This window comes from Actinosynnema sp. NPDC037264, from assembly GCF_055603705.1.
In genome coordinates this window covers 1-55,972 of sequence record NZ_JBVJVK010000054.1, presented here as the reverse complement: position 1 = coordinate 55,972, position 55,972 = coordinate 1, and the positions used below count along the sequence as shown (strand labels likewise).

Annotated in this window: 48 protein-coding genes; 24 read left to right on the top strand and 24 right to left on the bottom strand. The window is 72.6% G+C overall.

Annotated features, from left to right (window positions below; translation table 11 throughout):
* Positions 1 to 72 precede the first annotated feature (72 nt).
* Positions 73 to 585 carry a tyrosine-type recombinase/integrase gene (locus ACZ7GX_RS36370; RefSeq protein ID WP_498783676.1) on the top strand — a complete coding sequence of 171 codons (513 nt, stop codon included), beginning with the start codon at positions 73 to 75 and terminating at the stop codon, positions 583 to 585.
* Positions 586 to 613: 28 nt separating this feature from the next.
* The gene (locus ACZ7GX_RS36365) at positions 614 to 1,777 is read left to right on the top strand and encodes a lactate 2-monooxygenase (RefSeq protein ID WP_498783674.1); all 1,164 of its coding nucleotides are present in this window, start codon (positions 614 to 616) and stop codon (positions 1,775 to 1,777) included.
* Here the strand turns inward: ACZ7GX_RS36365 and ACZ7GX_RS36360 are convergent.
* From ACZ7GX_RS36360 to ACZ7GX_RS36345, 4 genes are read right to left on the bottom strand one after another with little or no spacing between them, the layout of a single operon-like run.
* On the bottom strand, positions 1,749 to 2,567 hold the full coding sequence (locus ACZ7GX_RS36360) for an ESX secretion-associated protein EspG (protein WP_498783672.1): 819 nt from the start codon (positions 2,565 to 2,567) through the stop codon (positions 1,749 to 1,751). The genes ACZ7GX_RS36365 and ACZ7GX_RS36360 overlap by 29 nt on opposite strands.
* Positions 2,568 to 2,590: 23 nt before the next feature.
* On the bottom strand, positions 2,591 to 3,922 hold the full coding sequence (locus ACZ7GX_RS36355; protein ID WP_498783670.1) for a hypothetical protein: 1,332 nt from the start codon (positions 3,920 to 3,922) through the stop codon (positions 2,591 to 2,593).
* Between the two features lie 4 nt (positions 3,923 to 3,926).
* Positions 3,927 to 4,535, bottom strand: a complete 609-nt coding sequence (locus tag ACZ7GX_RS36350; protein WP_498783668.1) for a DUF3558 domain-containing protein — start codon at positions 4,533 to 4,535, stop codon at positions 3,927 to 3,929.
* A 3-nt stretch (positions 4,536 to 4,538) separates the two neighbouring features.
* Entirely contained in the window at positions 4,539 to 4,979 is a 441-nt protein-coding gene (locus tag ACZ7GX_RS36345) for a hypothetical protein (RefSeq protein WP_498783666.1), read from the bottom strand.
* Positions 4,980 to 5,130: 151 nt separating this feature from the next.
* On the opposite strand from ACZ7GX_RS36345, the gene ACZ7GX_RS36340 reads away from it, so the two are divergent.
* Positions 5,131 to 5,994, top strand: a complete 864-nt coding sequence (locus ACZ7GX_RS36340) for a prenyltransferase/squalene oxidase repeat-containing protein (protein WP_498783664.1) — start codon at positions 5,131 to 5,133, stop codon at positions 5,992 to 5,994.
* On the opposite strand, the gene ACZ7GX_RS36335 is transcribed toward ACZ7GX_RS36340, so the two are convergent.
* From ACZ7GX_RS36335 to ACZ7GX_RS36325, 3 genes are all read right to left on the bottom strand, one after another.
* Positions 5,976 to 6,644: a helix-turn-helix transcriptional regulator gene (locus ACZ7GX_RS36335; protein WP_498783662.1), complete on the bottom strand. Its 669-nt coding sequence runs from the start codon at positions 6,642 to 6,644 to the stop codon at positions 5,976 to 5,978. The genes ACZ7GX_RS36340 and ACZ7GX_RS36335 overlap by 19 nt on opposite strands.
* A gap of 86 nt (positions 6,645 to 6,730) precedes the next feature.
* Positions 6,731 to 8,128 (bottom strand): carbohydrate-binding protein, encoded by a 1,398-nt coding sequence (locus tag ACZ7GX_RS36330; protein WP_498783660.1) that lies wholly within the window; start codon positions 8,126 to 8,128, stop codon positions 6,731 to 6,733.
* 115 nt (positions 8,129 to 8,243) lie between these two features.
* The gene (locus ACZ7GX_RS36325) at positions 8,244 to 9,917 is read right to left on the bottom strand and encodes a bifunctional 3'-5' exonuclease/DNA polymerase (protein ID WP_498783658.1); all 1,674 of its coding nucleotides are present in this window, start codon (positions 9,915 to 9,917) and stop codon (positions 8,244 to 8,246) included.
* Between the two features lie 224 nt (positions 9,918 to 10,141).
* Between ACZ7GX_RS36325 and ACZ7GX_RS36320 the strand changes: the two genes are divergently transcribed.
* Positions 10,142 to 11,446, top strand: coding sequence for a hypothetical protein (locus ACZ7GX_RS36320; RefSeq protein WP_498783656.1), 1,305 nt, complete (start codon positions 10,142 to 10,144; stop codon positions 11,444 to 11,446).
* Here ACZ7GX_RS36320 and ACZ7GX_RS36315 read toward each other — a convergent pair.
* Positions 11,426 to 12,349 carry a proline dehydrogenase family protein gene (locus ACZ7GX_RS36315; protein WP_498783654.1) on the bottom strand — a complete coding sequence of 308 codons (924 nt, stop codon included), beginning with the start codon at positions 12,347 to 12,349 and terminating at the stop codon, positions 11,426 to 11,428. The genes ACZ7GX_RS36320 and ACZ7GX_RS36315 overlap by 21 nt on opposite strands.
* A gap of 2 nt (positions 12,350 to 12,351) precedes the next feature.
* Complete coding sequence (gene pruA / locus ACZ7GX_RS36310; RefSeq protein ID WP_498783652.1) at positions 12,352 to 13,977, bottom strand: L-glutamate gamma-semialdehyde dehydrogenase; 1,626 nt, start codon at positions 13,975 to 13,977, stop codon at positions 12,352 to 12,354.
* A gap of 114 nt (positions 13,978 to 14,091) precedes the next feature.
* On the opposite strand from pruA, the gene ACZ7GX_RS36305 reads away from it, so the two are divergent.
* Together ACZ7GX_RS36305 and ACZ7GX_RS36300 are read left to right on the top strand one after the other, a co-directional pair.
* Entirely contained in the window at positions 14,092 to 15,633 is a 1,542-nt protein-coding gene (locus ACZ7GX_RS36305; protein WP_498783650.1) for a PucR family transcriptional regulator, read from the top strand.
* Positions 15,634 to 15,665: 32 nt separating this feature from the next.
* On the top strand, positions 15,666 to 16,700 hold the full coding sequence (locus ACZ7GX_RS36300; RefSeq protein WP_498783648.1) for a fatty acid desaturase family protein: 1,035 nt from the start codon (positions 15,666 to 15,668) through the stop codon (positions 16,698 to 16,700).
* Here the strand turns inward: ACZ7GX_RS36300 and ACZ7GX_RS36295 are convergent.
* From ACZ7GX_RS36295 to ACZ7GX_RS36275, 5 genes are read right to left on the bottom strand one after another with little or no spacing between them, the layout of a single operon-like run.
* Positions 16,609 to 17,277: a YidC/Oxa1 family membrane protein insertase gene (locus tag ACZ7GX_RS36295; RefSeq protein WP_498783646.1), complete on the bottom strand. Its 669-nt coding sequence runs from the start codon at positions 17,275 to 17,277 to the stop codon at positions 16,609 to 16,611. The genes ACZ7GX_RS36300 and ACZ7GX_RS36295 overlap by 92 nt on opposite strands.
* 38 nt (positions 17,278 to 17,315) lie before the next feature.
* Positions 17,316 to 17,591, bottom strand: coding sequence for a DUF6412 domain-containing protein (locus ACZ7GX_RS36290; RefSeq protein WP_498783644.1), 276 nt, complete (start codon positions 17,589 to 17,591; stop codon positions 17,316 to 17,318).
* Positions 17,592 to 17,612: 21 nt separating this feature from the next.
* On the bottom strand, positions 17,613 to 18,227 hold the full coding sequence (locus ACZ7GX_RS36285; protein ID WP_498783642.1) for a nucleoside/nucleotide kinase family protein: 615 nt from the start codon (positions 18,225 to 18,227) through the stop codon (positions 17,613 to 17,615).
* Complete coding sequence (locus tag ACZ7GX_RS36280) at positions 18,224 to 18,823, bottom strand: DUF402 domain-containing protein (RefSeq protein WP_498783641.1); 600 nt, start codon at positions 18,821 to 18,823, stop codon at positions 18,224 to 18,226. Before ACZ7GX_RS36280 ends, ACZ7GX_RS36285 begins: the two co-directional genes overlap by 4 nt.
* 45 nt (positions 18,824 to 18,868) lie before the next feature.
* Entirely contained in the window at positions 18,869 to 20,281 is a 1,413-nt protein-coding gene (locus ACZ7GX_RS36275) for a GAF domain-containing protein (protein ID WP_498783639.1), read from the bottom strand.
* A 135-nt stretch (positions 20,282 to 20,416) separates the two neighbouring features.
* On the opposite strand from ACZ7GX_RS36275, the gene ACZ7GX_RS36270 reads away from it, so the two are divergent.
* Entirely contained in the window at positions 20,417 to 21,727 is a 1,311-nt protein-coding gene (locus tag ACZ7GX_RS36270) for an aldehyde dehydrogenase family protein (protein WP_498783637.1), read from the top strand.
* 37 nt (positions 21,728 to 21,764) lie between these two features.
* Here ACZ7GX_RS36270 and ACZ7GX_RS36265 read toward each other — a convergent pair whose 3' ends face one another.
* Together ACZ7GX_RS36265 and ACZ7GX_RS36260 are read right to left on the bottom strand one after the other, a co-directional pair.
* Positions 21,765 to 23,351 (bottom strand): beta-N-acetylhexosaminidase, encoded by a 1,587-nt coding sequence (locus ACZ7GX_RS36265; protein ID WP_498783635.1) that lies wholly within the window; start codon positions 23,349 to 23,351, stop codon positions 21,765 to 21,767.
* Between the two features lie 87 nt (positions 23,352 to 23,438).
* Positions 23,439 to 24,923 (bottom strand): CYTH and CHAD domain-containing protein, encoded by a 1,485-nt coding sequence (locus ACZ7GX_RS36260; protein WP_498783633.1) that lies wholly within the window; start codon positions 24,921 to 24,923, stop codon positions 23,439 to 23,441.
* A 151-nt stretch (positions 24,924 to 25,074) separates the two neighbouring features.
* Here ACZ7GX_RS36260 and ACZ7GX_RS36255 point away from each other — a divergent pair, with 151 nt between their 5' ends.
* A complete protein-coding gene (locus ACZ7GX_RS36255) occupies positions 25,075 to 25,866 on the top strand; it encodes a hypothetical protein (protein ID WP_498783631.1) in 792 nt (263 codons plus the stop codon).
* A gap of 198 nt (positions 25,867 to 26,064) precedes the next feature.
* Here the strand turns inward: ACZ7GX_RS36255 and ACZ7GX_RS36250 are convergent, their stop codons facing one another.
* A complete protein-coding gene (locus ACZ7GX_RS36250) occupies positions 26,065 to 26,727 on the bottom strand; it encodes an HNH endonuclease family protein (RefSeq protein WP_498783629.1) in 663 nt (220 codons plus the stop codon).
* Positions 26,728 to 26,799: 72 nt separating this feature from the next.
* On the opposite strand from ACZ7GX_RS36250, the gene ACZ7GX_RS36245 reads away from it, so the two are divergent.
* The 3 genes from ACZ7GX_RS36245 (at position 26,800) to ACZ7GX_RS36235 (ending at position 29,491) form a co-directional block, all read left to right on the top strand.
* The gene (locus ACZ7GX_RS36245; RefSeq protein ID WP_498783627.1) at positions 26,800 to 27,843 is read left to right on the top strand and encodes a sensor histidine kinase; all 1,044 of its coding nucleotides are present in this window, start codon (positions 26,800 to 26,802) and stop codon (positions 27,841 to 27,843) included.
* Positions 27,840 to 28,493 (top strand): response regulator, encoded by a 654-nt coding sequence (locus tag ACZ7GX_RS36240; protein WP_498783625.1) that lies wholly within the window; start codon positions 27,840 to 27,842, stop codon positions 28,491 to 28,493. Before ACZ7GX_RS36245 ends, ACZ7GX_RS36240 begins: the two co-directional genes overlap by 4 nt.
* A 68-nt stretch (positions 28,494 to 28,561) precedes the next feature.
* Positions 28,562 to 29,491 carry an AF_0692 family protein gene (locus ACZ7GX_RS36235; protein ID WP_498783623.1) on the top strand — a complete coding sequence of 310 codons (930 nt, stop codon included), beginning with the start codon at positions 28,562 to 28,564 and terminating at the stop codon, positions 29,489 to 29,491.
* Here the strand turns inward: ACZ7GX_RS36235 and ACZ7GX_RS36230 are convergent.
* On the bottom strand, positions 29,475 to 30,422 hold the full coding sequence (locus ACZ7GX_RS36230; RefSeq protein WP_498783621.1) for a methionyl-tRNA formyltransferase: 948 nt from the start codon (positions 30,420 to 30,422) through the stop codon (positions 29,475 to 29,477). The two genes, ACZ7GX_RS36235 and ACZ7GX_RS36230, sit on opposite strands and share 17 nt — an antisense overlap.
* Before the next feature lie 73 nt (positions 30,423 to 30,495).
* On the opposite strand from ACZ7GX_RS36230, the gene ACZ7GX_RS36225 reads away from it, so the two are divergent.
* Entirely contained in the window at positions 30,496 to 32,082 is a 1,587-nt protein-coding gene (locus ACZ7GX_RS36225; protein WP_498783619.1) for an amidohydrolase, read from the top strand.
* A 359-nt stretch (positions 32,083 to 32,441) separates the two neighbouring features.
* On the opposite strand, the gene ACZ7GX_RS36220 is transcribed toward ACZ7GX_RS36225, so the two are convergent.
* Positions 32,442 to 33,083 carry a hypothetical protein gene (locus ACZ7GX_RS36220; RefSeq protein ID WP_498783616.1) on the bottom strand — a complete coding sequence of 214 codons (642 nt, stop codon included), beginning with the start codon at positions 33,081 to 33,083 and terminating at the stop codon, positions 32,442 to 32,444.
* Between the two features lie 199 nt (positions 33,084 to 33,282).
* On the opposite strand from ACZ7GX_RS36220, the gene ACZ7GX_RS36215 reads away from it, so the two are divergent.
* Together ACZ7GX_RS36215 and ACZ7GX_RS36210 are read left to right on the top strand one after the other, a co-directional pair.
* Positions 33,283 to 34,074: an SAM-dependent methyltransferase gene (locus tag ACZ7GX_RS36215; RefSeq protein ID WP_498783614.1), complete on the top strand. Its 792-nt coding sequence runs from the start codon at positions 33,283 to 33,285 to the stop codon at positions 34,072 to 34,074.
* Positions 34,075 to 34,430: 356 nt separating this feature from the next.
* Positions 34,431 to 35,693 (top strand): hypothetical protein, encoded by a 1,263-nt coding sequence (locus ACZ7GX_RS36210; protein ID WP_498783612.1) that lies wholly within the window; start codon positions 34,431 to 34,433, stop codon positions 35,691 to 35,693.
* Between the two features lie 146 nt (positions 35,694 to 35,839).
* Here the strand turns inward: ACZ7GX_RS36210 and ACZ7GX_RS36205 are convergent, their stop codons facing one another.
* Both ACZ7GX_RS36205 and ACZ7GX_RS36200 read right to left on the bottom strand, forming a co-directional pair.
* Entirely contained in the window at positions 35,840 to 37,003 is a 1,164-nt protein-coding gene (locus tag ACZ7GX_RS36205) for a nucleotide disphospho-sugar-binding domain-containing protein (protein ID WP_498783609.1), read from the bottom strand.
* Between the two features lie 10 nt (positions 37,004 to 37,013).
* The gene (locus tag ACZ7GX_RS36200) at positions 37,014 to 37,355 is read right to left on the bottom strand and encodes a thioredoxin domain-containing protein (protein ID WP_498783607.1); all 342 of its coding nucleotides are present in this window, start codon (positions 37,353 to 37,355) and stop codon (positions 37,014 to 37,016) included.
* 105 nt (positions 37,356 to 37,460) lie between these two features.
* Between ACZ7GX_RS36200 and ACZ7GX_RS36195 the strand changes: the two genes are divergently transcribed.
* Positions 37,461 to 40,616, top strand: a complete 3,156-nt coding sequence (locus ACZ7GX_RS36195) for an AfsR/SARP family transcriptional regulator (protein WP_498783605.1) — start codon at positions 37,461 to 37,463, stop codon at positions 40,614 to 40,616.
* Between the two features lie 71 nt (positions 40,617 to 40,687).
* Here ACZ7GX_RS36195 and ACZ7GX_RS36190 read toward each other — a convergent pair whose 3' ends face one another.
* Positions 40,688 to 43,588: a ThuA domain-containing protein gene (locus ACZ7GX_RS36190; RefSeq protein WP_498783604.1), complete on the bottom strand. Its 2,901-nt coding sequence runs from the start codon at positions 43,586 to 43,588 to the stop codon at positions 40,688 to 40,690.
* Positions 43,589 to 43,790: 202 nt separating this feature from the next.
* Between ACZ7GX_RS36190 and ACZ7GX_RS36185 the strand changes: the two genes are divergently transcribed.
* From ACZ7GX_RS36185 to ACZ7GX_RS36155, 7 genes are all read left to right on the top strand, one after another.
* On the top strand, positions 43,791 to 44,945 hold the full coding sequence (locus ACZ7GX_RS36185) for a DegT/DnrJ/EryC1/StrS family aminotransferase (protein WP_498783602.1): 1,155 nt from the start codon (positions 43,791 to 43,793) through the stop codon (positions 44,943 to 44,945).
* Between the two features lie 10 nt (positions 44,946 to 44,955).
* On the top strand, positions 44,956 to 45,666 hold the full coding sequence (locus ACZ7GX_RS36180) for a class I SAM-dependent methyltransferase (RefSeq protein WP_498783600.1): 711 nt from the start codon (positions 44,956 to 44,958) through the stop codon (positions 45,664 to 45,666).
* A 15-nt stretch (positions 45,667 to 45,681) separates the two neighbouring features.
* Entirely contained in the window at positions 45,682 to 47,067 is a 1,386-nt protein-coding gene (locus tag ACZ7GX_RS36175) for an NDP-hexose 2,3-dehydratase family protein (protein ID WP_498783598.1), read from the top strand.
* The gene (locus ACZ7GX_RS36170; protein ID WP_498783595.1) at positions 47,067 to 48,074 is read left to right on the top strand and encodes a Gfo/Idh/MocA family protein; all 1,008 of its coding nucleotides are present in this window, start codon (positions 47,067 to 47,069) and stop codon (positions 48,072 to 48,074) included. Before ACZ7GX_RS36175 ends, ACZ7GX_RS36170 begins: the two co-directional genes overlap by 1 nt.
* Before the next feature lie 70 nt (positions 48,075 to 48,144).
* Positions 48,145 to 48,732 carry an NADPH-dependent FMN reductase gene (locus ACZ7GX_RS36165; protein WP_498783594.1) on the top strand — a complete coding sequence of 196 codons (588 nt, stop codon included), beginning with the start codon at positions 48,145 to 48,147 and terminating at the stop codon, positions 48,730 to 48,732.
* 40 nt (positions 48,733 to 48,772) lie between these two features.
* Positions 48,773 to 49,279, top strand: coding sequence for a pyridoxamine 5'-phosphate oxidase family protein (locus ACZ7GX_RS36160; protein WP_498783592.1), 507 nt, complete (start codon positions 48,773 to 48,775; stop codon positions 49,277 to 49,279).
* A 28-nt stretch (positions 49,280 to 49,307) separates the two neighbouring features.
* Positions 49,308 to 50,903, top strand: coding sequence for an MFS transporter (locus tag ACZ7GX_RS36155; RefSeq protein ID WP_498783590.1), 1,596 nt, complete (start codon positions 49,308 to 49,310; stop codon positions 50,901 to 50,903).
* A gap of 163 nt (positions 50,904 to 51,066) precedes the next feature.
* Here the strand turns inward: ACZ7GX_RS36155 and ACZ7GX_RS36150 are convergent, their stop codons facing one another.
* Positions 51,067 to 52,425: an FAD-dependent oxidoreductase gene (locus ACZ7GX_RS36150; RefSeq protein WP_498783588.1), complete on the bottom strand. Its 1,359-nt coding sequence runs from the start codon at positions 52,423 to 52,425 to the stop codon at positions 51,067 to 51,069.
* A 14-nt stretch (positions 52,426 to 52,439) separates the two neighbouring features.
* Positions 52,440 to 53,759, bottom strand: a complete 1,320-nt coding sequence (locus ACZ7GX_RS36145) for a nucleotide disphospho-sugar-binding domain-containing protein (RefSeq protein ID WP_498783586.1) — start codon at positions 53,757 to 53,759, stop codon at positions 52,440 to 52,442.
* A gap of 276 nt (positions 53,760 to 54,035) precedes the next feature.
* On the opposite strand from ACZ7GX_RS36145, the gene ACZ7GX_RS36140 reads away from it, so the two are divergent.
* Positions 54,036 to 54,746 carry a DUF2306 domain-containing protein gene (locus ACZ7GX_RS36140; protein WP_498783584.1) on the top strand — a complete coding sequence of 237 codons (711 nt, stop codon included), beginning with the start codon at positions 54,036 to 54,038 and terminating at the stop codon, positions 54,744 to 54,746.
* Between the two features lie 5 nt (positions 54,747 to 54,751).
* Positions 54,752 to 55,774: an alcohol dehydrogenase catalytic domain-containing protein gene (locus ACZ7GX_RS36135; RefSeq protein WP_498783582.1), complete on the top strand. Its 1,023-nt coding sequence runs from the start codon at positions 54,752 to 54,754 to the stop codon at positions 55,772 to 55,774.
* Positions 55,775 to 55,972: the final 198 nt, after the last annotated feature.

Sequence of the window (55,972 nt, the reverse complement as noted above, 5' to 3'; positions counted from 1 at the left end):
GCACTGGCAGGCCACCAACGACATCGTCGAGACCATCGACTGGATCCGAGCCGCACCAGACAAAACCCGATCATGACCCGGCGGACACGCCCTAAGGGTGGCAAGGAGCGGGACGTGCCGCTGCCGGACAGCGTCCTGCGAGACCTCGATGCCTACGTCGAGGAGTTCCCGCCGGTCGAGGTGACCTTGCCGTGGAAGGAACCGGACGGTGAGCCGGAGACGGTCTCGCTGATCTTGGTCAACAAGGACGGCAACCCGATCCGGCGGGACGGGTTCAACCAGTACGTGTGGACGCCCGCCCTCGATCGGGCAAAGGTCACGCGGGTGCCGCAGCAGGACGGGATGCACGCGCTGCGGCACTTCTACGCCTCGGTGCTCCTGGACGCGGGCGAGTCGATCAGGGCGCTCGCAGAGTGGCTGGGGCACTCCGACCCGGCCTTCACGATGCGGGTCTACACGCACCTCCTGCCCTCCAGCAGTGATCGCACCCGAAAGGCGGTCGATCGTGTGCTTGCGGGCGACGCGGACGAGGCAGAGCATGATCCGCAGACCGACGACGCGGACGGTTCCGCAGACGGCCTGTAGACGGCCTGAGCGGGGGATGAGGGACAAAGTGACTGGTCAGTTCGCTGCCTACCAGAACGAGATCTACCTGCAAGGGCTGGCGGGGAACGTGCCGCCGTTCACCACGGACCCCGAAGCGCTGGAGGCGTCCGCCCGGGAACGGCTCGGGCCGGGGCCGTTCTGGTACGTGGCGGGTGCGGCCGGTGGAGGTCACACGGCCCGGGCGAACCGGGAGGCGTTCGACGACTGGCGGATCGTGCCGCGGATGCTCACCAACGCCACCGAGCGGCACCTCGGGACGTCCTTGCTGGGCACCGACCTGCCCGCGCCGGTGCTGCTCGCGCCGGTCGGCGTGCAGTCGATCCTGCACCCGGACGGCGAGCTGGCGACCGCGCGTGCGGCGGCGGAGCTGGGTGTGCCGTTCGTGCTGTCCACCGCTGCCTCGCACACGATCGAGGAGGTCGCCGAGGCGGCCGGTGACGCGGCACGGTGGTTCCAGCTCTACTGGCCGAACGACCCGGACGTGGCCGCGAGCATCCTCGACCGCGCGCGCAACGCCGGGTACCGGGTCCTGGTCGTCACCCTCGACACGTGGACGCTCGCGTGGCGCCCGCACGACCTCGACCGGTCCTACCTGCCGTTCCTGCGCGGTGTCGGCACGGCGATCCCCTTCTCCGACCCGGCGTTCCGGGCGGGCCTCGCCGCGCCACCCGAAGAGGACCTGCCGATGGCGATCCTGCGGTGGGTGCAGCTGTTCACCGGCACCGACAAGTCGTGGGACCAGCTGTCGTTCCTGCGCGAGCACTGGGACGGGCCGATCGTGCTCAAGGGCATCCAGCACCCCGACGACGCGCGCAAGGCCGTGGACGCGGGCATGGACGGCATCGTGGTGTCCAACCACGGCGGACGGCAGGTGGACGGCGCGGTCGGGTCGCTCGAGGTGCTGCCGGAGATCGCGGACGCCGTCGGCGAGCAGGTCGAGGTGCTGTTCGACTCCGGCATCCGCAGCGGCGCGGACGTCGTGAAGGCGTTGGCGTTGGGTGCGAAGGCGGTGCTCGTCGGCCGTCCGTTCGCGTACGGCCTGGCGCACGGCGGTCAGGTCGGGGTGCGGCACGTGCTGCGCAGCCTGCTCGCCGACTTCGACCTGACCCTCGGCCTGTCCGGGCACCGCAGCCCGGCCGAGCTCAACCGCGAGGCGCTGCGTCGGCGCTGAGCTGCCGCACCCGGTTCTGCAAGGTGGTGAAGTCGGCCGGCTGCACGGTGATCCACGGCGTGCCGTCGCCGCCGGTCGTCTTCGCCGACAGGTAGCGGCCGGTGATCGTGTCGAAGTACGTCAACGGCGCCGCGCACCGCTGCTTGCGCCCGAACCGGTCACGGCGTGCGGCGTACAGCTGGCCGCCGCCGGTGCGCTGCTCGGCGAGGAGCTTGCGGATCTGCTGCACCTCGGTCACGTGCGCCCCGGTCGGTCGGCTGGCCTGGAGGAACGACCCGCCGTCCTCGTCCGGCCGCGGTTGGCGCGGCTTGTCGTTCAACGCGTCGGCGGGCAGCGAGAGCACGCCACCGCGTCCCGGCTTGGCCTCCGGCAGCGCGGACACCAGGGACTGCACCACGTCCTCCGGCCGCACGGGCTCCAGCACGAAGTGCTTGTCCGCCCGCAGCACCACGCGCAGCGCCTCGTCGCCCGACTGCGCCACCAGCGCGGTGCGGGTCTCGTCGTCGCCCTGGTTGAAGAACGCGTAGTACTCGACGCTCGCGTCCGCGATCAGGCGTAGCGACCGGCCGAGGTCGGCGTGCACCTGCCGACCGCGGGCCAGGCCGAGCCGTTCCAGCTCGGCCCACCCGCGGCGGGCGAGGTCGGCCAAGCCCGTGACGTCACCCTCGGCGAGCCGGTCCTCGTCGAAGTCGACCTGGGTCAGCAGCGCGTTGTGCAGCGTCGGCAGACCTTCGGCCTGCCAGGCGTTGTAGAGCGCGACGACCGGGATGGCCACCCTGGTGCGCAGCACGTTCCCCCCTGTTCCAGCTACTGCTACTCACCGATGACCGGTGGGGCGACCATCGTGCCGTCGCCGAAGATGTCCTCGGTCTCCTGGAGGTACGACGCGGCCTTGTGCTCTTTGTCCTCGTCACCCTGACCACCGGCCGCACCGGCGCCCATCCCGCCCATGGCGCCTGCGCCGGGACCACCGCGACCACCCGCGGCCCCACCGGGCCCGAACCCGCCCGCACCGCCGCCGGGTCCAAAGCCACCGCGACCTTCACCGTGCCCCATGACGCCGGCCGCACCGCCGGGCCCGAACCCGCCGCCCATGCCGCCGGGTCCGCCCATGCCGGGGATCCGGCCGGCACCCATGCCGCCGCCACCCCCACCGCCACCCCCACCACCGCCGCCCCCACCACCGCGGCCACCACCGGGCAGCCCGGGGTTGCCGGGCGGCGTTCCCGGCACGCGGTTGCGCGGGTTGTTGGGGTTGTTCGGGTGGTTGGGGTTGCGCGGGTCGTTCGGGTTGCGCGGGTCGTACGGCAACCTCGGGTCATACGGCAACCGCGGGTCGGACGGGAATCGCGAGTCCGGCGGCAGCGGCGGCGGCCGGTACCCGATGTCGGGCTTGGGCTGGTTGGGGTCGGTCTGCACCCACGACGGCTTGGTCGTGTTGTCGCCCGTGCCGATCGGCGGGATCGTCGGCTCGGTCCACGACGGCTTCGTCGTGCCCGTGTTGGTGGTGCTGCTGGTGCTGGTCGTGCTGGTCGTGTTGTTGTTGGTGGTGTTGTTCTGCTCCTTGCGGGAGCGATCGACTTCGTCGACTTCGTCGATGTTGTTGTTCTCGACGGTGCCGTCGAGTCCGCCCGGCGCCTCGAACGTGGGCATCGAGCTGATCGCGCTCTCCACCCTGGCGCCGTAGCTGTTGTAGACCTGGATGTTGTGCTCGTTGACCTGGGAGTGCGCCTCCACGGCCTTGTCGTAATCGGTGTCCCACGGGATCGCGCCGTTGTACCAGGGCTTGTCCGGCACGGTGACCGGCGGCATGACGTTGTTCGCCGCGTCCCGGAACGCCGTGCTGATCTCCGCGCTCGCCACGCCGGCGGTGTCCGCACTGGTGCCGGCGGTCTCCGACCAACTCGCCAGCGGCGAGGTGCTGGAGCGGGCCTGGTCGCCGGCCGCACCCTCCCAAGAGGCCCCGGACTCGCGAACGGCCCGATTGATGATCTCGCTGACGTCCACCTGACCCTGGGCGATGCCCTGCCAGGTCTGCTCGCTGACGTCGGTCGACTGCGAGGGCCCCTTGCTCTCCGCGAACCAACTGTAGATCTTGTCGGCTCCGACACCCACGCACATCAGTTGGTTTGCGTCACCGGCCATGTCCCTACCCCTTCAGGTTCTCGACCACGATCGCGGCGACCGCGCTCGACACCGAGCACGGGGTGCTGTAGTCGGGCGAATCCTGGTTGTTCACGTCGACCTGGATCATGAACGCCTTGCCCTCGGCCACGGCGACGGCGGTGGAGCACGCCCCGTGCTTGGCGTCGGTGACATCGCCGTTCACCGCCGGGTAGCCCTCCACCTCGGTCGGCTCGAACACGGGGTACTGGGCGCGGTGGGCGTACATGTCGTTCAAGCCGTCGACCTTCGACATGATCGTGACGCCGAGGCTGGTGCCACGACCCACGTCATCAGGTCGGAACTGGCAGGTCGGGCCCACCGGGTCGTTCTCCTTAGCTCCCGGCTTGGTGATGCCCCGGGCGGCCAACTGGTCGGCCTTGAGCAAGGCGCACGGATCACCGACCTTGGCGAGGTCGAGTTCAGGTGCGGTGACCGGAGGGGCTTCGCCATCCGACGACGGCTTCGAGGCCTCGGTGGACGTGCCGGTGGCTTTCGTGGTGGTGACCGGTGTGGGTGTGCCGCCGTTGACCGACGTACAACCGACCAGCACCGTGAAGGACACGGCCGCGATTGCCAGCACTGCTCGCCTCATCGACTACTTCCCCCCGCCGTTGAAGGCGTCTGCTGCTGCCTCGTCCTGGGCCTGGTAGGCGGCCAGGGAGTCCTGGATCTTCTGGATCGTCTTCGTCAACGCTTCGGCCGCCATGGTGTTGGCCCAGGTGTAGCCGCCGACGTCACCGCCTGCCGTCCGCGCGATGGCCTTCACGGCCTCGGCTCCGTAGGGCTCTCCACCCGACGTCATGATCATCATCAGCTGGAACGCGTCGCGGTTGAGCTCCTGCAACCTGTCCCGTGCCTCGACCAGGCCGTCGATCAGCTTCTGGGCCTGCTCGGGGTCGACGCTGAACTGGGTCTGGGTGGCGACAAGTCTGGGGCCGGCACTCATCATGCCCTTCGCCGCGTCGCCCGCGACCTGAGAGACCGTGTCGGCGATGAACCCGATCCTGGCGCCCCCGCCGCTTTCGGCGTCCAACATCGTTCGTGCTCCCCTCACGCTGAACTGCCCGAAGTGATGATGGCACAGGGGCTCGGCCACGTTCGGGGTATCGCCTTGGTTACTCCTGCCGGGGGATGGACGTCCGATCTGTTCAAGACGGCGCGACCTCGGCAGGCATACCGTCAGTGGCATGATCGAAGCTGCACGTTCCTTCATCTGGCTCAACGCACGCGTCCTCGAGCAACGGCGGTTCTCGCACCTCTTCGACGACGGGCCCGGGGAGGCCGTCGTGGCCGCGGTGCTGGCGTATCGCAACGACGACGGCGGGTTCGGGCACGCGTTGGAGCCCGACGGGCGCGGTCCGGAGAGCCAGCCGCTGCACACCTATACCGCGTTGTCGCTGCTGGAAGAGGTGGGTGACACCGAGCACGCCGGGCGCGCGTGCGACTTCCTGACCACGATCACCAACGCGGACGGTGGGGTGCCGAACTGCCTCGACAGCGGGCACGACGGCCTGCGGGCGCCGTGGTGGCAGCCCTCCGGCGATAGCGACCTGCTGGTCACGGCCCTGCTGGCGGGCGTCCTGCACAAGGCGGGCGCCGAGCACGCCTGGCTGGACGGCGCCACGGAGTTCTGCCGGCAGCGCCTGGCGACGCTCACCAAGACCCACCCGTACGAGGCCGCCGCCTGCGTCCGCTTCCTCGACCACGCGCCCGACCGGCCGTGGGCGGAACGGGAGGCGCAGCGGCTCGGGCAGCTCGTGCGCGAGCAGGGGCTGGTGGACGTCGGCGAGGGCAAGGCGCACGAGGGCTACGCGGAAGGCGAGACGCACAAGCCGCACGACTACGCGCCGACGCCCGACAGCCTGGCCCGGCAGTGGTTCAGCGACGACGAGGTGGACGCCGACCTCGACGCCCTGGCGGCACGGCAGCAGGACGACGGCGGCTGGACGTTCCCCTGGGCCGCCTGGACACCCGTCACGACCTACGAGTGGCGCCCCATCGTGACCATCACGGCACTGCTGGCGTTGCGCGCCTACGACCGGATCAGCTGACCCAGCGGCACGCCCGCCAGGTCGCGCACCTCGCGCGACAGGTGCGCCTGGTCGGCGTACCCGGTGCGGTGGGCGACGTCGGCGAACGGCACGCCCCGCCACGCCAGCTTCACCGCCCGGTCGAACCGCAGCACGCGGTGCAGCACCTTGGGCCCGTAGCCGAACGCGGCCAGGCTGCGCCGGTGCAGCTGCCGGGTGCTGAGCCCCAGCGACCAGGCCAGGTCGCCGACGCTCCCCGAAGACGACGCGATGACGCTGGCCACGGGATCCGGCGGCGTTTCCCGCAACCGGGCCAGGGCGGCCGACGCCAGCACCTCGCACGGGTCCTCGGCCGCACCGAGGGCGTCCTCCAGCCGGGCCGACGCACCCCACAGCTCCGCCAGCGGAACGCGCTGGTCACGAAGCTCCACCGCGGGCACGCCGAATGCCGAGGGCCCCACGCCCGGACCGAACCGGACGCCGAACAACGTGCCCGGCCTCGCCCGCGTGACGTGCCCGACCGTGTCCGGCCCGGCCACGAACACCTCGCCCGTGCCCGCCGAGTACATGAGGTCGGTGCACCCGTCCGGCACGACCAGGCCGGGCGCGCCCGACGTCGTGGTCCGGCGCCACGCGCAGGCCAGACCGGGGAACGGGCGTTCCGCGTACACGTGAGGAGATGGTAGTGGGGGGGGGGGGGGGGGGGGGGGGGGGGGGGGGGGCGGGGGGGGGGCCCCCCCCCCCCCCCCACGAGCGCTCACGTGCCGAAGCGGATCCAGTTCACGCTCACGTACGGCGCGGGCTGACCGCTGGTGAACGTGATGTAGACGTCGTGCGTGCCGGTGACGCCCGAGATGTTCGCGGGCACCGTCCGCCAGCTCTGCCAACCGCCGGTGTCGGCGATGGCGAAACTGCCGACGGGCGCCGCCGTCGGGCTGTCCAGCCGCACCTCGACCAGGCCGCTCACCCCGCCGGACGCGCCGGACGCGGCCCTGGCGACGAACTGCGTCGCGGTGCGCGAGCCGAACCGGACGCCGGAGAACCGCAGCGAGTTGCCGTTGGCCAACTGCGCCACCGCCTGCCCGCCGTCACCCGACACGATCGAGCCACCGGACCGCGACGTGGCCTGCTCGGCCTGGATGTCGCTGAACGCGTCCCACCCGCTGCCACCGGGCGGGTTGGTGGTGGTCGTGGTCGTCGGCTGCGTGCCGCCACCCGTCGACCACACCGCCACGTAGTCGACCACCATCGAGTGGCCGGACTGGGTCGCCGAGGTGGGCGTGCCGAAGCCCGCCACGCCGTTGGGGAACGCGCCGCCCATGGCCAGGTTCAGCAGCAGGAAGTAGCCCGCGTGGCTGGTCATGTTGTTCCACGTGGTCGCGTCCAGCTGGTTCTGCGTGACGCTGTGGAACTGCTGCCCGTCCACGTACCAGCGCAGCGCCTTGGGCGAGGAGCTGTCGTCCCACTCGAACCGGTAGGTGTGGAACGCCGACTGGCACGTCGAGCCGGGGCACGCGCGGCTCGCGCCGAGGCCGTTGGTCTCGTTGCACGGCCCGCCGGGGTTCACGCCGCAGTGCAGCACGCCCCAGACGGAGTTGATGCCGTTGACGTTCTCCATGATGTCGAACTCGCCGATGGCGGGCCAGTTCCAGTAGTTGCCCCGGTACGGCGAGCCGAGCGCCCAGAACGCGGGCCAGTAGCCGAGCGCGGCCTGGCCGGTGACGTTGGGCATCTGGATGCGGCCCTCGATGGCGAGCTTGCCGCCCGCCGGCGGCTTGAAGTTCGACCGCTGGGTCTCGATGCGGGCGGACGTCCAGTTGCCCGAGCCGTCGCGCAGGGCGGTGATGCGCAGGTTGCCCGAGCCGTCCAGCTTGATGTTGTTCGTGCTGTTGGTGTAGTTCTGGATCTCGCCGGTGCCCCAGTTGCCCGGACCGCCCGGGTAGCCGTGGCCGAGGTCGAAGATCCAGTTCGAGGACGACGGCAGGGTGTTCGCGGCGCCGTTGAAGTCATCGCTCCACTGCAACGTCCAGCCCGGCGGGGTGGACGGCACCGAGGCGTCGGCCGACATCGTGGCGACGACCGCCAGCGGCACGGTGGTGATCAGGGCGGCAGCGGTCGCGAGGACGCGCCGTCGTCTGCTCCGGCTGAACTCCATGAGCGGTGACCTCCTTGTCACTGTTCCCCAGCGTTCGGCACGACAACGAATTGCCTTCCGACTCATGAGAGCGCTCTCATGATGATCGATCAAGGGGCCGAACGGCGCAAAAGCCCTATTTCGCGTCGGCGTAGGAGTCGACCGGCACGGCTTTGAGCGGGAAGCGGACCGGTGTCGCGCCGAACACCAGCCGTGACGCCTCCTCTCCCGACGCCGTCACCTCCGCGCACACCACCTCGGCCTGCTCTCGCGGGCAGTGCACCAGCACCTCGTCGTGCTGGAAGAACACCAGGTGCGCGCCCGGCGCCGACCGGTGCAGGCGCCGCCGCAGCACGCCGAGCAGCGCCGCCGTCCAGTCCGCCGCGCTGGCCTGCACCACGAAGTTGCGGGTGAACCGGCCCCAGTCCCGCGCGGCCCGCCGCGACTGCCGCACCGCGTCCTCGCCGTCGTCGGCGTTGCCGGTCGTCTCGTGCCACGCGGCCGACGGCGGCGGGCTGGTGCGGCCCAGCCGGGAGCGGACCATCCGACCCTGCTCGCCCGCCAGCGCGGCGGCCTCCACGTACCCGACGGCTTCGGGGAAGCGGCGGCGCAGCACCGCCATCGCGGGACCGGCCCCACCGCCCGTGCCGCCGTACATCGCGGACAGCATGGCGAGCTTGGCCTTGCCCCGGTCGCCGTCGAACGCCTCCGCGGCCAACGTCGTGTAGAGGTCGTCGTCCGTCGAGACCTCGGTGAACTTGTGGTCGTTCGACAACGCCGCCAGCACGCGCGGCTCCAGCTGCGCCGCGTCCGCCGCCACCAGCTTCCACCCCGGATCGGCCCGCACCGCCGTGCGCAGCGTGCGCGGGATCTGCAACGCCGCCCCGCCCCGGGTCGCCCACCGCCCGGACACCACGCCGCCGACCACGTAGTCCGGCCGGAACCGCCCGTCCGCCACCCAGGCGTCCAGCCACGACCAGCCGTGCGCCACCCACAGCCGGGCCAGCTCCTTGTACTCCAGCAGCGGCTCGACGGCCGGGTGGTCGACGCCCTTGAGCACCCACGCGCGGGCCGACGGCACGTCGATGCCCTCCCGGGCGAACGCGCGCACGATGCCCGGCGGGTGGTCGGGGTTGACCTGCTTGCCGCCGAACGCCGCCGTGATCCGGTCGACCAGCTCGGCGAGCCTGGCCGGGCGCACGCCGTTGGCCGGCCGCGGTCCCAGCGTGTCCACCAGGAGCTTCTCGTGCACGTCGACCCGCCACGGCAGGCCGAAGTGCGTCATCTCGGCGGCGGCCAGCGCGCTGGCCGACTCGGCCGCGAACAGCAGCCGCAACCCGTCGGCGTGGGCGAGCGCGGCGACCAGCCGCTGCTGCTCGACGTGCACCGCGATCACCGCGTCGAGCGGGTCGACGTCGCCGGGCAGCCGCCGCTGCTCGGGCTCGAACAGCGTCGGCTGGGCGTCGCGCTTGCGGGGCCCGTGGTCCTCCGGCACCGGCAGCCCGCGCAGCCGGGCGACCGCCGCACCCAGGCCGCGCGGCTCGCCGTGCCTGCCCTGGTAGGCCAGCAGCAGGTACTCGACGTGCGCCAGGTCCTGGCACCGCTCGACCCGCACCCCTCGTGCCAGCAGGTCGGGGTAGACCTCCGCCGTCTCCGCCCACAGCCACCGGGGTCTGTGCCGGTCCTCCAGCTCGGACACCGCCGCCGCCAGGTCCGCCGTCGCCACCGCCGGTCCTTCGGGCACCCCGGTATCGGCGAGCACGCGGAACCGCCCCGCGTTCTCGCCGTCCGACACCAGAGCTACGAGCACGCGTCGATTGTGGACGACACCACCGACAGTGTTGGATTGCCGCTGCTCCGCAGACGGCTGGCGAGGTCGCCGGGAAGTCGGTCGTTCGCGCCCTGATTCGCCGACGATCGAAATGCGTGATCGCCGGCGAATGAGGACGCGAACGACCGACGCGACCTCGCGGGGAGGGGGCGGACCGGACCGGTCGCCTGATCGTGGCGCGAGGCGGGGAGCAGGATGTGCCGGTGGACCGCACCCTGTCGCCCGGTGAGCTGCTGGATCCGCGGCACGAGGTGGTGCCGTTCCACGGGCGCGTGGACGAGTTGGCCGAACTGGCGCGCTGGCGCGACGGCGACGACGCGTGCTCCGTCCTGCTCCTGCACGGTCCGGCGGGCGTCGGCAAGACCCGGTTGGCGCGGCACTTCGCGGCGGGCTCGGACGTCCTGGTCGTGGACGACGCCGACCTCGTGGACCACCTCGACTTCCGCCACCCCCGCGTGCTGCTGGTCGCCCGGACCACGGGCTGGTGGTGGTCGGCCCACCGGCAACGTGCCGCCGACCGGGGCTACCGCACCGCGGACCTCGCCGTCACCGCCAACCCGGACGAGCACGAGACGTCCTACGCCACCGCCTGCGCCCACTTCGCCTACGCCCTGGGCCTCCCGATCCCGACCACGCCACCGCCGGACGCGCCGACGCTGCACGACCTGCACCTGGCCGCCCTCACCGCCGTGCACGGCTCACCCGTCGAGCCGCCACCGACCCGCGGCCGGCTCGCGGAGGACGCGCTGGCCGCCACGCTGCTGGACGACCGGATCACCCCCGACCGCACGCCGGAGGCCCTGGAGCTCCTGCTCCGCGCCGCCGCACGCCTGCCGCACGCGCGCCGCCGCGCCGAGGAGCTGTTCACCGCGCACCCGGACCTCGCGGACACCGCCACCGGCGCGACCCTGAGGATCCTCGCCGAGTGGCCCGCACCGGCCAGGGCGATCGCCCGCCGCGTCTTCGACGACCCGCGCTTCCACGGCGACCCGCTGCCCGCCATCCTCACCCGGACCCTCGCGCGGGACGCCGCGGACGAGCTGGAACGGGCCGAGCTGCACGGCCTGCTGGCCGCCCGCGCCGCCCTGGCGTCGCTGCACGAGGAAGCGCTGGCGGCGGCACGCGAAGAGGTCGCCCTCTACCGCGGACTGGCCGAGGAGGACCCGGCCGAGCACCGCCCCGCGCTCGCGGACGCCTTGGGGGACCTGGGCTTGCGGTGCGTGGCGGCAGGGCGGCCCGAGGACGCCTTGGCGGCGTGCCGGGAAGCCGTGGAGCTGTGCCGGGTCGTCGCCGCCCAAGACCCCGACTGCACGCCGCAGCTCGCCGGCGCGCTCGACCGGCTGAGCAGGCGCTGCGCCGCGCTCGGTCGCCGTGACGAGGCGCTGGCCGCGATCGACGAGGCCGCCGACCTCTACCGCGACCTCGCGCAGGCCCACCCGAGGTTGTTCCGGGTGGACCTGGCGAAGGTCACCGACCAGCGGCTCGGGCTAGCCCGTGGTGACCAGTGAGCGGAGGAAGAACGCCACGTTCGCCGGGCGCTCCGCCAGCCGCCGCATGAAGTAGCCGTACCACTGGTCGCCGTACGGCACGTAGACGCGCATGCGGTTGCCCGCGCCGGCGATGCGGCGCTGCTCGTCCGGCCGGATGCCGTACAGCATCTGGTACTCGTAGGTCTGCGGCGACCGGTCCCCGGCCAGCTCGCCCGCGATCGCGATCAGCCGCGGGTCGTGCGAGGCGACCATCGGGTAGCCCTCGCCCGCCATCAGCACCTTCAGGCACCGCACGTACGACCGGTCGACGTCGGTCTTGTCCTGGAACGCCACCGAGGCGGGCTCCCGGTACGCGCCCTTGCACAGCCGCACGCGCGACCCGGCGTGCGCCAGGTCCCGGCAGTCCTGCTCGGTCCGCTTCAGGTACGCCTGGAGCACCGCGCCGACCCACGGGAAGTCCACCCGCAGCTCGCGCAGGATGCCCAGGGTCGAGTCGGTGGTGGTGTGGTCCTCCATGTCGAGGGTGACCGTGGTGCCGACCGCGCCCGCCGCCGAGCAGATGCGGCGGGCGTTCTCCAGCGCGATCTTCTCGCCGTCCACGGGCAGGAACTGGCCCACCGCGGACAGCTTCACCGACACCTCGGCCCGCTCGGTGTGCCCGGCGAGCTCCAGCCTGCGCAGCAGGTCCAGGTACGCCTCGACGGTGGCCGAGGCCTGCGCCGCGTCCCGGGTGTCCTCGCCGAGGTGGTCCAGCGTGACGTACCGGCCGTCGGCCAGCACCTCGCCGGTGGTGGCGACGGCCGCGGCCACGTCGTCGCCGGAGATGAAGCGCTTGACGACCGGCCGGGTCAGCGGCGTGCGTTCGACGAGCTCGCGGACGGCCCCGGAGCGCGAGGCGGCGAGCAGCGCGGTGCGGAGCATGATCACCCCTGGTGCGGGTAGCGGTAGGAGGTCGGAGCCGCGAACGTCTCCTTGATCGAACGCGGGCTCACCCAGCGCAGCAGGTTGTGCACCGAGCCCGCCTTGTCGTTCGTGCCCGACGCCCGACCGCCGCCGAACGGCTGCTGGCCCACGACCGCGCCGGTCGGCTTGTCGTTGACGTAGAAATTGCCCGCGGCGAACCGCAGCTCGTGCTGCGCGTGCACGATCGCGGCGCGGTCCCGCGCGATGATCGCGCCGGTCAGCGCGTACGGTGCGGCGCTCTCCATCTGCCGCAGCACGGTGTCGTAGTCGGAGTCCTCGAACACGTGCACGGCCAGCACCGGCCCGAAGTACTCGGTGGTGAAGACCTCGTGCTCCGGGTTGCTGCCCACCAGCACGGTCGGCCGCACGAAGAAGCCCTCGGAGTCGTCCGCCGTGCCGCCGGCGACGACCTCCAGCTGGTCGTCCGCGTGCGCGGCCTTCAGCACGCCCGACAGCTTGTCGAACGAGCGCCGGTCGATGACCGCGCCCATGAAGTTCGACAGGTCCGTGACGTCGCCCATGGTCAGCGACTCGACGTCGGCCAGGAAGTCGTCCTTCACCCGGTTCCACACCGAGCGCGGGACGTACGCGCGGGACGCGGCCGAGCACTTCTGGCCCTGGTACTCGAACGCGCCGCGGACCAGCGCGGTGCGCAGCACGTCCACGTCGGCCGACGGGTGCGCCAGCACGAAGTCCTTGCCGCCGGTCTCGCCGACGATCCGCGGGTACGACCGGTAGCCGGCGATGTTCGCGCCCACCTGGCCCCACAGGTGCTGGAACGTGCGGGTGGAGCCGGTGAAGTGGATGCCCGCGAGGTCCGGGTCGGCCAACGCCACCTCGGACACGGCCAGGCCGTCACCGGGCAGCAGGTTGATCACGCCCGGCGGCAGGCCCGCCTCTTCGAGCAGCCGCATGGTCAGGTGCGCGGCGAAGCTCTGCGTCGGCGACGGCTTCCACAGCACCACGTTGCCCATCAGGGCGGGTGCGGTGGGCAGGTTGCCCGCGATGGCGGTGAAGTTGAACGGCGTGATCGCGTAGACGAAGCCCTCCAGCGGGCGGTGGTCCGTGCGGTTCCACACGCCGGGGGACGACTGCGGCTGCTCGGCGAGCAGCCGACGGCCGAAGGAGACGTTGAAGCGCCAGAAGTCGATCAGCTCGCACGCGGCGTCGATCTCGGCCTGGATCGCGGTCTTCGACTGGCCGAGCATGGTGGCCGCGTTGAGCGTGGCCCGCCACTTGGTCGCGAGCAGGTCGGCGGCGCGCAGCAGGATCGCGGCGCGGTCGTCGTAGGACATCGCGCGCCACGCGGGCGCGGCCTGCTTCGCGGCGGCGATGGCGTCCCGCGTGTCCTGCTGCGTGGCGCCGTGCAGCGTGCCGAGGACGGCGCGGTGGTTGTGCGGCTGCACGACGTCGAAGCGCTCGCCGCCGCCGACCCGCTGCTCACCGCCGATGGTGAGGGTCAGCTCGGTGGGCTCCTTGGCCAGCTCGGCCAGCTTCGCCTGCAGCTGCGCGCGCTCCGGGGTGCCGGGGGCGTAGCCGAGGACGGGCTCGTTCACCGGTGCGGGGACCGAGGTCACGGCATCCACAAGCAGCTCCTTCGCCACAGGGTTGGGGTTGACCCAACGGTAGGACTTCCAACCATGCGTCCCGTTGTCCGCGCGTCTAGGCTTGGCCACCCCTCGTTGTGGAACTGGACAAAGATGAGCCTGCGGCAGGTCCTGATCGCGCTCGGCGACCCGCTGGTCGAGGTGCGGGTCGCGCCGCACGGGCTGGAGGCCGACGTCCTCGACGTGGTCATCCTCGACCCGGACGACACGCCCGACGTGCGGCCCGGCGACCTCGCGCTGATCATCGGCGCCCGCGGGCGGGCGGCGTCACCGCTGGTCAGGGCGGCCGGGGCCGGGGGAGCGGTGGCCGTCGCGGTCAAGGTCGACGCGCCGTCGACCGCGCTGCGGCAGGCGGCGGCGGACGCGGGCGTGGCGCTGCTGGCCGTGCGGCCCGAGGTCCGCTGGGAACACCTCGAAGCGCTCGCCCGCGGTGTCGTGCGCAACGCCCGCGTGACGGCCGACGCGGGCGCGGGCGAGGTGCTCGGCGACCTGTTCGGCCTCGCCCAGACCATCGCCTCGCTGACCGGCGGCATCGTCAGCATCGAGGACACCGCCAGCCGCGTGCTGGCCTACTCCCGTTCCACCGACGAGGTGGACGAGCTGCGCCGGCTGTCGATCCTCGGCCGCCAAGGGCCGGAGCCGTACCTGAAGATGCTTCGCGAGTGGGGCGTCTACCAGCGCCTGCGCTCCGGCGAGGAGGTCGTGCGCATCGACGAACGCCCCGAGCTGGGCATCCGCCGCCGCCTCGCCGTCGGCATCCACGCGGGCACGCAGCCGCTCGGCACGATCTGGGTGCAGGAGGGCGACACGCCGCTGGCCGAGCAGGCCGAGCGCGCCCTCCTCGGCGCGGCCCGCGTCACCGCCCTGCACCTGGTCCAGCAGCGCGAGCCCGCCGCCGCGTTCCGGGAGAACCTGCTCGCGTCCCTGCTCGACGGCCGGATGGACGCCGAGGCGATCGCCGAGCAGATCGGCGCGGACCCGGACAAGCCCGCCGCCGTCGTCGTCTTCGCGCTGCGCGGGCAGGAGCACACCGACCGCACGCAGCACGAGCTGCGCCGGGCCGAGATGACCAGCCTGATCTCCGTGCACGCCGCCGCGTACCGGCGCAGCGCGCTCGTGAGCCAGCAGAGCGGTCGCACGTACGCCCTGCTCACCGACCTGCCGCCGAAGGCGCCGCTGCTGACGTTGACCAAGGAGATCGTGGCCGCCGCGCGCAAGCACATGGGCCTGCGGGTGCAGGGCGCGATCGGCTCCACCGTGCCGACGGTGGACGAGGTGATGCTCTCCCGCGACGAGGCCGACCGCGTGCTCGACGCGATGTCGCGCGACCTCGACGCCGACGTGGCGACGCTGGAGGACGTCCGGTCCCGGGTGTTGATCAGTGAAACCCTCGCGCTTTTGGCCGAGCACCCGCGCATCCGGGATCCGCGACTCGCGAAGCTCGATGGGGAACTGGCCCGTTCACTTTTGGTCTACCTGGACGAATTCGGTGACGTGAAACGCGCAGCCGCGCAACTGCACGTTCACCCCAACACGCTCCGATACCGCCTCCGACGTGCGGCGGAGGTCGGCGGATTCGATCTCGACGACCCGCTGATCCGGTTGTTCGCCCAGTTGCAACTCAGGCTGGGCTGAAGCCCGGCGCCCGCGCGCCGTACCCTCCGGGAGTGAGCACCCAAGCCCGCGGCAGCGACTTCGCTGAATTGTCCAGGTTGGTCAAGCAGCAAGGTCTGCTCGACCGGCGCATCGGTTTCTACATCACGTTCCTGGTCGCAGTGCTGGCCGCCTTCGGCCTGACCGGGGTGGCGATGGTGCTGATCGGCGACTCTTGGTGGCAGCTCGTGCCGGCCGCCGTGCTCGCCGTCGTCTTCACCCAGATCGCGTTCCTCGGGCACGACGCCGGCCACCGGCAGGTGTTCGCGGAGCACAAGGCGAACCAGACCATGGGCCTGCTGCTCGGCAACCTGCTGATCGGCGTCGGCTACGGCTGGTGGATGGGCAAGCACACCCGCCACCACGCCAACCCCAACCACGAGGACGAGGACCCGGACGTCGACATCGCCGTCCTCGCGTTCAGCGCCGAGCAGGCCGAGCGCAAGCGCGGCTTCTTCCGCTGGGTCGTCAAGCGCCAGGCGTACCTCTTCTTCCCGCTGCTGCTGCTCGAAGGCTTCAGCCTGCACGTCATCAGCACCGCCGCCGCGGTGCGCCGCGACGTCAAGAGCTGGCGGCTGGAGGTCGCGCTGCTGACCGTGCACGTCGCGGTCTACCTGACCTCGGTGTTCCTGCTCATGTCCCCGCTGAAGGCGATCGCGTTCATCGCGGTGCACCAGGGCCTGTTCGGCGTCTACATGGGCATCTCGTTCGCGCCCAACCACAAGGGCATGCCGGTGCTGCAGGCCGGCCACCAGCTCGACTTCCTGCGCAAGCAGGTGCTGACCTCCCGCAACGTCACCGGCGGCTGGTTCACCGACTTCCTGCTCGGCGGCCTGAACTACCAGATCGAGCACCACCTGTTCCCGAGCATGCCGCGACCGAACCTGCGCAAGGCGCAGGCCCTGGTCCGCGACTTCTGCCACCGGCAGTCGGTGTCCTACGCCGAGTGCGGCCTGTTCACGTCGTACGGGTACGTGCTGAAGTACCTGCACGAGGCGGGAGCTGAACTGCGCGGTACAGGAACGCTCGCTCCAGCAGGGTCCAGGTAGTCGTCGTCACCAGGTAGATCCCGGCCGCCAGCGGCAGCACGGCGGCGATCAGCACGGTCCCGAACGGCAGGAGCCGCAGCAGCCCGGCGAACGGCGGCTGCGGCCCGCCGTTCCTCAGGGCGACCGCCGCCTGCCACCGCGAGGTGGCGAACGCGACCCCGGTGAGCAGGGCGAACAGCGCCAGGAACACCGGCGTGTGCGCCCACACGCCGAACCAGTGCGTGCCCAGCGGCACGCCGAGCAGCGTGCCGTCCAGCAGCGGGTTCGGCGTGGTGACCAGCCGGTACATCACCATGAAGAACGGCACCTGCACCAACGCGGGCAGGCAGCCGGCCAGCATCGACGTGCCGTTGGACCGGTAGAGCTCCAGGGTCTTCTCCTGGAGCTTCACCCGGTCCTTGCCGTACTTCTTGGACAGCTCGCGGACCTCGGGCGCCAACGCGGCGCGGGCTTTCTCGCCGCGCACGGCGGCACGGCTGAGCGGGTGCACGAGCAGCCGCACGACGACGGTGAAGGCGACGATGGCCAGGGCGGGCGTGGCGAACGCGGCCAGGGTTGAACCCAGGGCGTGGAACAAGGGGGACTCCGTCCTCAGAGCAAGGGGAACTGCGGGCCTCAGGAGTGCAGGCCCAGTCCCGGAGCTCGAGGACGGGGACGGCCCGCCGCGTCGGGGTCGCGCAGCCGCAGGAACGCGGCGCGCAGTGACTTCTCGCGGATCGACAGCGACCGCACCCAGGCGGGCGCGGCCTGCACCACCGGCGTGGCGGTGAGCAGCAGCACGACCAGGGCCACGGCCGTCACGGCGGCGAGCACCTCGGTGGGCGTGCTGAGCAGCGTGAGGGCGTAGACGGCGGGGAGGTACAGCGCCAACAGCAGTTGCAGCCTGGCCATGCCCTCACCTCCCCCTTGATCTCAGTCCACTGTACCCACGAGTGCGGGCCGCGCGGGGTGGTCGTAGCGCACCGTCACATCGGCCCGCGGCTCGTAGGAGGCGTACGCGGGCAGCGTCCAGCGCCACTCCTCGGCCGACTGCCGTTCGAGCGCTCCCGGCGACAGCCACAGGTGCACGGCCAGCTCCGCGGGCAGCCACTTGTCCAGCAACACCGTGCCGTCGAGCAGCAGCACGCCACCCGCCCCGAGCGTCACGTAGTCGGCCCGGTGCGCCCGGTCCGTCGCCGCGTTCCACAACGCCGGCAGCACCCGCCCCGACCCGCCGGGGTCGAGCGGCTCCAGCACCTCGCGCAGCAGCCCGCCCACGTCCAGCCACGAGTCGCGGAACGAGTCGGGGTCCTCGTGCCCGTACTCCAGCCGCACGGACGCCGGCCGCAGGAAGTCCCACGCCGACACCCGCAGCACCGGACGTCCCAGCGCGCGCAGCGGCTCCACCAGGGCGTCCGCCAGTTCACCGGGCTTGGTCGGCGGGGCGCCGTCGACCAGCACCCTGGCCCACGTCGTGCGCGGCAGCGCGTCGATCCGCCCGACCAGCTCGTCCACGAGGGTCTGCGGCGAGAGGGGGACCACCTTCACGGCAGCGGGTCGTCCTGCCAGCCGGCGGGCAGCACGGGCACCGGCCAGTCCGGGTCCGGCTCCCACGCGCCCCACGCCGGGTCCCACCACGTGGCCCCGTCGGTCAGCATCGCCTCGACCTCCTTGGCGGTGCGCTCGATCCGCTCGGCCTCCTCGGCGTCGTACTTGCCGTCGGCGACCATCTCCTCGAACTCGTCGCGGTCCAGCTCGCGCCAGTCGCCGTCGACCGGCACCCAGAAGTCCAGCGCGTGGTCGAGCGTGTCGAAGCCGAGGGCGGTGCGGCGGAACGGCGCCTGGAGGTTCAGGTAGTAGCCCGCGAACCGGCGCTCCTCGCCCTGCCAGTACAGGTCGACCGAGTAGGCGTCACCGGGCCGGTGCAGCTGGAGCTTGCCGATGCCCTTCCAGCGCGTGCGGCCCAGCTCCTGCCAGTGGTGGGTCCGCGGGTGGGGGAAGAAGCCGAACTCGGTGCCCGGCGCGGTGAAGACGACCAGCAGGTCGGGCCCGTCCCGCACCACCCTCGTCGGGGTCACCACCCACGGCTTGCCGTGCAACACCTCGCGGCGCAACGCCACGTCCCCCGGCCGGAAGTACCCCATGGTGGATCAGGCTAGTGCCGGTTCGCGCCGCGTCCGGCGTCGCGGTCACCCCAGCGCCCGCCGCAACCTGGTCGCCGCCACCTCGCGGCGCGGGTCCGTGCGCGGCAGCAGGCGGACCAGCCGTTCCAGCACGGTCAAGTCCTCCGCCACCAGCCCGAACGCCCACAGCGCCTCGACGTCGCCGCGCTCCAGCACGCCCCGCCGCACCGCCGCCGCCAGGTCTTCGCGCTCCTCGCACACCACCGGCGCCTCCGAGCGGGGCAGCAGTTCGCCCCGGTACGCCGCCGCGGCCGTGCCCACGTCACCGGCGTGGAGCGCGTCGCGCACCGCCAGGAAGTCGCCGCGCACGTCCGCCGACAGCCGGTACGGCCTGGTCAGCAGCACTCCGCCGAGCTGGGCGCGCAGCCGGTGCAGTTCGGCGCGCACGGTGGTCGGGTTGCCGCGCTCGCCGTAGAGGTGCAGCGCCAACCGCTCGGCCGTCAGCCCGCGCGGGTGCAGCGCGAGCGCCGTCAGCAGCTCCGCGTGCCGCAACGACAGCGGCAGCGCCCGACCGTCCAGCGACCCCTTCGGATCACCCAGGAACCGCAGCGACAGCACGGGTCTTCGCGTGCCCCGTCGTGGCACCCGGAGCAGATACCCCTCGTCCAACGGCTCCAGGAGCGCTTCCCGTCCATCGGCCAGCCGCACGGTCTCGCCGGTGACGTCCACCCGCGTCTGGAGCAGGCCGTGCGGTTCGGCGGCCAGCACCCGACCGCTCGGGCTCAGCAACGCGCCGGGCTCGCCGCGCAAGCCGATCAGGTGCCGCATGTTCACCGACCGCAGCCGCTCGTCCCGGGTCTCCGACCGCACCCGCAACTGGCCCTCGGCCAACCGGGCCGCGGCGGACACGAGCGCGACCAGCGCCGGGTGCGTGCTGCTCAACGGCCCGCTCACGTCCACCACGCCGATCGTGCGGCCGGTGTCCGGGTCGCGCACCGGGCTCGCCGCGCACGTCCACCCGTGGTAGGTCCGCACCAGGTGCTCGGCGGAGTGCACGGTCACCGGCTTGCCCACCGCCAGCGCCGTGCCCATCGCGTTCGTGCCGATGGCGTCCTCGGCCCAGCACGCGCCCTCGGTCAGCCGCACCCGTTCGGCCAGGAAGCGGACGGCGTTCGCGCCCTCGCACCACAGGATGTTGCCGTCCGCGTCGGTGATGATCATGACGTGCTCGGCCTCGTCGGCGAAGCCCAGCAAGGTCTCGCGCAGCACCGGCATCGCCGCCGCGATCGGGTGCGCGCCGCGCCGGTCGACCACCTCGGCCCGGTCGAGCACCACGGGCGGCTCGTGCCGGTCCGGGTCGACGCGCGCGGCCAGCGACCGCCGCCAGGACTCCAGGATCAGCTCGCGCGCGCCGTGCGCCGGGCCACCGCCCAGCACCGCCTCGTGCACGTGCGCGAGCCGTCGCGGGTCCGGTTGCATGGGCGCCTCCCCGACCAGGATGACCCGCCCGCGCCGGTCGCGGCAAGCGAAACGCTGATCCGTTCGGGTGCAACGCGGTTGCAACGTCGTGCGTCCCACGCTGCTGCCCCACGACCAACGCGAGGAGGGGCGGACATGGCGAGGTACGCGGCGCCGGGTGCGCAGGGCAGCGTGGTGTCGTACCGGGACCGGTACGACCACTTCATCGGGGGCGAGTACGCGCCGCCGGCCGAGGGCGGCTACTTCGCCGACCGCACCCCCGTCACCGGCGAGGTGTTCACCGAGGTGGCCCGGGGCACGGCCGAGGACGTGGACCGGGCGTTGGACGCCGCGCACGGCGCCGCCCGCCGGTGGGGCCGCACGTCGGCCGCCGAACGGGCGAACGTGCTCACCGAGATCGCCGACCGGGTCGAGGACCACCTCGAAGCCCTCGCGGTGGCCGAGACCTGGGAGGGCGGCAAGCCGATCGCCGAGGTGCTGGCCGCCGACCTGCCGTCGGCGGTGGACCACTTCCGCCACTTCGCGGGCGTGGTCAGGGCCCAGGAGGGCGGCATCTCGCGGCCCGGCGAGGGCCTGACGGCCTACCACTTCCCGGAGCCGCTCGGCGTGGTCGGCCAGGTCGTGCCGTGGCACCGGCCGCTGCTCATGGCGGCGGAGAGGCTCGCGCCCGCGCTGGCGGCCGGCAACGCCGTGGTGCTCAAGCCCGCCGAGCAGACCCCCGCGTCGATCCACGTGCTCGTGGGCCTGATCGCCGACCTGCTGCCGCCCGGTGTGGTCAACGTCGTGAACGGGCTCACCCGCGGGCCGTCGGAGACCGGCAGGCACCCGCACGTCTTCTTCGCCGACGTGGCCGCGCACCGCGACGCGTTCTACGACAAGGCGTTGCGGGGCGTCACCACCTTCGCCCTCGACCAGGCGCTGGTGCAGAGCCCGGCCTACGACCGGTTCCTCGCCGACGTCACCGAGCGCACCTCGCAGATCCGACCGGGCCACCCGCTGGACACCGCGACCACGATCGGCGCGCTGACCAGCCGTGAGCAGGTGGACGAGTTCCTGGCGCGCGTCGAGACCGCCCAGCTCGAAGGCGCCCGGCTGATCCGCGGTGGCGAGCGCGCGGAGCTCCCCGGCGAGCTGGCCGGCGGGTACTACGTCACGCCGACGGTCCTGGAGGGCCGGACGTGCCTCGACCAGGCCGACGTCGGCGGCCCGCTCGTGTCGCTGACCAGGTTCGACGACCTCGACGACGCGGTGAAGGCGGCGAACGAGACCACGCGCGGCGTCGGCGCGGGCGTCTGGTCCCGCGACACCGCCGTGGCCGATCGCGTCGCACGGCGGATCCACGCGCGACGCGTGTGGCTGAACACGTTCCGGTCCGACCTCGGCAGCCGCGCCGTGATCGACCACTACCAGCAGACCAAGACCGTCCTGGTGGAGAAGCCGTGGTGAGGGAGGCGGCGCCGGGCCGCCTCCCCCGACCGGGGCACTACCTCCAGGGAACCTGCGGCGACCGGTAGTAGTTCACGCCCATCACGTCCCACCGGTCGGCCTGCGCCGCCAGCCGGACCTTGAACTTCTCCCAGTCGTGCGTCGACCACGGCGACCAGCCCAGCTCCGCGATCGCGGGCAGGCGCGGGAACGCCAGGTACTCCAGGTCGGCCGTGTTCGTGATGGTCTCGCTCCACAGCGGCGCCTCGACGCCGCGCACCGCCTCGGCCGGCAGGCCTTCGAGGTACGCGCCGGGGTTCCAGTCGTACGCGTCCTGCACGTCGGTGTACCCGGCCCAGCTCAACCCGAGCTTGGTGTTCGCGTCGTACTTCATGTCCAGGTACGCCTTGGTCGCGGGCGACAGCACGATCTCGCTGCCGCGCGCGGCGGCTTCGACCATGTCCGGCGCGACCGTCTTGGTGCCCCAGAACTGCGGCACCGCCGACGCGGGCGGGCCCGCCTTCACGAACTCGTGCCAGCCGGTCGCGGTCTTGCCGTGCTTGGCCACCAGCGGCAGGACCTTGTCCATGAACAGGTCGAAGTCCGGGTCGGTGGTGGCGTGGGCCTCGTCGCCGCCGATGTGGAGGTACTCGCCCGGCGTCAACGCGGCCACTTCGCGCAGCACGTCGTCCACGAACCGGTAGGTGATGTCCTTGTCGATGCACAGGGAGCTGAAGCCGACCTCGATGCCGGTGTAGAGCGGCGGCGCGACGCCGTCGCAGTTCAGCTCCGGGTACGACGAGAGCGCGGCGTTGGTGTGGCCCGGCAGGTCGATCTCCGGGATCACCGTGATGTGCCGTGCGGCGGCGTAGGCCACCAGGTCCCGGTACTGCTCCTGGGTGTAGAAGCCGCCGGGACCGCCGCCGACCTCCGTGCTGCCGCCGTGCGCGGTCAGGTTGGGCCAGCTCTTGATCTCCAGCCGCCAGCCCTGGTCGTCGGTCAGGTGCAGGTGCAGCCGGTTGACCTTGTAGAGCGCGATCTGGTCGATGTACCGCTTGACCTCGTCGACGGAGAAGAAGTGCCGGGCCACGTCGAGCATCGCGCCCCGGTGGGCGTAGCGCGGGTGGTCCAGCACCCGGCCGCCGGGCGCGGTCCACGGCCCGGGCTGCCTGGTCTTCGCCTCCACCTTCGCGGGCAGCAGCTGCCGGAACGTCTGCACGCCCGCGAACAGGCCCGCCGCGGTGCGCGCCCGGATCAGCACGCCCCGCTTCGTCACGTCGAGCTGGTAGCCCTCCGCGCCGACGCGGGCGTCCGCGCCGACGAGCAGCAGCGAGATGTGCCGGCCGGACGCGCCGGGCACGACGGGCAGGCGGTAGCCGGTCGACGGGCGCAGGACGCCCGCGAGGAACTCGCCGACCTCCTTCGCGTCGGCCGAGCCCGGGTGGGTGTAGATCCTGGTGTCCGCGCTGAGCGTGAACGTCACGCCCGGCCGCGGGGTGACACTGACGGGAGCGGGCACGATGTGCTGCAACGGCGTCTCCGGAGCTGCTTGGGCGGGAACCGCCGCGCCCACCGCGCCCACGAACAGCAGCGCGACGAGCGCTCGACCGAACCCGCGCCGTCCGGCGCCTTCTGTGAGAAGCACTGACGTCCTCCTGGCCGGCGTGGATCACCGAGCGGCGGCTCACGCCACCGTTTCAGCCGGCCCAGGAGCTGTCAAGGTCCAGACCAATTACCGCAGCTTCGGCTTGCCGAGACGACGCCACGCGGCGGGGAACCGGTCCTCCACCCGTTGCGCCGCGGCCGTCTCCAGACCGTGCAGCAGGCCGAACGTGAAGCCGTTCTCCCCGTCGAGCTGCGCCTTCGCGCCGAGCTCGCGCAGCACCGGCCGCGCCAGCACGCCGTCCTGGTGCTCGCCGAGCAGCTCCTGCACCGCCTTGACCTTCTTGCGGTACTCCTTGGCCCGCTTGCCGATCCGCGGTTCGGACACCTCCACCGCGTACCGCAGCCGCTTGGCCGCCTTGCGCGCCTCGTGCAGCGCGACGTCGTCGTGCGCGCCCTCGGCCCGTTTCGCCAGCCTGCGGTAGGTCCTGTCGACCAGCTCGGGCAGCGCCTTCGCGGCCTTGGCCTGCGCCGCCGGCGTGAACGGCGGTTCGGCGACCAGCGCGTCGACCGCGTCCAGCAGGGCGAAGTACCGCTCGCTGTCCAACGCCGCCACGGCCGCCTCGTGCGCGGCGGCCTCCAACGGCGCGAAGTGCCGGGTGAGCTGGGCGTGCACCGGGCCGAGCACCAACCCGTCGTCGAGCCGGGCCAGGTGATCGGTGAACCGGGTCCGCAGCACCTCCAGGTCACGGGCCTCGCCGAGCACGCCCGCGAGCCACTTCAGCTCGTCGGTCAGCTCACGCGTGTCGTCGCGTTCCACGATCGTGCCGAACGCCTGGAGCGCGCTGCGCATCCGGCGCGTCGCCACCCGCATCTGGTGCACGGCGTCGTCCTCGCCCCGGCGGACCCTGGGGTCCTGGTGCTTCAACGCGTCGGCCTGCTCGCGCAGGTACGCCAGCACCACGTCGCCGGCGGACTTGCCCGACGTGGTCGGCGGCGTGGTGGTGGCGATCCGGTCGGCCAGCAGGCGGCCCAGCTTGGCCGACGAGGTGGACCGGGTGATGCCCGCGTCCGCCAGCCGTGCCTCGACCTGGTCCAGGAGCGCGACGTCTCCGCGTTCGCCCAGCTCGACCTCGATCTCGCGCCACGAGTCGACCGGCGAGCCGTCGGCCAGGGACTGCCCGGAGACCAGGTCCTCGACCACCTCGGTGAGCAGGCGGCCCTTGTCGTCCACGAGCTGCCAGCGCTGCCGGGTGGTCTGGATGCGCGCGACGGGCGACAGCTCGTGGCCGCGCGCGTGCACCTGGACCAACGAGCCGAGCTGCTTGGGCGGGTGCTTGGCCGCGCGGCCGGGCGGCAGCCGCACCTCTTCGCGCGTGTCCACGCCCGCCGGCAGCTTCAGGTGCCAGCCCGCGTCGTCACCGCCCGTGCGCCGGCGCATCGTCAACCCGGCCCGGGCGAGCCTCAGGTCCGCGGTGTCGTAGTAGACCGCTTCCAGGCGTTGTTCCTCGGGTCCCGCCACGGCCGCCACGCCGGGCAGGTCGGTCAGGTCCGGCAGCGCGGCGCCACCGGGGGCCTCGTACTTGCGTTCCGTCTCGTGCACCGACCTCGACATGTACCAGACATACACCGTTTGGTGCGGGTTCAAGCTGGTGTCACGGTGTGTGATCGAACGTTAACCAGGCCGGGGGTTTGTGTCGGCCCGTACGCGTGGTTTTCCGGTTCTGTCCCTGGACGCGGCCGCGCGGTGCGGTTGGCTGGTCCGCGTGCCCACTGAGAAGGAACGGCTCGACGAGGTCGAGCCGACCGTCGCTGATCTCGTCGCCACCACCCAGGCGCTGACGGCCGAGCTCGGTCGGGTGAGCGCGCGCCTGCACGTGCTGGAGCGCAGGCTGTCCGGCGCCGGTTCGGGCCCGGACGAGGACCTCGACTCGACCGAGGGCATCGCCGAGACGGTGAACGCGCTGCGGGCCGCGTGGGACGCCGAGCAGGAGCTGCTGGCCGACTCCGTGCGCGCCGACCTGCAGGCCGAGGTCGCCGAGTACGAGTCGCTGGCGCAGCAGCGGGACGCCGGGCTGGCCAAGCTCTCGACCGGCCGCATGCCGCGCTTCGAGCGCGACGCGTTGCAGCACGAGGTGCAGAACCTGGAGTGGCGGGTCAACGCGCAGGAGGCGGGCGCGCGTGCCGCCTCCCACCGGCTGGCCGCCGACCGGCTGGCCGCCGAGGAGCCGTGGCGCGCGGAGGCCGTCGTGGCGGGGGAGAAGGCGCGCCAGGAGGTCCTGGACATCGCCCGCCGCCGCCTGAACCGAGCCCTGTCCGCCGACACCCGCCTGCCGCTGTGGTTCCGCGTCGGCCTGGGCGAGATCACCACCCCCGACCCCTCCCGCTGGGTCGAGGCCGCCGTCGCCCTGGTCGCCTACCGCCTCGAGTACGGCGTCGCGGACCCGATCTCACCACTGGGCGAGATCCCCTCGGCCACCTCCGGCTTCGCCGCGTGGGTCCGCCGGGCCGAGGCCTACACCGACATCGTCGACCAGCTCGAGTCCCTGCGCCCCTGAAACTCGCGCGACTCCCTGCGTCCCTGAACCCCGCGCGAATCCCTGCGCCCCTGAACCACGCGCAAGTCCCTGCGCCCTTGAACCCCGTGCGAGTTGTCCACAACCGGCCCTCGCCGCCGCCGTCTTGTCGGTCCCTCGTGGCAGGATCGAAACCGGGGATCCCCTGGGCGGGGACCCCTGCGAAGCGTCACCGCACGATTAGCAGGTCTTGAGCATCGCGCCCAACGCGTCGCGCTCCGCCTCGTCCACGGAAAGCGCGTACAGCGTCTTCACCGACACCACGGCCCGCGCGTACGTGCACCAGTAGGTCTGCACCGGGGGCTTCCACTTGGCCGCGTCCTGGTCGCCCTTGGACCGGTTGCTGGCCGCCGTCACCGCGATCAGCTGCAACCCGCCGAGGTCGTTGGCGAACTTCTCCCGCTGCTCGTCGGTCCACTTGTCCGCACCCGAACGCCACGCCTCGGCCAGCGCCACCGTGTGGTCGATGTCGAGCTCGCCCGCGTCGGTCACGACCTTGCCGTCGTAGACGCTGGTCCAGGTCCCCGAGGTGATCTTGCAGCTGTCGCCGACCCGCACGTCCGCGCCCTGCCGCTGCAGCACCACCTCCCGCGTGTCGCACCCGTCGCCCTGGGCGCTCCAGTGCGGGAACCGGTCGCGGCTGTAACCCGTCATCTTCCCCTCGGGCGCCAAGGTCAACGCCGCCAACTGCGCCGCCGGGTCGTCGCCGGGCGAAGCCGGACCCGTCGGCACCGGGGCGGTGGTGGGGGTGTTCGGCGTCAGGATGTCGCTGCCGCAGCCGGCGATGATCACGAGGAGCGCCAGGACACCGCTGACAACCGCTGTCGACCGCTTGCCGCTCATGCACCCCATGATCAGCGATGATCGCGCCGAGCGGAACACCGGGGCCGAAATCGTCCGGAATAATCCCGAACCGTGCGCCGCATTCGACAGTCGTTCGACGTGTTCGTGCCGGCCTCGGTCGCGGTGCTCGTCGCGTTCATGGTCGTCGGGACGTCCACCTCCACCACCGCGATCACGGTGTCCGCCGCGCTGGTCGCGGTCGTGTCCGGTGTCGCGCTGTGGTGGCGACGTCGCAATCCCGTGCCGGTCATGGGCATCGCGCTGGTCGGCGGCCTGGTCGTGCAGCTGGTCGCGCCGATGACGGTCTTCCCGCTCGCCGCGCTCGTCGCCATGGGCTCGCTGGCCGCCGCACGCGCACCGAAGTTCTCCTTGCCCGCCTTGGTCCTGCTGCTCGGCGTGATCTCGCTGAACTTCCGCACCACGACCCCCGAGGACACGCAGTTCGTGCTGGCCGTCGCCGTGGTCGTCGCGGCGGTGGGCGAAGCCGTGCGCAGTCGGCGGGTCGCGCTGGCACAAGCGGCGCAACGCGCGGTCGGTGAGGAGCAGGCCCGGATCGCCCGCGAGCTGCACGACGTCATCGCGCACGGCGTCTCGGTGATCGTGGTGCAGGCCGCGGCGGCGGACGACGTGTTCGACCGACGCCCCGACCGCGCCAGGGAGGCGTTGCGCTCGATCGACGCGACGGGCCGGGCGACGCTCGAGGAGTTGCGCAAGCTCCTCGGCGCCGTGCGGCCGGAGGAACGCCCGGGCCTGGACCGGCTGGCCGACCTCGTGGAGCCGTTGCGCGCCGCCGGCCTGCACGTCGAGGTGACCCGGGAACCCGTGCCGCTGCCCGCCGGTGTGGACCTGTCGGCCTACCGGATCGTGCAGGAAGCCCTGACGAACACCCTCCGCCACGCCCGCGCGAGCCGCGCGGAAGTGCTGGTGCGCAACGATTCCGGCGTGCTCGAACTGGAAGTGCGCGACGACGGCCGGGGCGGCGTGCCCGCGTTCGGGCGCGGCATCACCGGGATGCGCGAACGCGCCGCGCTCCTCGGCGGCACGGTCGACGCGGGCCCGTTGCCCGACGGTGGTTTCCGCGTGCACGCCCGCCTGCCGCTGGCGGTGACCGCGTGATCCGCGTCCTCATCGCCGACGACCAGGCGTTGGTGCGCGGCGGTTTCCGCATGATCCTGGAGGCTCGCGACGACCTCGACGTCGTCGGCGAGGCGGCGGACGGCGTCGAAGCGGTGGACCTCACCGCCTCCCTGAACCCGGACGTCGTCCTGATGGACGTCCGGATGCCCACCGTGGACGGTCTGGAAGCGACCCGCCGCATCGTCACCTCCGGCAGTCCCGCCCGCGTCCTGGTCCTCACCACCTACGACGTGGACGACTCCGTCTACGCGGCCTTGCGCGCCGGCGCGAGCGGCTTCCTGCTCAAGGACGTGCGGCCGGCGGAACTGGTCGAAGCCGTCCGCGTGATCGCACGCGGCGACGCCCTCCTCGCACCGTCCGTGACCCGCCGCCTGCTGGACCGCTTCGTGGACACCTTCCCGGCGCCGTCCCCACGTGCGCTGGACGCGTTGACCAGCCGTGAGGTCGAGGTGCTCCGCCTGGTCTCACTGGCGCTCTCGAACGCCGAGATCGCCGAGCACCTCGTCCTCACCGAGGCCACGATCAAGACGCACGTGTCCGCGATCCTGCGCAAGCTGGGCCTCCGCGACCGCGTCCAAGCCGTCGTCCTGGCCTACGAAGTAGGACTCGTCCGCCCGCGCTCAGCCTAAGGACGGAGCCCGGACACCGATCTCAGGCCCGATGTGCCGGGCCAGGGCCGCTCCTAGCGTTGCCTGGCATGTCCCGCAACCTCCGCGCCGCCCTGATCCTGTTCCTCCTCGCGCCCTTGATCGGCGAGTACGTCCTGGGCAACCTCCCGGTGGCCGAGATCGGCGCGCTGATCGTCCTCGCGCCGATGTACGGCGGGGGAGCGCTGCTGATCCGCGAGGTCGTCCGGCGCACGGGTCGGGGCTGGCCGACCATCCTCGTCCTCGGCTTGGCCTACGGTGTGCTGGAAGCAGGACTGCTGGACCAGTCGCTGTTCAACCCGGCGTTCGAGGAGTACGAGTTCCAGGCCGTCACCCCGATCCCGGCGCTGGGGATCAGCGCGCTGAACGGCTACTCGTTCGTCGTCGGCCACGCCGTCTGGAGCATCGGCGTGCCGATCGCCCTGGTCGAGTCACTGGCCTGGCGACGACGCAGCACTCCGTGGCTCGGCCGGAAGGGCTTGATCGTCCTCGCGCTCGTCTTCGTCACCGGCTCCGCGCTCGTCTTCCGGATCCTCCTCGTCCAGGAGGACTTCATGGCCACGCCGGCTCAACGCCTCGGCGCCGCCGTCACCGTCCTGGCACTGATCGCCATCGCCTTCCTGATCCGGCCGCGCGCCACCACCGACCGACGCGCGCCCCGCCCGGGACCACTCGGCATCGGCGCGTTCCTGGTGTCCTCGATCTTCGTCGCCGTGCCCGAGGACTGGACCGGCTTCGGCCTCAAGGTCGCCCTCACGGTCCTCGCCGCCACCGCCTTGACCTGGTGGGGCCGGAGCACGACCTGGGGCGCCGCCCACCGGTACGCGGTGGCGGCCGGCGCCCTGGTCACCTACACGTGGGTCGGCTGGGTCCTGGTGGAGAAGTCCCCGGGACCCCTCATCGCCCACGCCGTCCTGATCGTCCTCACCTGGGCGTTCCTGTTCGTCGTGCGCCAGGCCTCGCTCAGGGTCGACTCGTGAGGTACCCGCCCATGTGCGTGAAGTACTCCGTCGCGCCCAGCTCGACGCCGTCCTCCGTCCGCACCCGCTTGACCAGCAGGGCGTGGTTGCGGCCGCGTCGGGCCTCCGCGCCCGCGACGATCGCGACACCGTCGCCCTCGCGGTAGAAGATCCGACCGGGCGTGCCGCCGTAGCGCTCCTTGGACACCTCGGCCTCCACGATCTCCAGCCGCTTGCCCTTGTGGAACGCGAACGCGCTCGGGTACGGCGCGCACTGCGCCCGCACCAGCCGGTCCAGCTCCTCCGCGCCCCACGTCCAGTCGATGCGCAGGTCCTCCTCCGCGCGCTTGTGGAAGAAGCTGGCCTTCGACCGGTCCTGCTTGGTGAAGTCCGTGCGGCCCTTGGCGATCTCGGCCAGGCCGTCCACGGTGATCGGCCCGAACAGCTCCAGCGTCTTGTGGAACAGGTCCGCCGTCGTGTCGCGCGGGCCGACGGGGACGGCGCGCTGGAGCACGATGTCGCCAGCGTCCAGGGTGTCGTCCATCAGGTGCGCGGTGACGCCGACCTCCTTCTCGCCGTTGATCAGGGCCCAGATCAACGGCGAGAAGCCCGCGTAGGCGGGGAGCAGCGAGTCGTGCACGTTCAGCGTGCCGTGCTTGGGGAGGGTGAAGATGTGCGGCGGGATCCACGTGCGCCAGTTCGTGGCGACGATGACGTCCGGCTCGACCTCCTTGAGGCGCTGGAACAGCTCGTCGTCGTCCGGCCGGTTGCGGATGATCGTCTCGACGCCGTGCTCGGCGGCCAGGTCCGCGACCGAGTCGCTCCAGATGCGCTCGTAGGCGTGGTCGCTCTTGGGGTGCGTGACGACCAGCACCACCTCGTGCTCGGAGTCCAGCAGTGCCTGGAGCGTGCGGTGACCCCAGGTCTGGTAACCGAACATGACGACCCGCATGGAGCTCCTCCTTGGATAGGCTCGCCTAAGTTACCCAACCCTAACCTAAGTGCTCGTGGGCTAGCCTTTGCGGGTGATCCTTGACCTCAAGGTGGTTGGCGGGCAGGTCGTGACCATGGACCCGGCCCGGCCGGTGGCGTCGGTGATCGGGGTCTGGGCGGGGAGGGTCGTCGGCCTGGACGACGACGTCGCGGACCTGCCCGCGCGCCGCGTGGTCGACCTCGACGGCGCGGTCGTGCTGCCGGGTTTCGTGGACGCCCACAACCACCTCGCGTGGGCCGGACGTGCGGCGAGGACCCCGGACGTCTCCTCCTGCAAGACCGTCGCCCAGGTCTTGGAAGTCCTGCGCGGCGCACCGCGCGCCTCGGGCTGGGTCGAGGCGGCGGGCTACGACCACCGCGCCCTCGACCGCCCGCTGACCTCGCGCGACCTGGACCTGATCGGGCCGCGCGTCTACGTGCAGGACCTGTCCGGCCACGCCTGCGTCGTCAGCGGCGACGTGCTCGCCGTGCTCCCCGCCTCGGCCTTGCGCGACGCCCAACGTGACGAGGCCGGCAACCCGACCGGCTTCCTCGCCGAAGCCGCCCAGACCGCCGTGCGCGCTCTACGGCTCCCGTACTCGTTGGACGACATCGCCGCCGACGTCGAGTCCGGGGCGAACCAGTGCCTCCGGGAAGGCGTGGTCCTGGCCGCCGAAGCCGGCGTGGGCGGCGGCCTGATCGGCAGCAGCCCGTTGGAGGTCGAGGCCTACCAACGCGCCACCCTGCCCATCCGCATCCAACTGATGATCTCCGCCGACCGCCTGGAACCAGTGGTCGCCCACGCCGACGACGGCATCCGCCGCGCCGTGCCCCTGGGCCTGCGAACCGGCCTGGGCGACGACCGCCTCTCCATCGGCCCGCTCAAGCTGTGGACCGACGGCGGCATGATGGCCCGCACGGCCGCGTTGACCTGGCCGTACGAAGGCATGGCGACATCGGGCCAACTGCAGGACGACCCGGACCTCATGCGTGCCGCGATCATCGACGGCCACAAAGCCGGCTGGCAACTGGCGGTCCACGCCATCGGCGACCGCGCCGTCGACTTCGCCTTGGACGCCCTCTCCGAAGCCCTGCAAACCACACCCCGCCCGGACGCCCGACACCGAATCGAGCACTGCGGCCTGGTCCGACCCGAGCAACTGGCCCGCATCGCCGAACTGGACGTCATCCCGGTGATCCAGCCGACCTTCCTGTGGGCCTACGGCGACGACTACGCCAAGATCATGGGCCCCGAACGCTCACCCTGGATGTACCGGGGCAAGTCCTTCCTCGACCACGGAATCCCCCTGGCCGGCAGCTCGGACCGCCCGGTGGCCGACGGCAAACCACTGCGCGCCATCCAGTTCATGGCCGAACGAAGGTCCAGGGAAGGCAACCCCATCGGCCCGGACGAAGCCATCACCGTCCACCAAGCGCTCTCCGCCTACACCATCGGCGCCGCTTACGCGTGCCGCCAGGAAAACGCCCTCGGCACCATCGCCCCGGGCAAGCTGGCCGACTTCGCCATCCTCGAATCCAACCCCCTGACCAGCGACATCTCCAAGATCGGCGACATCGCGATCGCCGCCACCGTCATCGGCGGCCACTTCACCCACAACCCCGCCACCTTCCCCGCCTAACCCCCACCGCACCACACGGACCCTCAGCGCACCCACCGAGTCCACCTTCCCCGCCTAGCCCCCACAACGAACCCGCACACCCGCACCGAGACCACCCGACCCACCCACCCACAACGGACCCGGAACCACCCCACCTAGGCCCGATTTGACATGGGTTCGGGTGCCATAGGCTGGTCGAAGCCGGGCAGGCTTGGCGGACGCTCTTCCCGCCAGGCCTGCCCGGCTTTGGCCTGCCTGGGGTGCCCGTAAGGGCCCCATGTCAAATCGAGCCGAACGAGACCACCACCGCCCCGCCCAAACCCAACCCACACAACCCAGCCAACCGGCCCCACCCCACCCAAGCCGCTAGCCGCTAGCCGCTAAGCGCTCATCCTCCAATGCACCACGTACCCAGCCGCCTCCGCCGCGATCAACGCGTCCAACTTGGCCAGGTTCGTCCGCCGGGACATCCGGAACGCCCGCCCCCGCCGCGCGTCCAACACCAACGGCACGACCTCCGGCGTCGCGCCCGGCAACGTGTCGGGCATCGCCTGCTGCAGGATCCGCAACCCGATGTTGGCCGCCTCCTGCGTCATCGGCGTCTCCTTGACGTACACCAACACCGCGGCTCGCGACCCGTCCGGCATCCGCAACCCCAAGTGCGGCCGGACCCGCAACGCCAGGTCACCCGTCCGCCACTTGGCCGCCGACGTGGGCACACCGGTCGCCCTGGTCGACCGCAACCACGGCAGGAACCCCTCCCGCAGCTCCTCGTACGCCCGAGGCTGCCCGGCCCGAGGCTGTCGGTGCGCCGCCTCGACCGCCTTGTCCAACTCCGCGGCCGGGTCGGGCGAGTTGGCCGCCCGCCTCATGGCGTCCCGCATCGGGTTGTAGAACCCGGCCACCCACTGCTCGGACGACAGGTAGATGCGCCGCTGCTCGGACACGATGCTGATCCGGCCACGCTGACCGCTCATGACGTACTCGGTGAAGGACAGGGCGGTGACGCTGATCGGCTCCACGACAAGCTCCCCTCGCACGCGCTCGAACTCGTGTTCGATTCTACCGAGGGGGTCCGACAATCCGGGGCCCGCGAACGGGGTATCCGCAGGTAGCACGCGATCGGCCTAGTCTCGAAGGCACGCCCACCACCCGACCCACACCACTCGACCGCCCACACCCACCGCCGCCTAAGCTGCCGGCCGGGGGAAGGAGCAATCCGTGGGTGAACGACCGGACATCGACCTGACCAGGCCGAGCGCGGCCCGGGTGTACGACTACTACCTCGGCGGCGCGCACAACTTCGCCGTCGACCGCGAGATGGCCGAGCAGGCGATCTCGATGTGGCCGGAGCTGCCGCTGATCATGCAGGCCAACCGGGCGTTCCTGCGCCGCGCCGTCCAGTTCTGCGTGAGCACGGGCGTGACCCAGTTCCTCGACCTCGGCTCCGGCATCCCGACCGTGGGCAACGTCCACGAGGTCGCCCGCGACGCCGACCCCACCGCACGCGTGGTCTACGTCGACAACGACCCGATCGCCGTGACCTACAGCCGCACGATCCTCGGCGACGACCCGCGGACCACCGTCGTCCAGGAAGACCTCCGCCACCCGGACGAGGTGCTCGCCGACCCGGTGGTCGCCCGCACGCTCGACTTCGACCAGCCGATCGCGGTGATGATGGTCGCGGTGCTGCACTTCGTCCAGGACGACCCGGCGAAGATCATCTCCGCCTACCGGGACGCCGTGCCGCCGGGCAGCTACCTGGTCATCTCGCACGCCACGCACGACGGCCAGGACACCCAGGCCGACGACCACACCGACCTGTACCGACGGCGCACCGCCACTCCGATGACCATGCGCTCCAAGCCCGAGGTCGAGGCGTTGTTCGAGGGCTACGAGCTGGTCGAGCCGGGCGTCGTGCACCTCCCGCTGTGGCGTCCTGCCTCGCCGGAAGACGTCGGCGAGCACCCGGAGCGCTTCGCTGGCCTCGCCGCCGTGGGCCGCAAGCTCTGACACCCGACACACAACGACACCCCCACACGACACCCCGACACGACGACACCCCGCCACCCCGACGCCCCCACAACCCGAACCCGACGAGTTCGCACCTTCGAGTGATCGAGCCCCACCGGCCATCACCGCTGTTGTAGTTTTGTGACCTGGCAGGTGCGGCTGCCACCGAGGCTCCTCCTGACCCGGATGGAGTGGGTGCCTCCAGAGCGCGTTCCCACGAGAACGTGTCCCGCGTGTCCGCCTCTTCCCCGGGGTTCGACGCCAGTGCGTTCGCGCGTCTGCGTGTTCGAGCAGTCGCGTGTTCACGCGTGGTCGAGCCCGTGGCGTCGACCGGGTGGCGTCCGCGGAGGTTCCTCGTGTCCACAAGCTCCCTGGCCAAGCGCTACTGGTGCACCGGCGAGACACCGAACATGGTGCGCAGGCAACGCGGCGGCGCCCAGCCCGACTCCCTCGTGCCCAGCGCCTGCCTGCCGGGCCAACGCCGGTTCGAGGCGTCGCTCCTGGCGGCGGCCAACCGCGCGATGGCGGGCATGCGCCGGCGTGGCGACTCCCTGCGGCCGACGGCCCTGGTGAGCCGCGTGCGGCCGGACGCGAAGGTGCTCGGCCTGCGGGTCCACGACGCCGCGCTGGACCAACTCCTGACCGAGGCCCTCCCGGTCGTCGCCGGCGACCGGGTCCGCGGCGTGCCCGGCCTGCGCGCGCACCCGCGGCGCAACCACCTCGACCTGCGTTCACCGGACGGCGAAGTGCGCCTCCTCGGCGTGACGCGGGAGCGCTGGCGTCGAGCCGTCGCCACCGGCCTGCCGGTCGACCTGGCCCTGACCGACCACCTCGACCCCCGCGAGGCCCAACCACCACCCGACGTGCCCGCCGACCTGATGAGCGGCGTGCTCCGCCGGCTGCCGCTGTGGCGCGGCGCCGCCTGGCTGGACGGCGTCGTCGTAGGCGACGTCCTGGAGCTGTACTGGCGAGGCGGCCCGCCGAGCGAGTCGGTCGCCGCGATCCTGGCCGGTCCCACGTGCGGCATCCCCGCGTCGGCGGCCGTCCCGTACCGCTTCCGCAACGCCGTGCGCGGCGTGGCCCTGTCCGCCGCCGACGCGCGAGCCGCGGCGAAGCCGGCCGAACCGGAGTGGGCGTGGGTCGGGTGGACCGCCGCCACCGCACCCGGCCCCGCCGTGGCCGAACGCGCGGTGCGCCCCACCGTCCACCCGCGCCCCGACCTGCCCGACGTGTGGGAGCAGCACGACATGCGGGAGGCGTTGGCGTTGCGCGACATCACCACCGTCTACCGGCTCCTGACGCACCACGGCGTGCCGCGCGACCGGATCGCCGCGCTGACCGGCCAACCGGACCACGACGTCGACCGGATCCTCTCCGGCGCCAAGGTCGAGTCCTACGACACCCTGACCGACATCGCCAACGGCCTCGGCATCCCACCGGGCTACATGGGCTTGGCGCACGACGAACCGACCGACCCCGAATCCCCGTGCGACTGCGCGAACTTGGACGAACGCGCGAAACGCGACCGCTTCCTCGCCCACGCCGCCCTCGTGACCGTCGGAACCACCACGACCTGGGGCTGCCAAGCCACCAGCTGCCGCTCCGCCCGCCCCGTCTGACCCCCACCCCACCTGACCCCACCACACCTGCCCCCACCGCGGACCTGAGCGGGTGACCGCAACCCCCAGCGTCCACGTCTGCGGGATCCTGACCAGACTGGACATCATTCAACCCGCGCGACCACCAACCATCCGATCGGAACTGATCAAGCCTCGGAATGCCGGCCGGTGCCGATCAGGAAGCCGGAGTCGGACCGCCTCGGGCGGGGCGCGCCGGCGACCAGCGCCGCCAGGTCGGCCACCACGCGGGCCGGGCTGGGTTGCCCGCCGATCTCCGCGGCCACCGCCTCCGCCGCCGTCCGGTAGGCGCGGGTCGCGAGGAGTTCGGCGCAGGTGTCGGCGATCGCGGCGGGGGTGAGGTCGGTGGACAGGCTCATGCCCGCGCCCGCGCGGACCACCGCGTCGGCGTTGTCCAACTGGTCGTCGAACTGCGGTAGGACCAGTTGGGGACAGCCCGCCTCCAGGGCGGTCAGCGACGTGCCCTGGCCGCCGTGGTGGATGACGGCGTCGCAGGCGGCTGCGGCTTGGGCCAAGGGGATGTGGCCCGCGTGGAGGACGGCGTCCGGAAGGGACGACCAGGTCGCGGCGACGTCGTCGGCCACCGCGACGACGAGCTCGAAACCGTGGCCCGCCAATCGTTCCAGGGTCCCGGCCACCAAATCCGGCACACCCGCCGCACCCAGGCGCGGCACCACGGTGCCCAGGGTCAGGCAGACCCGGGGGCGCGAGCGCGGGCGCAGCGCCCAGTCCGGCACGCGCGCGTCGCCGTTGTACGACACGTGGCGCAGGCTGCTGTGCCCACGTGCGTGCTCCAACCGCAGGCTCGGCGGCCACGGGTCGAGCACCAGGTCGGGCTCGGGGAGCGGGCCGAGCCGCGCCGCCGCGGCCTCGCGGTACTCGGTCAGCTCGGCCACTCCCCAGCGCAGTTCGACCAGGGGCACCCCGTGGGCCGCGGCGGCGACCGGGCCCGCGGCTTCGGCGCGCTCGCTCACCACGACGTCCGGCCGCCAGGAGCGCACCAGCTCCGCCGTGCCGTCCAGGCCGCTCTCCGCGATCCGGGCGAACACCCGGCCGTGGGCCGACCGCCGCCGGGCGTGGGTGTCGGACACCGCGTCGGCGGCGCCCAAAGCCACGAAGTCCGCGGGCGGACCGCACGGCACCGCCGGCAGACCGGCGCGCACGATCACCGGCACGAAGTGCTCGGCGGTCGCGACCAGCACCTCGTGACCCGCCGCCCGGCACGCCCAGGCGAGCGGCACGAGGGTGAAGAAGTGCCCGGACAAACCCACGCTCGTGAAAAGGATGCGCATGCGCGGGCCCTTATGCGGAACGCCGCAGACGATTAGCGGCGGCGACACGCGCGGCCGCTGCCTCGGCGCGGCGATCCGGGTGGCGGCCGACCGCGACGTGCGCCACCGAATCCGCCGCGTCGATTCCGGCCGCCCCGCGCCACCACACCCGGGTGAACGGCAGGTTGACAGAAGCTGTCGGCACCGCCGTCCCATCGAGGTCGGCGCCCGTCAAATCGGCCGGCGTCACGGGGGACATCTCGTCGCCCACGGCGGTGAACTCCCGCGCCCGATCGCCCGCTCCGTTTTCCGGGTCGAGCGGTGTCGCCGGGAGGCCTCGTAATGTCGTCGCACCGACGTGCTCGTGGCTCATCGCGGCAAATTCCTCCGACTCGGATCGGTGGTTTCGGCAACCCCATCCTGTTTCCCCGGCGGATCGCGCCGCATCTCCCGGCGTGCGAAGCGTTATCGTGCTCACGTGCGGTTCGACGTGCTCGGTCCACTGGCCGTCTGGACGGATGCGGGCGCGCCGGTAGCGGTGCCCGGCGTGAAGGTGCGCGCACTGCTGGCCGACCTCGTCGCGCACCGCGGCGAGCTGATCCCGACCGCGCGCCTCATCGACGACCTGTGGGGCGAGGCGCTGCCGGGCAACCCGCAGTCGGCGTTGCAGGTCAAGGTCTCCCAGCTGCGCAAAGCGCTCGCCGACGCCGAGCCAGGCGCCCGCGCCCTGGTCGTCTCCCGGCCGCCGGGCTACCTGCTCGACGTGCCGCCGGGGTGCACCGACGTCGGCCGGTTCCACGCCCTCACCGCGCGTGCCGCCGCGGCCGACCCGGCGACCAGGGCGGCCCTGCTGGCCGAGGCGCTCCAGCTGTGGCGCGGCCCGGCGCTGGCGGACTTCGCCGACGAGCCGTTCGCCCGGCCGGTCACCGCGCGGCTGGAGGAGGACCGCCTGACGGCGGTGGAGCTGTGGGTCGAGGCGCGGCTGGAGCTGGGCGAGCACACCGGGCTGGTGGCCGAGCTGGAAGACCTGGTCGCCCGGTACCCGCTGCGCGAGCGCCTGCGCGCGGCGCACGTGCGAGCCCTCTACGGCGCGGGCAGGCAGAGCGCGGCGCTGGCCAGCTACGGCGAGCTGCGCGAACGGCTGGCCGACGAGCTGGGCCTCGATCCCAGCGCCGGGCTGACGGCGCTGCACCAAGCCGTCCTCACCCGGGATCCCGCGCTGGACGCGGCGGTGCCCGCGCCGCGCGGCAACCTGCCCGCCCAGCTGAGCGACCTGGTCGGCCGGGACGACGACCTGGACGGGGTGCGGTCGGCCCTCGGCGCGGCGCGGCTGGTCACGCTCACCGGCCCCGGCGGGGTCGGCAAGACCCGCCTCGCGGTGGAGACGGCCGCCCGGCTCACCGCGGCGTACCCGGACGGCGTGTGGCTCGTGGAGCTGGCGCCGCTGACCGCCGCCACGCCCGAACCGCTGGTGGAGGCGGTGACCGCGGCGCTGGGGCTGCGCGACGACGCGGCCGTGGGGCAGCCGTTGGACCCGGTCGCGCGGCTGGCGGACGCGTTGCGCGCCAGGGAACTGCTGCTCGTGCTGGACAACTGCGAGCACGTCGTCGAGCCCGCCGCCGAGCTGGTGGACCGGTTGCTGCGAGCCGCGCCCCGGCTGCGGGTCCTGGCGACCAGCCAGGAGCCGCTCGGCCTCGCGGGCGAGGTCCGGTGGGACGTGGCGCCGCTCGACCGCGCGGGCGCCGTCGAGCTGTTCGTCGCGCGGGCGGCGGCGGCCTCGCCCGGGTTCCGGCTCGACGACGACAACGCCGGGGACGTCGCCGTGCTGTGCCGTCGGCTCGACGGCATCCCCCTCGCGCTGGAACTGGCGGCCAACCGGGTGCGGGCGCTCGGCGTGTCCGGCCTGGTGGAGCGGCTCGACGACCGGTTCCGGCTGCTCGCCACCGGCTACCGGGGCGCCGCTCCCCGGCAGCGGACCCTGCGGGCGATGATCGACTGGAGCTGGGACCTGCTCTCGGGTCCCGAGCGCGCGGTCCTGCGCAGGCTCGCCCGCCACGGTGAGAGCGCGACGCTCGAAGCCGCCGAGGCCGTGTGCGCGGGCGGCGAGGTGACCGCGGCCGACGTCCTCGACCTCCTGACGCGGCTGGTGGACCGGTCTCTGGTGGTGCCGGTCGAGGCGCGCGGCCCGCGGTACCGGCTGCTGGAGTCGGTCGCCGCGTACTGCCTGGACCAGCCGGGGGAGCCGGGCGAAGCGGACGCGGTGCGCCTGAGGCACCGCGAGTACTACTTGGGGCTGGCCGAACGGGCGGAGCCGCACCTGCGCGCGGGCGACCAGCGGCGCTGGCTGGAGCGGTTGGACCGGGAATCGGCGAACCTGCGCGCGGCGTTCGACGGGGCCGTCCGCGACGGCGACCGGGACACGGCGCTGCGGCTGGCGACCGCGTTGGCCTGGTACTGGTGCCTGCGTGGCCGGTTCGCCGAGGCACGCCGGTCCCTCGACGCCGCGGCGGGCTCCGGCGGGGCCCCTCCGCTGGTGGCGGCGGCGCTGGCGTGGCGCACCGGGATCGCGATCCTGCAGGGCGACAGCACCGACCGGACGGCGCGGATCGCCCGGGTCGTGGAGCTGTTCGAGCGGATCCCCGAGGGCCGGGCCAGGGCGTTCTGGTTCCTCGACTACGCGGTGTCGCGCACCGGGGACGTCGCCGCGGAGGGGGACCTGGTCAACCGCGCGCTCGCCGAGTTCGAGGCGGCGGGCGACCGCTGGGGCACGGCCGCGGCGCTGAGCACCCGGGCCGGCCAGGCGCTCGCCCGCGGCGACCTGGCCACGCTCGACCGCGACGGCAGGCGGAGCGCGGCGCTGTTCGCCGAGGTGGGGGACCGGTGGGGGCAGTCGAGGGCGTCCGCGGCGCTGGCCGCGCTCGCCGAGATCGGCGGCGACTACGCGCGCGCGGCGCGGCTGCACCAGGAGGGGCTGCGGGCGGCCGAGCAGCTCGGGCTGTGGCCGGAGGTCGTCGACCGGCTCAACGGCCTCGGCCGGGTGGCGCTGCTGACCGGCGACTTCGCGACCGCGCGGGAGTCGCACGGGCGGGCGCTGCGGATGGCGGCCGAGCAGAACGCGAAGACCGCCGAGGTGAGCGCGGAACTCGGCCTGGCGCTGGGCGCGCGCCGCGAGGGCGACCTAGACGGCGCCGAGGTCCGGCTGTGCCGCCTGCTGGAGTGGAGCCGGGGCTCGGACTTCGCCGAGGGGGTCGGGCACGCGCTGGTGGTGGCCGAGCTGGGGTTCGTCGCCGAACTCCGCGGCGACCCGGCCGAGGCGGCGGCCCACCACCTGACGGGCCTGGGGATCGCGCGGAAGTCGGGCGACCCCCGCGCGGTGGCGCTGGCGCTGGAGGGCATGGCGGGCGCCGTGACGCTCGCCGGGCGGGCCGAGGCCGGTGCGCTCCTGCTGGGCGCGGCGACCGCGGCCCGGGAATCGGTCGGCGCCCCGCTCCCGCCCGCCGAACGGGGTGACTACGACCGGGTGTCCGCCCGGCTCGAAGGGGCCCTCGACCCCGCCGCGCTCGCCGCGGCGCTGTCCCGCGGCGCGACCCTGACCGCCCGGGAGATCGACGAGGTCCTCGCCCCGACCGGGTGAGTCCCGGGCGGGACACGACACCGCGAACGGGGCGGTGCCGCGAGCAGGCACCGCCCCGTTCGCGGTCGTCATCAGCCCTTCGTGAAGGTCACCTTGTCCACGGTCAGCACGCCGGGCGGGCCTCCCACCACGAAGTACAGCGGTTCCGTGCCGGGCGGGGGCGTGAACGCGGGCAGCGCCACGTCCACGTAGGTGTCCAGGTCGCCGGTCGACGGCACCTCCACCGTGCCCAGCGCCGCGCCGCCCACCTCGTGGTACTGGACGGTGATCGTGGCGCCGGGCGCGGTGGCGGACACCCGGAACGAGACACCCGTGACGCCGGTCAGGTCCACGCGGTCGAGCTTCAGCCAGTCGTCCTGCTCCAGGTCGCCCACCCTCGCGCCACCTCCGGCCGGCAGCGGCGTGACCCTCGGGCCGAAGGCCTCCGCGACCGACTCCGCCTCCCACTCCAGGGCGTGCACCACGTGGCTCGCCGAGCCCGTGAGCCGCGGGGTCCCGGTGTCGGTGTAGACGGCCGTGAGGGTGCCGCCGCCGCGGGGGAGGGTCACCGATCCCTCGCAGCCGGAACCCCGCGCCGCGACGCGCCCGTCGACGGTGTACTCGACGCGGACCCTGGCGCAGTCGACCGGGCGGTCGTCGGACACCGCGACGCTGAACGGCACGGTCTCGCCCGGTGCGGCGATCACGCCGTCGCCCGGGGAGGTCAACGTCACCGCCGGGCGCGTGTTGCCCGCGACCGCGGTCGTCCGCTCGACGGTCGAGCGGCCCGTGGTGTCGGTGACCTTCAGCGTCACGCGGTACTCGCCCGGCCTGGCGTACCGGTGCCGGAGCTCGCCCGCCTGCGTCGAGTCCACCCGGCCGTCGCCGTCGACGTCCCACTCGTAGCGCAGCGCGTCGCCGTCCGGGTCGTGGGTGCCCGCCGGGTGGAGGACCACCTCGCGCGGGTCGGCTCCCGGCCGCGTGGTCACCTCCACCTCGGGCGCCCGCCTGCCCTTCGCGTAGTCCACGCGGTGCAGGCCGGCGCCGTCCAGCACGTACAGCGAGCCGTCCGGGCCGAACTCCGCGTCCGTCGGGCCGGCGAACCGCTGGAACGGGCGGATCTCACCGTCCGGGCGGAGTTCCTTCACCCAACCGCGGTCGCGGTCCAGCACGAACGCCGAACCGTCGTACTCGGGTGGGAACGCCGTCTCGGAGGTCGAGCCGGACCGGTAGGTCGGTCCGCTCATCGGCGCCTCGCCGCCGTTGCCGAACGGCGGCGTCGACCCGCCGGTCGTCAGCTCCGGCACCGACTCCCCGTCGTAGGCCGGCGACGCGGGGACCGCGGGCGGCAGGTCGACCAGCCCGGTGTTGTGCGGACTCGTGTTGCGCGGAGCGGCGCAGTCGAACGGCGTCCCGGCCACGGCGTAGGGCTGGTTGGCCCCGGCGCAGTACGGCCAGCCGAGGTTGCCGGGCGCGGTGAGCCTGGTCAGCTCGGCCTGCCCTGCCGGGCCGCGCGCCGGGTCGGGCGCGCCCGCGGCCGGTCCGTGGTCGGCCACCAGGACCGAGCCGGTCGGCCGGTCGACGGAGAACCGCACGGGGGCGCGCAGCCCCATGGCGTAGATCTCCGGCCGCGTCTTCGGCGTGCCCGGCGGGAACAGGTTGCCCGCGGGGACGGTGTAGCCGCCGTCGCGGCCGACGGTGACCCGGAGCAGCTTGCCGCTCAGGCTGTCGGTGCTCCCGGCCGTGCGCCGGGCGTCGCGCGTCGCGTGTCCCGGCCGCTCGTCGAGGGGCGCGTACCCGGCCGACCCGGTGGTGTCGGTGTCGTCACCGGTGGACACCAGCAGGTTGCCGTCCCGGTCGAACCCCAGGTCGCCACCGCCGGGCGCGTCGATGACGCGCTGCTCGCCGCGGCGGTCGAGCACGCGGCCGCGCAGCGGGAAGCGGGAGACGTGGTCGTCGAGGTAGACGTAGACCCAGCGGGGTGACGCCGGGTCGACGGCGATGCCGTGCAGGTGGCCGCGGAACGCGGCGGCGCGGTTCGTGGTCCCGTCGGCGCCGGTCAACCACACCTGCCCGTCCGGCGCGGCGTGCAGCACGCCGCGGTCCGGCAGCACGGCCAGGGACGTCGACCCGGAACCCCCGGCGAGCGTCGTCCGGGCGAAGTCCCGCGCGGGCCGCGTGGCCCGGCCGCCGCAGTCACCCGGCTCCTGCCCGTTGGCGTACTGGATGCCGCCGAGCAGGTGCGCGCGGAACGCGGGGTCGGCGTAGGTCTCGATGCTGTGGCCGAGGTTGGTGTACCAGGCCCGCCCGCCCGCGGGCTCGCGGCACCAGGTGACGGGGTGGTCGCCCATCGCGCCGGGACCCGGCTGGTAGGTGGACTCGTCGAGCGAGGCGAGCACGTGCGCGTCCTGCCGGACGCTGCCGTAGAAGTTCCACCACTCCTCGGTGAACTCCCACTCGGCGGGCAGGTGCGCCGTCGACGGGTGGTCCCGGTCCTCCACCCGGATGGTGGCGCGCTGGGTCTCGGGGAACCGCGGCGGGTACGGGTGCGAGTGGTAGAACGTGCCGACCAGCTCGTTGTAGTACCAGGGCCAGTTGGACTCCATGCCCGCCGGCCCGTGCACGCCGACGTAGCCGCCGCCACCGGTGATGTACCGCTCGAAGGCCGCGCGCTGCGCGTCGGTGAAGCTGGGCGCGATCACGTTGAGCCACACCACGGCGTCGTACGCGGCCAGCCCCTCGTCGGTGAAGACGGCGGACTCGCGGGTTTCGTCAACCGTGAATCCGTGCTGGGCGCCCATTTCACGAATTGCGGCTATACCGTATTCGATCGAGGCGTGCCGGAGGTCGGGGTGGCCCGTCTGGTGGAAGACCAGCACGCGCACCGGGTCCTGCTGCGCCGAGGCGGGCGCGCTCATCCCGCCCACTACCACGAACAGCGCCGACAGCAGCGCCGCAAAGCGCCAGGGTCGTGTTCCGCCAACGATCGGCACGTCGTGCCTCCTCCTTCGGGCCGGTCCGTCCGCCGCTATTCCTAGTCGGTGCGACCGGCCGTGTCTTGTCCGGAAATGCGGAATCGGCGGAATCGCGGGCGTGGTACGTGCGGGTGAAATTACCGCAACGCAGAAGATGTTCGATCGCCGCACAAAGACCAAACTGGCTGCCGTCCCGCATCTTCGGTGGTTGGAGCTGTCCATGATCAACGTGTTTCAGCCGAGTCTCGGCGACGAGGAGGCCGAGGCCGTCCGCGAGGTCTTCGCCACCAACTGGCTGGGATACGGGCCCCGCACCAGGGCGTTCGAAGCCGAGTTCGCCGCACACCTGGGAGTGTCCTCCGACCAGCTGATCTTCATCAACTCCGCCACCTCCGGCCTCTTCCTGGCCACCGAGCTGCTCGGCCTCGGCCCGGCCGACGACGTGGTGGTGCCCGCGATCTCCTTCGTGGCCAACGGCAACGCCATCCTGTCCTCCGGCGCGCGCCCGGTGTTCTGCGACGTCGACCCGCACACGCTCAACCCGTCGGTCGAGGACGTCGAGCGGGCACTGACGCCGCGGACCAAGGCCGTGATGGTGCTGCACTACGGCGGCTTCCCCGGTGACATCGCCGCGATCGCGCAGCTGTGCCAGGAGCGCGGCGTGGTGCTCATCGAGGACACCGTCGGCTCCATCTCGTCCCACGTGGACGGCAAGATGTGCGGCACCTTCGGCGACATCGCGATCTGGAGCTTCGACTCCCGGAAGATCATCTCCACCGGCGACGGCGGCATGATCTTCGTGCGCGACCCCGAGCTGCACGCGCGGGCGCACCGCCTCGCCTACCACGGCCTCGTGGACCGCAGCGCGTTCACCACCGCCTCGAAGTCGCCGAGCCACTGGTGGGGCCTGGACATCCAGGACGTCGGCCGCAGGCTGATCGGCAACGACGTCACCGCCGCGATCGGCAGCGTCCAGCTGCGCAAGCTGCCCGGGTTCATCGAGCGGCGCAGGCAGGTGTCCGCGCGCTACGACGAGCTGCTCGCCGGGGTCGAGGGCATCCGCATCCCCCCGCCGGCGCCCGCCGGGCACGGCAGCTCGTACTGCTTCTACTGGGTGCAGATCGACCCGACCATCCGCGACCAGGTCGCCGCGGACCTGCTGGAGCAGGGGATCTACACCAGCTTCCGGTACGAGCCGCTGCACAAGGTGCCCATCTACGGCGGGAGCGGGGAGCTGCCCGGCACCGATGTCGCCTCCGCCTCCACGCTGCTGCTGCCGCTGCACCAGGCGATCACGGACGACGAGGCCGAGACCGTGGCCACCGCGCTGGTGAACTCCGTCGCGAAGCGATCCAACTGGACCCGAGTAGCTTAGGGAGCTCCCCATGTTCGGCACCGACCTCGCCGCCGTCTACGACCTGGTGTACAGCGAGCGCGGGCAGGACTTCGCCAGCGAGGCGGAGCTGGTCACCACCCTGGTCCGGGACCGGGCTCCCGGCGCGGCGAGCCTGCTCGACGTGGGCTGCGGCACCGGCGAGCACCTCGTGACGCTGGCGAAGCACTTCACCCACGTCGAGGGCGTCGACCTGGCCGAGCCGATGGTGGCGGTGGCCAGGGCGAAGCTCCCCGACGTCGCCGTCCACACCGGCGACATGACCGCCCTCGACCTCGGCCGGACCTACGACGCGATCATCTCGCTGTCCGCGGCCGTCGCCTACCTGCCGTCCGCCGACGCGATGGGCATCGCGCTCAAGAACATGGCCTCGCACCTCGCGCCCGGCGGGGTGCTGGTCGTGGAGCCCTGGTACTTCCCGGAGAACTTCCTCGACGGGCACATCGCCGCCGACATCATCCGCGGCGCGGGCCGCACGATCTCACGGGTCTCGCGCAGCCGGGCCCAGGACGGCGCGACCCACATCGAGAGCCACTGGGTGGTGGCCGACGCGGACGCCATCCGCCACTTCACCGAGACGCACGTGTTCGGGCTGTGGACTCGCGAGCAGTACGACGCGGCCTTCGCCGCCGCGGGCTGCACCGCCGAGTACGTCCCCGACGTGCAGCTGGGTCGCGGTCTCTTCGTGGCCCGGCAACGCTAGAGAAAGGGCAACGACATGACCTCGCCGGCCGAACTCCAGCCCCGCGACGACGCCGAACTGCCCCGCCGCTTCGCGCACTCGGCGTCGGTGGCGTCCGCGGGCGCCTGGATGCGGACCATGCGCTTCTACGAGTGGCTCGCCCAGCGTGGCCGCCAGCACCGGTTCCAGGTGGACCGGATCCCGTTCGACGGGCTGGTCGGCTGGTCGTTCGACCCCGACTCCGGCAACCTGGTGCACCAGAGCGGCCGGTTCTTCACCGTCGAGGGGCTGCACGTCACGGTGGGGGACGGCCCGTTCCCCGAGTGGCAGCAGCCGATCATCCTGCAGCAGGAGGTCGGCATCCTCGGCATCCTCGTCAAGGAGTTCGGCGGGGTCCTGCACTTCCTCATGCAGGCCAAGATGGAGCCGGGGAACCCGAACCTGCTGCAGCTCTCGCCGACCGTCCAGGCCACCCGCAGCAACTACACGAAGGTCCACAAGGGCGCCGACGTGAAGTACCTCGAGTACTTCACCGACCCGGGCCGCGGCCGGATCCTGACCGACGTGCTGCAGTCCGAGCACGGCTCCTGGTTCCTCAGCAAGGCCAACCGGAACATGATCGTGGAGGCGCACGACGACGTGCCCCTCGACGACGACTTCTGCTGGCTCACCCTCGGCCAGATCGGCGAGCTGCTGCGCCAGGACAACATCGTCAACATGGACGCGCGCACCGTGCTGGCGTGCGCCCCGGTCGCGAACGACGAGCCGAGCGCGATCCACTCCGACACCGAGCTGCTGTCGTGGTTCACCGCGGAACGGTCCCGCCGCGAGGTCCAGGTGCGGCGGATCCCGCTGGCCGAGGTCCGCGACTGGGTCCACTCCCCGAACTCGATCGACCACGTGGACGGCAAGTACTTCCGGGTGGTGGCGGTGTCCGTGGAGGCGGGCAACCGGGAGGTCTCGGGCTGGACCCAGCCCTTGTTCGAGCCACGTGCGCGCAGCGTCGCGGCGTTCCTGACCAGGAGGTTCCACGGCGTGCCGCACCTGCTGGTGCACGCGCGGGTCGAGGCGGGCTTCCTCGACACCATCGAGCTGGGACCGACCGCGCAGTTCACCCCGGAGTACTACGCGCACCTCAAGGGCAAGCAGCGGCCGCCGTTCCTCGACCTGGTGAGCACCGCGCCCGCCTCGCGCATCCGCTACGAGGCGGTGCACTCCGAGGAAGGCGGCCGGTTCCTCAACGCCGAGAGCCGCTACGCCATCATCGAGGTCGACGAGAAGGACGTGCCCGCCGACCTGCCGCCCGGCTACCGCTGGGTCACCCCCGGCCAGCTCAACTCGCTGGTGCGCCACGGCCACTACGTCAACGTGCAGGCGCGCACGCTGCTGGCGGTCATCAACTCGCGGGCGGCCGAACTCTGATGGCGCCACTGCGGATCGGCGTCCTGGGCTGCGCCGACATCGCGGTGCGGCGGATGCTGCCCGCGTTCGCCGCGTCCGCCCTCACCGAGCTGTCGGTGGTGGCCAGCCGCAGTCCGGCGCGGGCGGCGGCGGTGGCGGGCGAGTACGGCGCCCGCGCCGTTGGGGACTACCGGGAGGTCCTCGCCGCCGCGGACGTCGACGCGGTCTACGTGCCGCTGCCCGCCGCGCTGCACGCGGACTGGGTCGAGGCGGCGCTGCTCGCGGGCAAGCACGTGCTCTCGGAGAAGCCGCTGACCACCGACGCCGGCCGGACCGCCCGGCTGTTGGCGCTCGCCCGCGCGCGGGGGCTGGCGCTGGTGGAGAACGTCATGTTCGTCCACCACTCCCAGCACGCGGCGGTGCGCGACCTGGTGGCGGAGGGCGCGATCGGCGAGCCGAGGGCGCTCACCGCGGCCTTCACCATCCCCCGGCTCCCACCGGGCGACATCCGCTTCCGGCCGGAGCTCGGCGGCGGCGCGCTCCTGGACACCGGCGTGTACCCGGTGCGCGCGGCCATGCACCTGCTCGGGACGGACCTGCGGGTCGTCGGGGCCACGCTGACCTCCGCGCCCGGGTTGGAGGTCGACACGGCGGGAGCGGCGCTGCTGTCCACGCCCGAAGGCGTCACCGCGCAGGTCACCTTCGGGCTCGACCACGGCTACCGGTCGGCCTACCAGCTGTGGGGGGCCGACGGGCGGCTGACGGTCGAGCCCGCGTTCACCCCGGCCGCCGACCACCGCCCGGTGATCCGGTTGACCCGGCGCTCCGGCACCGAGGAGATCGAGCTGGCGGCCGACGACCAGGTGGCCGCCGCGGTGGCGGCGTTCGCCCGCGCGGCGGCCACCGCGCGCACCGACGACGCGGCGCTGCACCAGGCGCGGCTGCTCGACGACATCCGGGACCAGGCCGGGAAGGCCGCGGTCGGGGACTTACCGCGCACCGCGACCGGCGCCGAAAGCGGATGGTAAGCCGACCGTAGGGCCCGGGTCGCATGGTGGGCACGACGACCACCGAGCCGACGACGAGGAAGTCCACCCGATGTCCGAGAGCCACCGCCTCCGCGTCGCGGTCATCATCGGCAGCACGCGGGTCGGCCGGTTCGGGCCCACCGTCGCCGAGTGGGTCAGCGCCAAGGCGCGCCGCAGGCACGACGTCGACGTCGACGTCATCGACCTCGCCGAGACGCGCCTGCCCGACCGGCTGGCCGACGAGGACACCACCCCGCCGCTCGCCGTGCGCGCCCTGGCGGGCAGGCTCGACCGCGCCGACGGGTTCGCGGTCGTCACCCCCGAGTACAACCGCAGCTTCCCGGCCCCGTTGAAGACCGTGATCGACTGGTTCTGCCGGGAGTGGCAGGCCAAACCGGTCACGATCATCTCCTACGGCCGGGACAACGGCGGCCTCAACGCCACCCGGCAACTGCGAGAGATCTTCACCGAGTTGCACGCCACGACCGTGCGCGACACCGTGGCGCTGGCCGACTACTGGACCTACTTCAACACGGACGGCACGTGGCCGAAACCGACGGCCGAGTGCAACGCGGCCGTCGACACGACCCTCGACCAGCTGGTCTGGTGGGCCGTGGCACTGCGCGACGCGCGCTTGGCGTCTCCCTACCCCGCCTGACCACCCGCATCCGAGAGAAAGTCCGAGAGGAGCAACGACGGTGAATGTCAACGAGCCGGCCTCCGCGCAGGTGCTGGGCACCGACGGGGGCAGGCCGGCGCCGTGGGCGGAGGCGCGCGAGCGGCTGGCCGGGGCGCGGTCGTACTGGACCGCGACGAGCCACCCGAGCGGACGACCGCACATGCGGCCCGTGCTCGCGGTCTGGGTGGGCGACGCGCTGTACCTCTCGTCGGACCCGGGCGCCCGCAAGAGCCGCAACCTCGACGCCGACGCCCACTGCTCGATCGCGGCGACGTGCGACGACATGGACCTGGTCATCGAGGGCAAGGCCGTGCGGGTCACCGATCCCCAGCAGCTCAAGAACGTCGCCGCCGAGTACAAGGCGAAGTACGGCTGGCCGGTGACCATCGTGGACGCCGCGTTCACCGCCCCCTACGCGGCGCCGACCGCGGGCGACGGCCCGTTCGCCGTCTACGAGGTCGAGCCCGCCACCGTGTTCGGCTTCCCGACCAGCGACAAGTTCGCGCCCACCCGCTGGCGCTTCTGACGACGGCGATCGCTGGAAAGGAACGATCATGGACACCACACCGACCGAGTCCGGCGCCCTGGCCGGGCGCAAGGAGTGGCTGGGACTGGCCGTGCTGGCCCTGCCCACCATCCTGCTGGCGCTCGACTTCAGCGTCCTGTTCCTCGCCCTGCCCAACCTGAGCGCGGACCTGGCGCCCGACGGCGCGCAACAGCTGTGGATCATGGACATCTACGGCTTCATGATCGCCGGGTTCCTGGTCACCATGGGCACGCTCGGCGACCGCATCGGCAGGCGGAAGCTGCTGATGATCGGCGCGGTCGCCTTCGCCGCGGCCTCGGTGCTGGCGGCCTACTCGACGTCGGCCGAGATGCTGATCGCGACCCGGGCGCTGCTCGGCATCGCGGGCGCGACGCTCATGCCGTCCACGCTCTCGCTCATCACCACGATGTTCACCGACGGCAAGCAGCGCGCCGCGGCGATCGGCGTGTGGATGGCGTGCTTCATGGGCGGCACGGCGATCGGCCCGGTGATCGGCGGCGCGCTGCTGCAGTGGTTCTGGTGGGGCTCGGTGTTCCTGATGGGCGTGCCCGTCATGATCCTGCTGCTGGTGACCGCGCCCGTGCTGCTGCCCGAGCACCGCGACCCCGCCGGCGGCAAGCTCGACCTGGCCAGCGTCGCGCTGTCGCTGGCGGCGATCCTGCCGGTCATCTACGGCCTCAAGGAGTTCGCCAAGGACGGGTTCGCCGTCGTGCCGCTGGTGGCCGTCGTCCTCGGTGTCGTGTTCGGCGTGCTGTTCGTGCGCAGGCAGCGCAAGCTCCCCAACCCGCTGATGGAGGTGTCGCTGTTCGCCAACCGCGCCTTCAGCGGCGCGCTCGGCATCATGCTGCTCGGCGTCCTCACCGTCGGCGGGAGCACCCTGCTGTTCGCCGTGTACCTGCAGGACGTGCAGGACATGTCGCCGCTGCAGGCCGGTCTTTGGATGCTGCCGCACACCGCGGCGCAGATGATCGGCGTGGTGCTCGCGACGATGCTGGTCCGCACGATCCGGCCGGCCTTCGTGATCGCGGGCGGCCTGGTGATCGCGATCGTCGGCTTCCTGATCGTCTCGCAGGTGAGCGCCACGGGCGGGATCACGCTCGCGGTGGTCGGCTTGTCGGTCGCGTTCTTCGGCGGGGCGCCGATCGCGGGCCTCGGCGTCGACCTGATCGTGTCGTCCGCGCCGAGCGAGAAGGCGGGCTCGGCGTCGTCGATCTCCGAGACCAACATCGAGTTCGGCATGGCGCTCGGCGTCGCGGTGATGGGCAGCATCGGCGCGGCGGTCTACCGGAGCCGGATGGCGGACACCCCGCTGCCCGAGGGCGCCGCCGAGGCGGGCAACACCTTGTCGGGCGCCACCACCGCGGCGGCGGAACTGCCCGCCGAGGCGGGCGCGTCGCTGGTCGCCTCGGCCCGGGAGGCGTTCACGGCCGGTTTCGGCACTGCGGCCGCCGTGTGCGCGGCGATCGTCGCGGTCGTCGCCGTGCTGGCGGTGACCCTGCTCCGCCACGTCCCGGCGGCCGGCGCGGCCGAGGCGGACACCGCCGAGTCCGGTTCGGACGAGAAGAAGGCCACCTCCGACGAGGCGACCAACATCGAGGCGTAGGAACCCCCTGCCCCGAGTGGACGAAGAGGTGACCGCGCGATCCGCGGTCACCTCTTCTCCTTGTCCCGCAACGGGAACAGCACGAGCAGACGCGCCGAACAGGACTGGGTCGGGAAATCCGGCGGGCCCTGCCCGATCGTGGGCAGGGCCCGCCGGTCCGGTGCTACGCCACCCGCCGGTTCGAGGGCCCGGCGGCCGGTTTCGACTGCCGGAGCACGCGCAGCGCGAGCCCCGGGCGCATGAGCGCGGTCGGCGGGTCGACCAACCCGGCCACCCGGAGGAACGCCCGGGCGACCTGCGGGTCACGGGTGGCCGCGACCTGCACCTTCGGCATGTACGAGTTGCCCATCCGCGCCTTGAGCGGACGGGGCCCGACCACGTCGGGGTAGGCCAGGTCGCCGCCCGCGGCGATGTCCCACGGCGCGTCGAGCACCTTGGCGATGTCGGCGAAGAACGCCCGCGCCTGCGGCATCGTGCCCTGCCGCAGGTGCTCGCGCAGCGTCAGCGCCTGGAGCCCGGCGGTCGTCATGCCCTGTCCGTAGACGGGGTTGAAGGTGCACACGGCGTCGCCGAGCACCAGCAGGCCCGCCGGGAACCGGGGCATCCGCTCGTACCGCTTGCGGGCGTTCGCGGGGAACTGGAAGGACACCGGGTCGTCGAGCGGCTCGGCGTCGCGCACCGCCTCGTACACCTCGGGCACCGGCAGCGACTTGGCGAAGGCGAGGAACCCGTCCGGGTCGGTCGGGGCGTGGTCGCCGAAGATCCCGGTGAGCGACAGCGCCCAGCGGTCCTCGCCCACGATGGTGAGGAACCCGCCGCGCCGGTGGCCGGGGGTCGCGACCGGGTTGACCGACACGTCGCCGCCGAAGTGGTCCGACGACAGCGCGAACCGGCGGGTGCAGTAGGCGAGGCCGATCTTCACCCGCTCCTCCTCGACCCGCGGGTAGCCCGCGGACTCGAGCCAGGACGGGGTGCGCGAGCCGCGGCCGGTGGCGTCCACCACCAGGTCCGCGGTCACGGTCTCCGGGGTGCTGCCCTCGGCCCGCCGTTGGATCCGCGCGCCGACGACCCGGCTGTTGTCGGGCGAGAACACCGGCTCGACCACGTCGTGGCCCTCGACGAAGCGCACGTTCGGGATCGCGGCCACCCTGGTCCGCACGTGGTGCTCGAGCGTCGGCCGGTCGCCGCCCGCGACGAACAGCCCGGTCTCGACCGGCGCGAGCCGCTCGCCGTTGAAGTGCCAGCGCAGGTCACGGCCCATGTCGCCGACCTTCACCCCCGCGGCGCGCACGCCGTCGGTGAAGCCGGGGAACAGCTCGTCGAGCACGATGAGGCCGCGGGCGAGCAGGCCGTGCACGTGCCTGCCCTGCGGCACGCCCCGCCGCACCCCGGCCACGCCGACGAGCTCGTCCCGGTCCACGACCACCACTTCGGCGTAGGCCTCGGCGAGCACCCGCGCGGCGAGCATGCCCGCCATGCTGCCGCCCAGGACGAGCGCGCGGTCTCCGACCTTGTTGTCCATGCGCCGTCCTCAGCTCAGGAGTTCCGGTGCGCAGCGGTGAGCTTCTCCAACAGGGGCACGACGTCGTGCGTGCTCGGCGCGGACATCCACTCGTGGTGGACCCGTTTCGCGCCCTCGAGGTAGGAGGGGTTCGACACCACGTCGAAGATCTGCTTGCGGATGTCCTCGACGGACAGCTCCGCGCGGTTCATCGCGATGCCCGCCCCGCGCTCGGCCATGTACGGGCCGGTGATCGGCGACTCGATGCCCCACGGCTCGACCGGGATGATCTGCGGCACCGAGAGCGCCACCGCGGCCGCCCAGGTGCCGACGCCGCCGTGGTGGATGAGCGCCGAGCAGCTCGGCAGGAGCTGGTCGAGGGGGATGTACTCGACGGTGCGCACGTTGTCGGGGATCGGCTTGCCCTTGGGCAGCTGCGCCTCGTTGAGCGTGCCGACCAGCTCGACGTCCAACTCGGACACCGCTTCGAACATGTCGCCCACCAGGCCGTGGATCGCGGCCATGAGCTCCTCGTGACCGTTGCCGAACTGGCGCATCGACGCGCCGAGGCACAGCGCGATCCGCGGCCGCTCCGCCGGCCCGTACAGCCACTCGGGGACGGTGTCCGCGCCGTTGTAGGGCACCCAGCGCATCGACACGCGCGAGCGGTGGGTCGGCAGCCGCATCCCCTGCGGGGCCGGGTCGATCGTGATGTCCCCGAGCAGGAGGTCGTCGTCGACCTTGACGCCGTAGTGGTCGGCGAGCGGGGCCACGTACCGCTCCAGCGGATCGGGACCCAGGTCGACGCCGGGCAGGCTGTTGCGCTCCGCCCAGCGGTCCCTGGTCCACGCGAACATGTCGTGGCCCCAGAGCAGTCGCGCGTGCACGGCGCCGCTGGCCTTGGCGGCCACCGCGGCCGAGGGCCAGCACGGGTCCCAGATCACCAGGTCCGGGCGCCAGGCCTTGGCGAAGCTCACCAGGTCGGGCAACCCGGAGCGCTCCAGCGCCACCGCCGGGTCGGTCGGGTGGAAGTTCCACACGCAGGGCAGCATGAACTGGCGGAAGTGCTCCCACGGGTAGCGGTCGGCCGGGTCGTCGCTGGTGAGGACCTCGGTCAGCGGGGACAGCTCGTCGGCGGCGGCCCACAGGTCGGGGTTGCCGGCGCCCATGGGCGGCAGCATCCGCTCCTGGTCGCCGATCGACACGGCGGAGAGCCCTGCGGCGGCGATCTGCTTGGCTATCAACGCGGTCGAGGCCACCCGCACCTCGTGCCCGGCGGCCTTGAGCGCCCAGGCCAGCGAGACGGACGGGTGCAGGTGTGCCGTTGCCGGCCACACCGCGAACAGGACGCGCATCAATGCTCCTCAGCCGTTGATCGTGCCGTTCGTTGACGGGCGGGCCACGTGCCACCTGCCACCGCGCCGCCTGACGGCGAATCGCCGGTGCGGCGCGAGAGTCCGTTCTGGACCGGGTCCACAGTGGCGCCTGGGCACCATCCTGTGCTGCCGCGGCACCGCACGGCATCTTCGTTGTTGCCCTCTTCGCTGCGGTTGTCCGCACTCCTGAAGAAGTCCCGGATGTCCGATTCGGCAAGGCTGGGATGTCGTGTGCCCAAAAGGGAAGGAAGAATCGTGACCTCCACACAGCGGATCGACGTTTCGGCTGATCCAGTCGGGACGGACGGCGCCGTGCCGAGGCGGACGAGCCTGTGGCGGCGACCGTGGATGGTGCCGTTGGCACTCCTCGTCGCGGCGTTCCTCTTCATCTCCCTACCGGTGTACGTGACGTTGGACCCCGCGCGGTCCCGGATCGCACTGTCCGAAGGCTTCCCGCTGCACTACCCGTTCTTGGTGGCGCACATAGCTTTCGGCACGGTCGCGATGGTGACGGTGGTGCTTCAGGTGTGGCCTTGGTTGCGGCGTCGGCACCCTGTCGTGCACCGGTGGAGCGGGCGGTTGTACGTGTTCGCCGGCGTCCTCCCGTCCGGCCTGCTCGCGCTGGTCATCACGCCGTTCGCCGTGGGGCCGGTGGGCAACGCGGTCGGCGGGATCCTGTGGCTCGGCACGACGATCGCCGGCTACCGGATGGTGCGGCAGCGGCGTTACGCTGAGCACCGGCGGTGGATGATCTACAGCTTCGCGTTGTGCCTGCAGATCATCGAGGGTCGGGTCATGGTCATCGCGGCGCCCGCGTTCCCCGGCTTCACCCCGGACGCCTTGCCGCCGATCCTCGAGGCCGCCAGCTGGATCGGGATCGTCATCAACCTGCTGATCGCGCAGTGGTGGCTGGAGCGGACAGCGAACCGGCGGCGCCGCGTCGCCGTCACCAACAGGCAGAGGTGAGGGACATGAAGGCAGCGGTCATCCCCGGACCGGGACTGGAATGGGAACTGCGTGAGGTTCCCACGCCCACCCCGGGCCCCGGCCAAGTGTTGATCAAGGTGCACGCGTCGGGCGTCTGCTTCAACGACGTGCTGGCCACGCAGGGCGTGCTCCCGTTCCCCGCGGTGTCCCCGGCGGTCACCGGGCACGAACCCGTCGGCGAGGTCGTCGCGGTCGGGCCCGGCGTGACGTCCCGGGAGGTCGGGGACCGGGTCGGCACCACCTGGGTGCAGGCCGGCTGCGGACGCTGCGGGTACTGCAAGCTCGACTTACCGGTGACCGGGCAGACCGCGCTGAACTGCACCGCGCCGGTGGTCACCGGGTTCACCGTCGCGGGCGGGCACGCCGAGTACGTGGTCGCCGCCGCGGCGGCGACCGTGCTCCTGCCCGACGGCCTCTCCTACGAGCACGCCGCCCCCGTGATGTGCGCGGGATACACGGCGTGGAGCGCTCTGCGGCAGGCGGATCCGCAGCCGGGTGAGCGGGTCGCGGTGCTCGGCATCGGCGCGGTGGGGCACCTCGCGCTGCAGTTCGCCAAGGCGTGCGGCCACGACACGGTCGCCGTCACGCACTCGCCCGACAAGCACGCGCTCGCGCGCGAACTGGGTGCGGACGTGGTGGTCGGCACCGGCGCCGAGCTGGCCGAGGCGGGTGGCGCGGACGTGGTGCTGGCGGTGGGCAGCTCCTACCGGGCCGCGTCGGACAGCCTGCTCGGCCTGCGCCCGGACGGCCGCCTGGTGCTCACCGGGTTCGACAACTCGCAGGGCTTCGACCTGGCGCCGAACCCGATGCAGCCGTTCTTCACCCAGCGGCACCGCATCATCGGCTCCACCCACAACGGCCTGCCGTACCTGCGTGAGGCGTTGGACCTGGTGGCGGGCGGCTCGGTGACGCCGAAGGTCGAGGTCCACGACGCGTCGGAGGCCGCCAAGGCGGTCGGCCGGGTGGCCGCGGGGGAGGTGCGCTTCCGCGCGGTCCTGCGCTTCTGAGGGCACAGGCGGAACGGGTGGCGCCGGGGCGTGGACCAGCCTCGGCGCCACCCGTTCCCGCGTTGACGATCACTGGTCCGAGCCCACCGGGACACGCCGCGGTGGGGGGGGGGGGGGGGGGGGGGGGGGGGGGGGGGGGGGGGGGGGGGGGGGGGGGGGGGGGGGGGGGGGGGGGGGGGGGGGGGGGGGGAGGGGGGG

Bases quoted from the DNA above. Each gene is read 5' to 3' on its own strand.
- ACZ7GX_RS36275 (WP_498783639.1), bottom strand. From the start codon at position 20,281: ATGCAACCGGACCCGCGACGGCTCGCGCACGTGCACGAGGCGGTGCTG.
- ACZ7GX_RS36205 (WP_498783609.1), bottom strand. From the start codon at position 37,003: ATGCGCATCCTTTTCACGAGCGTGGGTTTGTCCGGGCACTTCTTCACC.
- ACZ7GX_RS36230 (WP_498783621.1), bottom strand. From the start codon at position 30,422: ATGCGGGTCGTCATGTTCGGTTACCAGACCTGGGGTCACCGCACGCTC.
- ACZ7GX_RS36290 (WP_498783644.1), bottom strand. From the start codon at position 17,591: ATGGCCAGGCTGCAACTGCTGTTGGCGCTGTACCTCCCCGCCGTCTAC.
- ACZ7GX_RS36305 (WP_498783650.1), top strand. From the start codon at position 14,092: ATGAGCCTGCGGCAGGTCCTGATCGCGCTCGGCGACCCGCTGGTCGAG.
- ACZ7GX_RS36170 (WP_498783595.1), top strand. From the start codon at position 47,067: ATGGCGCCACTGCGGATCGGCGTCCTGGGCTGCGCCGACATCGCGGTG.
- ACZ7GX_RS36185 (WP_498783602.1), top strand. From the start codon at position 43,791: ATGATCAACGTGTTTCAGCCGAGTCTCGGCGACGAGGAGGCCGAGGCC.
- ACZ7GX_RS36345 (WP_498783666.1), bottom strand. From the start codon at position 4,979: ATGTTGGACGCCGAAAGCGGCGGGGGCGCCAGGATCGGGTTCATCGCC.
- ACZ7GX_RS36165 (WP_498783594.1), top strand. From the start codon at position 48,145: ATGTCCGAGAGCCACCGCCTCCGCGTCGCGGTCATCATCGGCAGCACG.
- ACZ7GX_RS36315 (WP_498783654.1), bottom strand. From the start codon at position 12,349: ATGCTCCGCACCGCGCTGCTCGCCGCCTCGCGCTCCGGGGCCGTCCGC.
- ACZ7GX_RS36135 (WP_498783582.1), top strand. From the start codon at position 54,752: ATGAAGGCAGCGGTCATCCCCGGACCGGGACTGGAATGGGAACTGCGT.
- ACZ7GX_RS36355 (WP_498783670.1), bottom strand. From the start codon at position 3,922: ATGGCCGGTGACGCAAACCAACTGATGTGCGTGGGTGTCGGAGCCGAC.
- ACZ7GX_RS36330 (WP_498783660.1), bottom strand. From the start codon at position 8,128: ATGGAGTTCAGCCGGAGCAGACGACGGCGCGTCCTCGCGACCGCTGCC.
- ACZ7GX_RS36155 (WP_498783590.1), top strand. From the start codon at position 49,308: ATGGACACCACACCGACCGAGTCCGGCGCCCTGGCCGGGCGCAAGGAG.
- ACZ7GX_RS36270 (WP_498783637.1), top strand. From the start codon at position 20,417: ATGGCGAGGTACGCGGCGCCGGGTGCGCAGGGCAGCGTGGTGTCGTAC.
- ACZ7GX_RS36340 (WP_498783664.1), top strand. From the start codon at position 5,131: ATGATCGAAGCTGCACGTTCCTTCATCTGGCTCAACGCACGCGTCCTC.
- ACZ7GX_RS36150 (WP_498783588.1), bottom strand. From the start codon at position 52,425: ATGGACAACAAGGTCGGAGACCGCGCGCTCGTCCTGGGCGGCAGCATG.
- ACZ7GX_RS36175 (WP_498783598.1), top strand. From the start codon at position 45,682: ATGACCTCGCCGGCCGAACTCCAGCCCCGCGACGACGCCGAACTGCCC.
- ACZ7GX_RS36250 (WP_498783629.1), bottom strand. From the start codon at position 26,727: ATGAGCGGCAAGCGGTCGACAGCGGTTGTCAGCGGTGTCCTGGCGCTC.
- ACZ7GX_RS36180 (WP_498783600.1), top strand. From the start codon at position 44,956: ATGTTCGGCACCGACCTCGCCGCCGTCTACGACCTGGTGTACAGCGAG.
- ACZ7GX_RS36350 (WP_498783668.1), bottom strand. From the start codon at position 4,535: ATGAGGCGAGCAGTGCTGGCAATCGCGGCCGTGTCCTTCACGGTGCTG.
- ACZ7GX_RS36370 (WP_498783676.1), top strand. From the start codon at position 73: ATGACCCGGCGGACACGCCCTAAGGGTGGCAAGGAGCGGGACGTGCCG.
- ACZ7GX_RS36260 (WP_498783633.1), bottom strand. From the start codon at position 24,923: ATGTCGAGGTCGGTGCACGAGACGGAACGCAAGTACGAGGCCCCCGGT.
- ACZ7GX_RS36280 (WP_498783641.1), bottom strand. From the start codon at position 18,823: ATGGGGTACTTCCGGCCGGGGGACGTGGCGTTGCGCCGCGAGGTGTTG.
- ACZ7GX_RS36235 (WP_498783623.1), top strand. From the start codon at position 28,562: ATGTCCCGCAACCTCCGCGCCGCCCTGATCCTGTTCCTCCTCGCGCCC.
- ACZ7GX_RS36145 (WP_498783586.1), bottom strand. From the start codon at position 53,759: ATGCGCGTCCTGTTCGCGGTGTGGCCGGCAACGGCACACCTGCACCCG.
- ACZ7GX_RS36200 (WP_498783607.1), bottom strand. From the start codon at position 37,355: ATGAGCCACGAGCACGTCGGTGCGACGACATTACGAGGCCTCCCGGCG.